The sequence below is a fragment of the Acidithrix ferrooxidans genome (assembly GCF_000949295.1).
In the GTDB taxonomy this organism is placed as follows: Bacteria; Actinomycetota; Acidimicrobiia; order Acidimicrobiales; family Acidimicrobiaceae; genus Acidithrix; species Acidithrix ferrooxidans.
In genome coordinates, this window is sequence record NZ_JXYS01000081.1 from 1 (window position 1) to 54,697 (window position 54,697).

General features: G+C 46.9%; 44 protein-coding genes, 1 tRNA gene and 1 pseudogene. 29 read left to right on the forward strand and 17 right to left on the reverse strand.

Annotation, left to right across the window (positions count from 1 at the left end; genetic code table 11):
* The coding region (locus tag AXFE_RS12685; protein ID WP_152626079.1) for an IS630 family transposase at window positions 1-629 on the reverse strand (629 nt) is incomplete at its 3' end.
* A 79-nt stretch (window positions 630-708) separates the two neighbouring features.
* On the opposite strand from AXFE_RS12685, the gene AXFE_RS12690 reads away from it, so the two are divergent.
* Entirely contained in the window at window positions 709-1,059 is a 351-nt protein-coding gene (locus tag AXFE_RS12690) for an AAA family ATPase (RefSeq protein ID WP_052606333.1), read from the forward strand.
* A gap of 1,476 nt (window positions 1,060-2,535) precedes the next feature.
* Here the strand turns inward: AXFE_RS12690 and rpsT are convergent.
* Window positions 2,536-2,805 (reverse strand): 30S ribosomal protein S20, encoded by a 270-nt coding sequence (rpsT, locus tag AXFE_RS12705; RefSeq protein WP_052606336.1) that lies wholly within the window; start codon window positions 2,803-2,805, stop codon window positions 2,536-2,538.
* Between the two features lie 215 nt (window positions 2,806-3,020).
* On the opposite strand from rpsT, the gene lepA reads away from it, so the two are divergent.
* From lepA to AXFE_RS12730, 5 genes are all read left to right on the forward strand, one after another.
* The gene (gene lepA / locus AXFE_RS12710) at window positions 3,021-4,811 is read left to right on the forward strand and encodes a translation elongation factor 4 (protein ID WP_052606337.1); all 1,791 of its coding nucleotides are present in this window, start codon (window positions 3,021-3,023) and stop codon (window positions 4,809-4,811) included.
* Between the two features lie 55 nt (window positions 4,812-4,866).
* A complete protein-coding gene (locus tag AXFE_RS12715) occupies window positions 4,867-6,042 on the forward strand; it encodes a cytochrome P450 (RefSeq protein WP_052606338.1) in 1,176 nt (391 codons plus the stop codon).
* A gap of 148 nt (window positions 6,043-6,190) precedes the next feature.
* On the forward strand, window positions 6,191-7,600 hold the full coding sequence (locus tag AXFE_RS12720; RefSeq protein ID WP_052606339.1) for a cryptochrome/photolyase family protein: 1,410 nt from the start codon (window positions 6,191-6,193) through the stop codon (window positions 7,598-7,600).
* A 1,755-nt stretch (window positions 7,601-9,355) separates the two neighbouring features.
* Window positions 9,356-9,772, forward strand: coding sequence for a GNAT family N-acetyltransferase (locus AXFE_RS12725; protein ID WP_052606340.1), 417 nt, complete (start codon window positions 9,356-9,358; stop codon window positions 9,770-9,772).
* Between the two features lie 331 nt (window positions 9,773-10,103).
* A complete protein-coding gene (locus AXFE_RS12730) occupies window positions 10,104-10,346 on the forward strand; it encodes a hypothetical protein (protein WP_052606341.1) in 243 nt (80 codons plus the stop codon).
* 332 nt (window positions 10,347-10,678) lie between these two features.
* Here the strand turns inward: AXFE_RS12730 and AXFE_RS12740 are convergent, their stop codons facing one another.
* The gene (locus tag AXFE_RS12740; RefSeq protein ID WP_052606343.1) at window positions 10,679-11,503 is read right to left on the reverse strand and encodes an FTR1 family iron permease; all 825 of its coding nucleotides are present in this window, start codon (window positions 11,501-11,503) and stop codon (window positions 10,679-10,681) included.
* A gap of 473 nt (window positions 11,504-11,976) precedes the next feature.
* Between AXFE_RS12740 and AXFE_RS12745 the strand changes: the two genes are divergently transcribed.
* From AXFE_RS12745 to AXFE_RS12775, 7 genes are all read left to right on the forward strand, one after another.
* Complete coding sequence (locus AXFE_RS12745) at window positions 11,977-12,807, forward strand: glycosyltransferase (RefSeq protein ID WP_052606344.1); 831 nt, start codon at window positions 11,977-11,979, stop codon at window positions 12,805-12,807.
* A gap of 441 nt (window positions 12,808-13,248) precedes the next feature.
* Entirely contained in the window at window positions 13,249-14,259 is a 1,011-nt protein-coding gene (gene hrcA / locus AXFE_RS12750) for a heat-inducible transcriptional repressor HrcA (protein ID WP_052606345.1), read from the forward strand.
* Window positions 14,260-15,381, forward strand: coding sequence for a molecular chaperone DnaJ (gene dnaJ, locus AXFE_RS12755; protein ID WP_052606346.1), 1,122 nt, complete (start codon window positions 14,260-14,262; stop codon window positions 15,379-15,381).
* Window positions 15,382-15,398: 17 nt separating this feature from the next.
* Complete coding sequence (locus AXFE_RS12760) at window positions 15,399-16,127, forward strand: RsmE family RNA methyltransferase (RefSeq protein WP_160291856.1); 729 nt, start codon at window positions 15,399-15,401, stop codon at window positions 16,125-16,127.
* Between the two features lie 85 nt (window positions 16,128-16,212).
* A complete protein-coding gene (locus AXFE_RS12765) occupies window positions 16,213-16,794 on the forward strand; it encodes a transcriptional regulator (protein ID WP_052606348.1) in 582 nt (193 codons plus the stop codon).
* Between the two features lie 58 nt (window positions 16,795-16,852).
* Window positions 16,853-17,983 (forward strand): radical SAM family heme chaperone HemW, encoded by a 1,131-nt coding sequence (hemW, locus tag AXFE_RS12770; RefSeq protein ID WP_052606349.1) that lies wholly within the window; start codon window positions 16,853-16,855, stop codon window positions 17,981-17,983.
* Between the two features lie 25 nt (window positions 17,984-18,008).
* Entirely contained in the window at window positions 18,009-18,632 is a 624-nt protein-coding gene (locus tag AXFE_RS12775; RefSeq protein WP_052606350.1) for a hypothetical protein, read from the forward strand.
* A 378-nt stretch (window positions 18,633-19,010) separates the two neighbouring features.
* Here the strand turns inward: AXFE_RS12775 and AXFE_RS12780 are convergent, their stop codons facing one another.
* The 10 genes from AXFE_RS12780 to AXFE_RS12825 form a co-directional block, all read right to left on the reverse strand.
* Window positions 19,011-19,592 carry an acetate uptake transporter gene (locus AXFE_RS12780; RefSeq protein ID WP_052606377.1) on the reverse strand — a complete coding sequence of 194 codons (582 nt, stop codon included), beginning with the start codon at window positions 19,590-19,592 and terminating at the stop codon, window positions 19,011-19,013.
* A gap of 336 nt (window positions 19,593-19,928) precedes the next feature.
* Window positions 19,929-21,926, reverse strand: coding sequence for an acetate--CoA ligase (gene acs / locus AXFE_RS12785; RefSeq protein ID WP_052606351.1), 1,998 nt, complete (start codon window positions 21,924-21,926; stop codon window positions 19,929-19,931).
* 1,390 nt (window positions 21,927-23,316) lie between these two features.
* The gene (locus AXFE_RS12790; RefSeq protein WP_052606352.1) at window positions 23,317-24,288 is read right to left on the reverse strand and encodes a tyrosine-protein phosphatase; all 972 of its coding nucleotides are present in this window, start codon (window positions 24,286-24,288) and stop codon (window positions 23,317-23,319) included.
* A gap of 1,042 nt (window positions 24,289-25,330) precedes the next feature.
* Complete coding sequence (locus AXFE_RS12795) at window positions 25,331-25,834, reverse strand: pilus assembly protein TadG-related protein (RefSeq protein ID WP_052606353.1); 504 nt, start codon at window positions 25,832-25,834, stop codon at window positions 25,331-25,333.
* Window positions 25,831-26,226: a hypothetical protein gene (locus tag AXFE_RS12800; protein ID WP_052606354.1), complete on the reverse strand. Its 396-nt coding sequence runs from the start codon at window positions 26,224-26,226 to the stop codon at window positions 25,831-25,833. Before AXFE_RS12800 ends, AXFE_RS12795 begins: the two co-directional genes overlap by 4 nt.
* Window positions 26,227-26,242: 16 nt before the next feature.
* On the reverse strand, window positions 26,243-26,632 hold the full coding sequence (locus tag AXFE_RS12805) for a hypothetical protein (RefSeq protein ID WP_052606355.1): 390 nt from the start codon (window positions 26,630-26,632) through the stop codon (window positions 26,243-26,245).
* A 6-nt stretch (window positions 26,633-26,638) separates the two neighbouring features.
* A complete protein-coding gene (locus AXFE_RS12810; protein ID WP_052606356.1) occupies window positions 26,639-26,878 on the reverse strand; it encodes a hypothetical protein in 240 nt (79 codons plus the stop codon).
* Between the two features lie 104 nt (window positions 26,879-26,982).
* Window positions 26,983-27,813, reverse strand: coding sequence for a type II secretion system F family protein (locus tag AXFE_RS12815; RefSeq protein ID WP_052606357.1), 831 nt, complete (start codon window positions 27,811-27,813; stop codon window positions 26,983-26,985).
* On the reverse strand, window positions 27,810-28,718 hold the full coding sequence (locus AXFE_RS12820; protein ID WP_052606358.1) for a hypothetical protein: 909 nt from the start codon (window positions 28,716-28,718) through the stop codon (window positions 27,810-27,812). The genes AXFE_RS12815 and AXFE_RS12820 overlap by 4 nt, the downstream gene beginning before the upstream one ends.
* On the reverse strand, window positions 28,711-29,985 hold the full coding sequence (locus AXFE_RS12825; RefSeq protein ID WP_152626082.1) for a CpaF family protein: 1,275 nt from the start codon (window positions 29,983-29,985) through the stop codon (window positions 28,711-28,713). The genes AXFE_RS12820 and AXFE_RS12825 overlap by 8 nt, the downstream gene beginning before the upstream one ends.
* A gap of 531 nt (window positions 29,986-30,516) precedes the next feature.
* Between AXFE_RS12825 and AXFE_RS12835 the strand changes: the two genes are divergently transcribed.
* Together AXFE_RS12835 and AXFE_RS12840 are read left to right on the forward strand one after the other, a co-directional pair.
* Window positions 30,517-32,259 (forward strand): MFS transporter, encoded by a 1,743-nt coding sequence (locus tag AXFE_RS12835; protein ID WP_052606361.1) that lies wholly within the window; start codon window positions 30,517-30,519, stop codon window positions 32,257-32,259.
* 316 nt (window positions 32,260-32,575) lie between these two features.
* A complete protein-coding gene (locus AXFE_RS12840; RefSeq protein ID WP_052606362.1) occupies window positions 32,576-33,490 on the forward strand; it encodes an MBL fold metallo-hydrolase in 915 nt (304 codons plus the stop codon).
* A 29-nt stretch (window positions 33,491-33,519) separates the two neighbouring features.
* Here the strand turns inward: AXFE_RS12840 and AXFE_RS12845 are convergent, their stop codons facing one another.
* Both AXFE_RS12845 and AXFE_RS12850 read right to left on the reverse strand, forming a co-directional pair.
* Window positions 33,520-35,103, reverse strand: coding sequence for an AAA family ATPase (locus AXFE_RS12845; RefSeq protein ID WP_052606363.1), 1,584 nt, complete (start codon window positions 35,101-35,103; stop codon window positions 33,520-33,522).
* Between the two features lie 50 nt (window positions 35,104-35,153).
* Window positions 35,154-35,879: a CpaB family protein gene (locus AXFE_RS12850; RefSeq protein WP_052606364.1), complete on the reverse strand. Its 726-nt coding sequence runs from the start codon at window positions 35,877-35,879 to the stop codon at window positions 35,154-35,156.
* A gap of 305 nt (window positions 35,880-36,184) precedes the next feature.
* Here AXFE_RS12850 and AXFE_RS12855 point away from each other — a divergent pair, with 305 nt between their 5' ends.
* Window positions 36,185-36,418 (forward strand): helix-turn-helix domain-containing protein, encoded by a 234-nt coding sequence (locus tag AXFE_RS12855; protein WP_052606365.1) that lies wholly within the window; start codon window positions 36,185-36,187, stop codon window positions 36,416-36,418.
* A gap of 322 nt (window positions 36,419-36,740) precedes the next feature.
* Here the strand turns inward: AXFE_RS12855 and AXFE_RS12860 are convergent, their stop codons facing one another.
* Window positions 36,741-37,322: a hypothetical protein gene (locus AXFE_RS12860; protein ID WP_052606366.1), complete on the reverse strand. Its 582-nt coding sequence runs from the start codon at window positions 37,320-37,322 to the stop codon at window positions 36,741-36,743.
* Between the two features lie 408 nt (window positions 37,323-37,730).
* Here AXFE_RS12860 and AXFE_RS12865 point away from each other — a divergent pair, with 408 nt between their 5' ends.
* From AXFE_RS12865 to ppdK, 9 genes are all read left to right on the forward strand, one after another.
* A complete protein-coding gene (locus AXFE_RS12865) occupies window positions 37,731-38,687 on the forward strand; it encodes a PhoH family protein (RefSeq protein WP_052606367.1) in 957 nt (318 codons plus the stop codon).
* 198 nt (window positions 38,688-38,885) lie between these two features.
* On the forward strand, window positions 38,886-39,365 hold the full coding sequence (gene ybeY, locus AXFE_RS12870) for an rRNA maturation RNase YbeY (RefSeq protein ID WP_052606368.1): 480 nt from the start codon (window positions 38,886-38,888) through the stop codon (window positions 39,363-39,365).
* A gap of 107 nt (window positions 39,366-39,472) precedes the next feature.
* The gene (locus AXFE_RS12875) at window positions 39,473-40,774 is read left to right on the forward strand and encodes a hemolysin family protein (protein ID WP_052606369.1); all 1,302 of its coding nucleotides are present in this window, start codon (window positions 39,473-39,475) and stop codon (window positions 40,772-40,774) included.
* Window positions 40,775-40,776: 2 nt separating this feature from the next.
* Window positions 40,777-41,628 carry a GTPase Era gene (gene era / locus AXFE_RS12880; protein WP_052606370.1) on the forward strand — a complete coding sequence of 284 codons (852 nt, stop codon included), beginning with the start codon at window positions 40,777-40,779 and terminating at the stop codon, window positions 41,626-41,628.
* A 270-nt stretch (window positions 41,629-41,898) separates the two neighbouring features.
* Window positions 41,899-42,378, forward strand: a complete 480-nt coding sequence (locus AXFE_RS12885) for an FABP family protein (protein ID WP_052606371.1) — start codon at window positions 41,899-41,901, stop codon at window positions 42,376-42,378.
* Entirely contained in the window at window positions 42,375-43,127 is a 753-nt protein-coding gene (gene uppS, locus AXFE_RS12890) for a polyprenyl diphosphate synthase (RefSeq protein ID WP_235347813.1), read from the forward strand. The genes AXFE_RS12885 and uppS overlap by 4 nt, the downstream gene beginning before the upstream one ends.
* 161 nt (window positions 43,128-43,288) lie before the next feature.
* A complete protein-coding gene (recO, locus tag AXFE_RS12895) occupies window positions 43,289-44,005 on the forward strand; it encodes a DNA repair protein RecO (RefSeq protein ID WP_052606372.1) in 717 nt (238 codons plus the stop codon).
* Window positions 44,006-44,043: 38 nt separating this feature from the next.
* Window positions 44,044-45,357 carry a glycine--tRNA ligase gene (locus AXFE_RS12900; protein ID WP_152626083.1) on the forward strand — a complete coding sequence of 438 codons (1,314 nt, stop codon included), beginning with the start codon at window positions 44,044-44,046 and terminating at the stop codon, window positions 45,355-45,357.
* Between the two features lie 389 nt (window positions 45,358-45,746).
* Complete coding sequence (gene ppdK, locus AXFE_RS12905) at window positions 45,747-48,380, forward strand: pyruvate, phosphate dikinase (protein ID WP_052606373.1); 2,634 nt, start codon at window positions 45,747-45,749, stop codon at window positions 48,378-48,380.
* Window positions 48,381-48,671: 291 nt separating this feature from the next.
* On the opposite strand, the gene AXFE_RS12910 is transcribed toward ppdK, so the two are convergent.
* Window positions 48,672-49,469, reverse strand: a complete 798-nt coding sequence (locus AXFE_RS12910) for a helix-turn-helix domain-containing protein (RefSeq protein ID WP_052606374.1) — start codon at window positions 49,467-49,469, stop codon at window positions 48,672-48,674.
* Window positions 49,470-50,224: 755 nt separating this feature from the next.
* On the opposite strand from AXFE_RS12910, the gene dnaG reads away from it, so the two are divergent.
* The 4 genes and pseudogenes from dnaG to AXFE_RS18575 all read left to right on the forward strand — a co-directional run bounded on the left by dnaG (window position 50,225) and on the right by AXFE_RS18575 (window position 54,120).
* Window positions 50,225-52,168 carry a DNA primase gene (gene dnaG, locus AXFE_RS12915; protein ID WP_052606375.1) on the forward strand — a complete coding sequence of 648 codons (1,944 nt, stop codon included), beginning with the start codon at window positions 50,225-50,227 and terminating at the stop codon, window positions 52,166-52,168.
* A 55-nt stretch (window positions 52,169-52,223) separates the two neighbouring features.
* Complete coding sequence (locus AXFE_RS12920) at window positions 52,224-53,165, forward strand: sigma-70 family RNA polymerase sigma factor (RefSeq protein WP_160291857.1); 942 nt, start codon at window positions 52,224-52,226, stop codon at window positions 53,163-53,165.
* A 126-nt stretch (window positions 53,166-53,291) separates the two neighbouring features.
* Window positions 53,292-53,364 (forward strand) — tRNA-Asn (locus tag AXFE_RS12925).
* A gap of 300 nt (window positions 53,365-53,664) precedes the next feature.
* Window positions 53,665-54,120: pseudogene (locus tag AXFE_RS18575) on the forward strand (low molecular weight protein-tyrosine-phosphatase).
* The last annotated feature ends 577 nt before the right edge of the window (window positions 54,121-54,697 follow it).

Genomic DNA, 54,697 nt, shown 5'->3' on the forward strand with positions numbered 1-54,697 from the left:
GTTCTATCCAACGCCTGGATCTGTGTCTTTTCGTCAATACATAGTACCAGTGCAGCATCAGGGGGATTGAGATAGATCCCAGTTATGTCGCGGACCTTTTCGGTAAAGGCCGGATCGGTACTGATGTTGAAGTATCCCAAGACATGGGGCTTGAGGCCAAAGGTTCTCCAGATACGTGAGATGCTCGCTGGTGATACCCCGATCCGCTTGGACATTGAAGACGTCGACCACTGGGTAGCAAGCGGGGGCTCTTCTTCCAAAGTGATCCTTAGAATCTCGGCGATCTTTTCGTCATCAATGCTTCTCGGTTTTCCACTTCTCGGTGCGTCATCGAGAAGTTCCACTCCGTAGTTGATAAAACGCCGCTTCCATTTGCATACCGTCTCTGTAGATATCTGAAGTCTTTGCGCGATCTCGTTGGTTCCAACCCCTTCGTTACTCCATAGGGCAATGCTGGCCCTTGCCACCTGTCCTATGGGAGCTGTGGACTTTCTTACCACTGCTTCTAATTCGCTACGTTCTTTGGGACTGAGCGGAACCACCGAAGCTTGTCGTCCAGATCTCTTCTTGGGCGGCTTGCTCTGGTTGGCATCAATGTTTGGCTCCTCTGAGACGGTGTGACTTTGCATCGTTCTCCCTTGCAAGGTTATGTCCTTACCAAGGAGAACAACCTTACGAAGGGATTAATTCCTCAGTTTCAGGGAAATTATGAGAGGGGACACTAGACAGGTAGGTAAAACCACACTGATCAAGGAGATCCTCGACACTCGAGGCGGACGATTTGTCACGTTCGACGATACAGTTGCAGCCATTGGTGCCCGAGAAGACCCGGTTGGATTCGTGGACTCAGACCCAAATCGCCTGCTGACAATTGATGAAGTTCAACGTGTTCCAGGGTTGATATTAGCCCTAAAGTATATAGGTGACCGTGACACTCGCCCGGGTAGATTCCTATTGACCGGATTGGCCAACCTGATAAAGTTATCGGCTATGCGGACAAGTTCGGTGGGCGTACTGAGGGTATCGAACTTTACGGCTTTAGCCAGGGCTAACTCGTAGAACACACGGTAAAGTTCATTGATAGGCTTCTTTCTCGGGATCGTTTCACAAACTGCACCAGTGAACTTAACCGAAGTGATTATCTCAACCTGGCGATTATCGGTAGTTACCCTGAAACGATCGCCCGGCCGACGCCGTAATCGTTGAATCGATAATTGTAGGGTGACGCTTTGGTTGATTACTATGGGGGTGTAGAGCGTCACTGGAGCTGATGATGCTGTGGGGGCGACCGCGTAGCCGCCCGAAGCCGATCTGGCATGCGATACTGAAATTTCCCAACGAACTTTAACTACTTACTTGGAGTTACTGCAGACGCTCTATCTAACTCAGCAGATTCTAGCTTGGAACACTAATCTAACTAAGGGAAGTTTTCTCCAAACCAAAGGTATCGCCTCTCGATAAGGGCTTAGCCGCGCGGCTATTCAACATATAGTCAAAAGGAGGTTCGCTCGAGGCTAACCCAAATGCAGAGGGTGGATTGATCGAGAGTTTTGTCGTCAGTGAAATCAGACGTCAACTCACATGGAGCCAGGAGGCAGCCAGGCGTGCACACTTTGATGACCAGTGCCGTCGGTGAGGTAGACCTGGTCCTTGAGATGCCCGACGAAAGCTAGGCCTGCATGGAAGCGACGATATGTTTTCAAGCTGCAGCTTTTGGCTTGTTGATCCCATTTGCACACGTGACAAGGTCGATAAGAGAACAGAGAATGTTAAGTGCTTTTTGAGTTATGGGATGACCTTGCACTACTCGCCCAAGAGTGCGTCATAAAGACTAAATTACTATTCGACAACTTCGCACAAGCTTTTTCTCCTAAAAGAATTATGAATGCGGAAACCGCATCTGATTGTATTTTCGATAATTTTATTTTATTTGCTAAGGATACGAAGGAAGCGTCACTGCTAGTTGCTCAATTCGTATCAAACTTCGACCAACATAAACAATCCATGATTTTCAACAGCACTCCAGTAGTGGTTCTTTTAGACAATGGCGATCTCTATCTATGAAAATAGATTACGGGTTCAAGATTTTATTCTCAAGAATAAAATAGCGGGGAACTGCGGTGCAGTTTTGGTTGGTTGATCTTTTGCCGGATGAGAGCAAGCGGCCTAAGTTGACAGCGTTGAGCAGGCCGTTATGAGATTTTGAGGTAGTCACTTGGTGTCTCAAGTTGAATCTCTTGGTATGGATGGATCCGATACCAAGTTTTGGTTGAATTGCCATGAGTTCGCACGGTATCCATGATCTCTGTGGCCCAGGCGAGATTGCGGGCCTTGGTTTTAGACCTCGGCGAGCTGGGTAACATCAAATTTTAGGATTTCAGATATCAAAGATAGCGCTACCTCTATTGGCTAAATCTTGAAACGGCCCCTATACCGAAGCCAAATTTTAAACCAATAGCGATAACGCTATCTTTGCGTAATTGTAATGGTTCTTGCTGGATCTCTTTGGAAAACACTAGAGATCCAACCGAGCTATCAATCGGTTTGGCTAATTTTAGCGATCTGCGCCATTAGGCGTGACTTGCGTCGCGATGCCTGATTCTTGTGAATGATACCCTTGGTAACTGCTTTGTCAAGCTTGGAAATCGCAGTTCGAAGCGTTTGCTCCGACTTTTCCGCGTTACTTTGGGCGTCTGCGATTGCTACCTTAACACGAGTCTTGAGCTCAGATTTTAGGGCCTTGTTCCTAGAGTGTGCCACTTCGTTCTGCTTATTGCGCTTGATCTGGCTCTTGATATTTGCCATGTTTACCTCAGTTGTCGTTATGTCTAAAAACTATCGCTTCGAAAGATGGCTTTGCGTGAATCCAGCCCAAGGTAGGATTTGGCGTTTGGCCACATATAGGTATGAATATTGAGCGAACCGCACTATTTTCAACTACCTACATCTATTGCGAACAACTTAGTTTAGCGCTAATGGATCATAAATGCGCCGAAAGAACCTAGTCTGATTGTTCAGAAATGGTAGAAATTAATAAGATTCGCAATCTTTCAATAATTGCACATATAGATCACGGTAAGTCAACTCTCTCAGATCGAATTCTGGAGCTGACTAAAGCCGTCGACCCCAGAGAGATGCGCGAGCAGTATCTCGACTCGATGGATATTGAGCGCGAACGAGGCATAACCATAAAAGCCCAGAATGTGAGGGTAAATTGGAACGGACATATTCTTCATCTGATCGATACGCCCGGCCACGTTGACTTTGGTTATGAGGTAAGTCGATCATTGGCGGCCTGCGAGGGAGTGGTATTGCTGGTGGATGCGTCTCAAGGAATTGAGGCACAGACCTTGGCGAACTGCTACTTAGCGATCGAAAATGATCTCGAGATTGTCGCGGCGCTAAATAAGATTGACCTTCCCGCTGCGGACCCCGATCGTTATGCCGCCGAGATTGAAAACGTATTAGGAATCCCAGCGGATTCAATACTTAGGGTCTCAGGAAAGACTGGCGTGGGGGTAGATGCTCTTTTGGATGCCGTTGTCGAGAGAATTCCCCCTCCAAAGGGAGACCCAAATGATCCTTTGCGTGCTCTGATATTCGATTCCATCTACGATCAATATAGAGGTGTCGTCTCTTCTATAAGAGTAATGGACGGCACTCTGCATGCCAATGATAGATTGCGGTTTCTTCAGGCTGGAACGCTACAGAGCGTCGAAGAGATTGGTGTTCGTACTCCGGTTCAGGTATCTGTGGAAAAGCTCGGACCTGGAGAGGTTGGATACCTTATAACCGGGCTAAAGGATATCGGCCAAGCACGTTCCGGAGAGACGATAACAACGGCTGAAAAGGGGGCTACGGTCGCTCTAGATGGCTATTTGCATCCAAAGCCTATGGTCTTTTGCGGATTGTATCCCATCGATGGTGATGAATTTGAAGACCTTAGGGAATCCTTGGAAAAGCTGCGTCTGAACGATGCCTCATTTACCTATGAGCCAGAGTCGTCATTGGCGCTGGGGTTTGGTTTTCGGTGTGGGTTTTTGGGGCTACTACATATGGAGATCGTTAGGGAGCGTTTAGAACGGGAGTTCGGCTTAAGTTTGATAGCGACGGCACCATCGGTTGAGTATATGGTTACCGTTGCTGGATCGGTTGACGCAGTTTTGGTGGACAATCCTTCAGAGATGCCGGCCGCTCAATCGATAATAGCAATTTCAGAACCATTTCTCAAGATCAACGTCTTAACTCCAAGCGAATACACCGGCACCATCATGGAGCTTTGCCAAAGTCGGCGAGGCGAGATGGTTAATGTCAACTACATCTCACCTGAGCGTGTCGAGATGATCTATAGAATTCCACTTGCTGAAGTAGTGATGGACTTCTTTGATGCCCTTAAGTCCCGAACCAAAGGATATGCCAGCTTAGATTACGAAGCTGATGGTTATGCGCCATCAGATTTAGTCAAGGTCGATATCTTGTTGAATTCGACTCCCGTGGACGCCTTTTCTGCAATTATTCATAAGTCAAAGTCATATGACTACGGACGCAAAATGACCACAAAGCTTCGCGAGTTGATACCTAGGCAGCTATTTGACGTTCCGATTCAGGCAGCTGTTGGCGGTCGAATCATTGCTCGTGAGACAGTGAAAGCGCGCCGTAAGGATGTCCTTGCTAAATGTTATGGTGGCGATATCTCTCGTAAGAGAAAGCTGCTCGAAAAGCAGAAAGAGGGTAAAAAGAAGATGAAGAATATTGGAAGGGTAGAGGTCCCTCAGGAGGCATTCATCTCCGCACTGCGCCTCGACGATTAGAACGGCGACATGGAGTAAGTCTTTTATCTTGTTGGGTGGCGTAAGATAAAAGACTATGATCCAAAATCCACTTGATATCGTTCAGCTCTTGGCCGGCGATTCAAAGGTGCGCGAGAATCCTTTTCCAATCTACGACATGGCCCGTTCGATGGGAGAGGTAATCCCTGTAATGGAACGGTTTTACTTAGCTACTTCATTTTTTGCATGCGATAGCGTGCTTCGTAACCATAGCTTTGGCAAGCGAGCAGATTCGATAGAACAGGCACGACCTCTAATCTTTGATTCCAAGTATCCGCCGTCGATGCTCTTTCAGGATCCGCCGAACCACACCAGATTAAGGCGATCGGTCACGACGTTTTTCACACCCTCAAAGATCTCTGGTCTAGAGCCATTGATTCGTGAAACTACTAGGAGCGCCTTATCGTCAATGGTCAAAGATGGAGGAGGAGATATCGTCTCAAAGGTGGCTCTAGAGATACCGATTTCTGTGATTTCAGCGATGTTGGGGGTCGATAGAGGTGAGCGGTCGAACTTGGCCCAAGAGGTCGCCATCGTTGCAGCCAGTTTGGATATCGGAGAGCGCGTTCGACAAGGTGACCGCCAAGAGCTAATTGATGCTGGAAGTAACCTGTTGTCTTTTTTTGATGAGCTTATTCAATCTGACCTAGAAAAGACCAGATTGCTTACATCCCTAATGGAAGGCGATAGTCCTCTTGATGGTAAAGAGACCGCCGTAATGGCACTTTTGCTCTTCATGGCAGGATTTGAAACTACCGCCAATCTCCTTTCAAGCATGGCCTATCGCCTGGGTACCGATGATGAGGTGTATTCGAAAGTAGGGGGTTTTAACGACCTTTTGCCAAGGGCGGTAGACGAATTTTTGCGTCTCGACTCTCCGGTTCAACTAGACGGTAGGGTGGTTCAATCTGAGGTGACGATCGCCGGCGTCGAATTAGAGGTTGGAAGTTTTATCCTGACGTTGCTAGGTGGGGCAAATCGAGATCCATCCGTCTTTGAAGATCCGAACGCTTTTAGGCTAGATCGGTCGAATTCCTCGCTTATCTCCTTTGGTGCTGGTATCCATCATTGTGTTGGTGCGACACTTGCTCGACGTGAGGGTGCGATCTTTTTAGAGGAGTTACTGAAATTGCCGACTTATGAGGTGGTTTCGGCTAAGGCGAAGAGCTCGTTGACCCTGCGAGGTTTCGAATCCATAGAAGTAAAGTTTTAACAAGATAGTTATCAACCACTAAACCTTGACCGTGGCTTCGAAAAGGCGCGATGCTAAGGTCAATTCGTACGATCAAAGTTGAATTTGAGTATTGGAACTTTCCAGTGCCTCGTGGTGAGCCTGACAAGATTAACAGAAAGTTCACTGGATGCAAAAGGTGATTGTCTGGCTAAGGCGAGACTTGAGATTGAGCGATAACCGAGCCATGGCGGCGGCTTTGTCGCTACCTGATGCGGTTGTCTACCCCTATTTTGTTTTTTCACCCAAGTTGTTAGAGAAGACCTCTCCTGTTCGTTCGTCTTATTTGGCTGGTGTGGTCAGGGACCTCGATGGAGATCTCGATGGTCGACTCAATTTGGATTGGGGCGATCCTGTTGGGTCACTCGTCTCTTTCGCGCTTGAGATTGGCGCCACAAAGGTCTATGCAACTAAAGAGTTCTCGCCGCTAGGACGGACGCGCGATGAAGCTGTTGGACTGAAGCTCAGGTTAAATGGTATTCAATTTTTACTAGGAGATTCGCCATATTTGATCTCACCCGGAAAGATCAATCGTCAGAGTGGTGGATGGTACAAGGTGTTTACTCCCTATTACCGTGCTGCGTTGTCCCATGGATTCGAACTTCCTTTCGATATTCGATTTGATCCAAATAGGTTCTCAAACCGAGTTCTCTTTCATCGCCAGGCTGAGGCATACCTTGAAGGTTCCGATTGCTTTGATAGGAAGCGGTTCCCTACCAAAGCTTCATTTGTGTTGGAGGCCTTTTCGACCTTTGTGGAGGAAAAATTAAGTCACTACAGCATTGGTCGCAATAGTCCATCGACCGAGAATACCTCCGTCGTTTCACCAGCTCTTCGCTTTGGAGTGGTACATCCCCGCCAACTCGCGTACTTGGCCTCTGGCCAGGAGGGTGGCTCTGACTATATTCGCGAGCTTTTTTGGCGAGATTTTTACGCCCAGGTCTTGTTGAACAATCCAGAGAGCGCATGGAAGAACCTTAATGAACAGTTTGATCAACTTGTTTATGATGAAATAGACGAGGCAACGACGCGCTCGCGCTTGCAAGCATGGAAATTAGGGCTTACCGGATATCCCATTGTCGATGCCGGCATGCGTCAGCTGCTTGCGACGGGCTGGATGCACAATAGGTCAAGAATGATCACTGCGTCGTTTTTGATCAAGGATCTGCACGTTCCATGGCAGGTTGGTGCCCGCTACTTTATGGAGCATCTCATTGATGGAGATTTGGCCTCGAATAACCACTCTTGGCAGTGGGTGGCTGGTTCGGGTACAGATGCAGCCCCCTATTTTCGAATCTTCAATCCCGTGCTTCAATCTAAAAAGTTTGATCCCAACGGAGACTATATAAAAACATGGGTCAAGGAGTTGGCGGAGATCCCGAGCCGATTTGTGCACGATCCCTCTGAAGCCAAGCGTCTCGGTCTTATTGGGGAAGCCTCTTATCCGTCGCCGATCGTTGATCACGCCTTAGAGAGGCAAATAACACTGGAGCGTTACGAGGCGATGAAGGTCGTTACCGCTTCGAACTCTGATGAATAGCCATCGACCCTTCGCTTTGACTTTTCGGCTTCTTCAACCATTGGATATTCATTTTTGGCTGCTCCAAGTTACTTCAAATTCACATGGCAACCCATTACAGCGTTATCTATCTCAAAGCTAGCCGGAGGACCACTGTTCTTGTGGTTTGCGTATTAGCCGAGGAACTGAGGTTTTCACTCGGTATGCTAAAGAAGTTGTTCAACCAGGAACGGCTAAGGTAAATCCATGCTTTGACATTTGGAGGAAAGTGGTGCTTGAGCCAATCAGTCTTAGACGAATTCATCATGTGTATACCGAAGTCCGATTTTATTAGCGGACGCTAGATCGCACTAAGATTCACTCTTGATCCATAAATTGTCAGATATTGACGTATTAACAGCTGTAAGTGCTGTAATAATGCTAACAAAATGTTTTTCTGCTTAGGTTTTAAGAATGGGGAGCTTCAATACAGCAGTCGCTATTTGAAGAGTCGGGGAGCGCTCCGGCGGTATCGCGAGAGTTAGCATTGGCACTTTTGCGTTTCGCTGATTCTGGTATTGACGATGTACAAATTAGCGAATTTAAAATAGATGGGTCGCGGGAAACTCGCCAAGTACATGTTAACCCCCGAAAACAGTTGCGATTGATACATCGTGTGCTAGGCGAAGAAATAGCTTTTGATTTTGAAGAAGCATTAGTTGGAACTCAAATGTGATTCTCTCTCATTGGGCCTACTCTAAGAGCCTTAGGCGGAGGCCAAATTCTTATCTTTGATGAGATCGATTTGAGTTTTCATCCAAGATTATCAGCACGTTTGGTGAAACTATTTCAAGATCCCGAGATTAACCCCCCCCAAAAAAAAAGGTGCTCAGCTGATCTTCACCTCCCACGATACCAGTCTTCTAAACCACCTAAATCGTGATGAAGCCTGGCTAACCGAAAAGGGTGAGAGTGGTGCGATTACTTTGACCGCTCTGGTGGAATATGGTGGAGACAAAGTTAGGAGATCCTTAAACTCGGAAAGAGCGTATCTGCAAGGAAGATTTGGCGCAGTTCCTGAAATTGACCAGTTCGCGCTTCGTCAGGCGATTGGACTGGTTTCGACCGGTGACTAGATCTCAAAGAACCAAGGGTACCGGAGGAAACTCTCTCAAGCGCCGGGTGGAAGTTCGCAAACCTCGATGATTGTTTCTCATATTTTACGAAGGGGTTAAGGACCGAGCCGGAGTATCTTGAAGCACCAAAGTCGCAACCGTGGGTACGTGATAGTGTGGCAGTCACCTTACAGGTGCAAGATGGACTGACGCAGTGTCGAATAATCATTGTCTAATTGAGAGTTCCTCACTGCAGTAATCCTTAGTGCATCGGCAATCTCAGGTCGCTGGTAATGGCGGCACAGAGGAGAGTTTGCCAACCTGACTCATCATCGGCGCGCTAAATTATTACTTTTCTAGCATGACATAACCAACGCGAGAGTCACGGCAGAAAAACTTTCTCAAATTTCACTCATTTTCGGGCCTGGTTGCTCTCAGCTACTGGCAAACTTGACTAGACGTAGCTAGCTACAATCACTCCGGCGACAACCCACTTACCTAGAGCACATCTCCAATTGCGAGTCCAAACCAATCGGACAGCTGGTAAATATAAACAACGACATAATGTCTCTTTATGCTGGTCAATGGGACTTGAATCCAGTACTGACAGGTTGAACCGGGGAGAATCGAAGTACGATAACGGGTATACAGCTTATTTCGGAAGGCTAGTTAGGCTGAGCGTGTGCGGAGTCCTATCGAGTTCAGAGAATACGAAGAAGGCGATCTCGATGGTGTGATTGCCTTGTGTAGTCAAGAGAGCTGGACCTCCTATGCCGACGACAGAGATCGAGCGCGGGAAGTCTTCGCCGCGCCCGGGGTGGTCGCCGTGGTTGCCACTGCTTCCAGGCATATTATTGGGTTCGCCTACTTCCAAACCGATAGAGCGATACAAGCTCACCTGTCTCTTCTCGTTGTAGAACAGACCTTTCGCAGACTCGGTGTCGCCAAGGGAATCATATCCTACGCGTTCCCGTTGCTTGGGGCTACGAGAGTCGATCTAATTACCGATACCGCCGAAACCTTCTATCGCTCTCTTTCCCACAAGGCGGAGTCGGGCTTCCGGCTCTATCCACCTAGGACATCCACTAACGACATGTAAGCGAGGTAGGTTCTCTTTGGCGATGAGAACCGATCCGATTTTATTAATGACCAGTTATGGTGGACGCTAGACATATGCCGGGCCGTCTTGCTGCTGGAGGGCAATGGGTGTCGTTCTGCCCGGATGGTTGAGAGTTTTGCCTCGCTCGACACAGCTACCAATTCGTGTCAAAAAAAAGTTACGGAATCCTGAACAACTATGAATGTTCTCGACAACTACTGAATAAGTTACCCGCTCTGAGCTGCGCTGATATAACTCATGACCCTTATTTAAGAACCCAAGAGCCAACTATCCACATATTGGAATTGACCCAATCTGTGGAATTTATGTAGTGATCGACGCTAGCGCCATTATTGCAATTTATATGGCATCAACTACTACTTTTGTTGTAATAGTTGCTGAGTTAACTTCCAAAAGCTACATATCTGATCGAGGCGGAATCCTTGCCTCCGCATGGAGCCTCGAACTGTTGATGCGGTTTTTTTGCAACCACACTCAGAGATTAGCGACACTGGGAAAACCAGGTACTAAGGGAAAACCAGGTGCCAAAGCGACCACTTCGAGCAATCAATAGTATTGATTTGGCAAGAAGATGGCGCTTTTCTTGGCCAAATCTTTTTTGGAAGTGTGTTTGTGTTGCCAGCAACCTGTTTTTGACCCACCCCACTTATTCGTGGTAGTGCTTTTGAGCATATAGAGATATCGCTGATTGTAGATTTTTGAATTCTCTTGGGTAGGTCGATCCATGAGAAACCGCAATTAGCTAGATTTTGCCGGCACCAAAATGTCAAAAAACTATTAATCGAAAAACTAAGCAAACGTGCCAACTATCCTGACACTCACCGCTATGGACAACCTCGTATCTAGGTCGTAAACCTATCTAATTCAGAGGATCTGAGATTGCGATCAGAGCGCTTTTTTAGTCATTTTCGTATGAGTCAATCGAATGTAGATTGTCATAACGGTAACTAAATAAGTAATCCAAACAATGCCTTGTAGGACTGTGGGTGTTGAAGCGTATCCAAAAAAGCTATGGACGATATCACCGAGAGTTGAAGAGTCGGGTAAAAGCGACGAAGAGTTCCACATCGTCTCTCGAAGTAGAGGGAGATATCCCAGACTCTGGAGGTTTTCCGCTGCGTCCACCAAGAGCCCAGCGCCAAATGCCATGAGTGCGATCCCAAGTATTCGAAACGCTTTAGCTATATCTAGCTTTTTTCCAAGGCGATAGATCGAAAAAGCAAAGGCTAAAGAAGCAAGTAACCCAATTGCACCGCCAATAATGGCGCCCTTCGCGCTGGTAGCAAAGACGATTGCAAGAGTAAAAACCATCGCTTCGAGAGCTTCGCGCCCCACAGCTTGGGCTGCCATTATCGCGATTCCTAGGCGTGCACCTCGCTCAAGGGCTTCATTGGTCTGTTTTTTTAGTTGTGTTGATACTTTTCTGGAGTGACTGGTCATCCAAAATGTCATATAGGTCATTACGCCTGCGGCGATGAGGTATGTGACCGTCTCGAATTGGGTTTGAAGGCGTGTTCCCGCGTAATCTTTAAGGGTCAGGTAAATTACTGTTCCAGCTATTAGAGCAAAGGCTAGAGCAATGCTCACGCCTAAAATGACGTCTTTGAAGTTTTCCCTTTTCCCGATCTTGTCAAGGTAGGCGAGAAGGATCGCAACGATTAGAGATGCTTCAATCCCCTCACGTAGAAAGATTACGAGCGTTGCCAGCAAACAGTCCGCCTCGATTCATGATTGGCGACGTCAAAGGGTTTCTTGGATAGCCCTTTAGCCACATAGAGCGTATGAAATCGAAGATTCATTCCAAGAAGGATTCATAGTTTACACAAATTAGAGGGGCTGCTGGCTGCAATTGCGAGGTTGAGTGCCCTAGCTATCTCTTAGATCTTTTATTGAGTTTTGGTGGCTTGTTGAATTGATGGGGCTATGGATGGAGGAGGCCTACTGTTTTGATAGGCATAGAGTCTGATTCGACCAGGTGCGATAAGCGCCTAATAGTTCTTTGATTTTTCGCCGATAGTTGCTTGGTATCTTTGTGAGGGTAGCCTAGTTTCTTGCGTGCACTATTGAATTTTGAGTCTTGATGTGGTTTTGTGGCTTCTGGTACCCCCTAGGGTATGGTTTTAGGGATAATCGGTGACTCGAGATACGGAACTTCGAAATATTGGACTAGTCAAGGAGCGGTTTTGAAGGATAATGAGTATTCGCTAGCTGAAGAGATTGAGTCTCACGGCTATGTCATTGTTTCCTCGAACGCTATCCAGAAGTTTGTGCCTGAGGGCGAAGACGAAGTTCCTCTTATCTCGATTGTAACTCCGTTTTATAATCCGGGTGAGCATTTTGAAAGCGCTATTCGTGAGATGGTGAATGTTCTAGATAGCGTCGGCCTCTCATATGAGCTGATCGCGGTAAGCGACGGTTCGACTGATTCAAGTCCTTCCACCATCTCTAAGATCGGAATCTCTACCATCAAGGACGTATATCACCTGCGACGTCAAGGTAAAGGTGCTGCTCTTAGAACGGGTTTGGCGCTAGGTCGTGGAAAGTACCTTGGGTTCATCGATGCTGATGGGGATATCGATCCATCTGCGCTTAGGGCATTCATTGGCACGGTCGCGCTTTATGAGCCTGATATTGTGCTTGGATCGAAGCGTCACCCAATGTCCAAAGTCGTATATCCTCCAATCCGGCGTCTCTATTCGGCAATGTATCAACTCTTGATTAAGGCTCTGTTCGGTTTGAGCATTCGAGATACCCAAACAGGAATCAAACTTGCTCGCCGTCAAGTAATTGAAGATGTTCTCCCACTGATGGTTGAAAAGCGGTTCGCATTCGATTTGGAGCTGTTTGTGGTGGCTCGCCGTTTGGGATATCGGAACTTTTTTGAAGCACCGGTGGTGATTCGGGAACGACTTACCTCTACGGTCAATAGCCGAGCAGTCTTCAATACCATCGTCGATACCTTTGCGATCTTTTATCGCGAGAGGATCTTGCACTTTTATGATAGGGTCACCTAAGACCTCAGGTGACGCTGTAGTTTTCATTGTCAACCTGGACTTGTAAGGTTGTCACATAGCATTTTTGCTAACTATTTGTCACCTACTGGCTCTAGCGGAAGGATTATTGAAATCCCTAAATCTGAAGGAGGAGATTTCGGGTAGCTTTTCATTGTTCTCGATTCAATGGTTGATGTACGTCCAAAGTCTTTTAGTCGATCCCCAATGTAAGCTTTGTCTTTTAGTTTCCGCGGATATTTTGCCTGAAATCATAATTTGACTTACCATTTTTTGAGACGGTGTCGATATATTTTGATGGTGTCGCGATTGCTCAATCTGCCAGTACGGCGTTAGTGGGTTGTAGCAAGGTCACCAAACGAGCCATAAAACTCCGGAAAACTTTTAGCACTCGGTAAACTTAAGTGCTAGAAAACTTCAAGATTTAGTCGTTAGGAGTCGAAATTGGGCTCTCATTCGGATGATAGGCGTGCGCGAATCTTACGTGCAGTTGTGGAAGGGTACGTTGGAACTGCTGAGCCAGTTGGTTCTGCCTATATTGTTGCAACTACCGATATTGCTGTATCGTCGGCCACAATTAGAAACGACATGAGTTTTCTAGAGAGTGAAGGATATCTTCGTCAACCCCATACCAGTGCCGGTAGAGTGCCCACTGAAAAGGGATATCGTCGCTACGTCGATGAACTTATGGGTGAAGCTGATGGTGGAAACAAGAGCGACCAGGTTTTGGGGTTTTTCAAATCTGCTCACTTGGAGATAGACGAACTCTTGGGCGCGACAACGACGCTATTGACGAATTTGACTAATTGTGCGGCAATTATTACAGGCCCCTCTCCGCAGCGCGCACAGATAATCTCCGTAAAGTTCGTAGGACTTGCCTCTAGGCTCGTTCTGGCTGTAGTGGTCGATGTAAATGGGTCGGTTGAGAAACGAGCTATCGAATGGCCCCTAGATGTAGATTACGGGCAACTTGAGCAGCTTTCAGAGGTTATGACCGACCATTTCAAGGAGAAGGAGCCTCATTCGGTCGATGAAGCTCCATATTTTGACGATCTTGACTTTAGTAATTTGGTTTCGCGTTGCTTTGTCGCAGTTAAAAGTGCAGTCGCCGACGCTGAGCGAGACGGTGTATTTATTGGAGGAGCCAGCACGGTGGCTGCTTCGTTTAATGCTCTTGAGACCGTGCGTGGAATAATTTCAATTTTGGAGCGTCATTATCTCGTGGTCTCGTTGTTGAGATCTGTGATCTCCACAGGGCAGGCGGTGGCTATTGGCTCCGAACACGGGCTTACCTCCTTGCGGGAGTGCGCAGTGGTTGCTGCCCCGTATTCGATAGATGGTATTCAAGTGGGAAGCGTTGGGCTCATTGGTCCAACAAGAATGAATTATGGTTCGGTGATCGGCGCTGTTCAGTTGGTCAGTGAGAACCTTGGGAAGAGACTTAGCGAGGGATAGATGGCAGCAGATTTTTATGAACTTCTTGGAGTTTCTCGTACCGCCTCAGATGATGAAATCAAAAAGGCATATCGCAAGTTAGCCCGTGAGCTACACCCCGATACCAATCCTGGTGACAAAGAGTCCGAAGAGCGCTTCAAGCAGGTCTCTAGGGCATATGAGACTCTTAGCAACGCTGAAAAGCGTAGAGCCTATGACGTCTATGGTGAAGGCGGAGCCTCACAAATGGGCGGTGACCCCAATGACTTCTTTGGACAAAGTGGATTCGGAGACATTTTCGAGTCGATGTTTGGTGCTGCTTTCGGAGGAAATGCCCGAACTTCAAGGTCTGGCGCATTGCGTGGTGAAGATATGCAAGTTAGCGTATCACTCACCTTTGAGGAAGCCGTATTTGGGGTTCATAAGGAGGTTTCGATTCGTGTGCCCGCTACCTGTACTACTTGTGGCGGCAATGGATCTAAGCCAGGAACCACCCCTACGATATGTCCCTCATGTCAAGGCGCAGGAAGCGTCAAGAAGATTGCCCAGACGATTCTAGGACGTATGGTTACGACAGTTGCATGCGATCGCTGTCGAGGAAATGGTCAGATTATTTCAACTCCATGCCAGGACTGTCGAGGTGACGGTAGAAGGACCGTGGATCGAACCTATACCGTCGATGTGCCACCGGGTGTGGATGATGGGACCACCTTACACCTGACAGGCAAGGGTGCTGCGGGAGGTCGGGGCGGGATGCCTGGAGACCTTTTTATTTCGCTGAGAGTTACACCAGATCCTCGCTTTACGCGAGAGCGAAACGACATCCATTCAGTCCTGCACATCAGTTACGTCCAAGCAGCGCTGGGGGTTGAACTCGAGGTTGAGACGATCGATGGTCTTGAAGGGCTGGTTATTCCAGGGGGAACTCAATCAGGGAAGCGTTTCACGATTCGTGGTAAGGGTGTTCCTCACTTAAGATCTCGTGGACGCGGTGACCATATCGTCACAGTCTCGGTTGACATTCCCACCGCGGTAAGCCACGAAGAAGAGACTCTACTTAGGCAATTGGCAACGGTAAGGGGAGATATAGTTGCTCATCACGAAGCTGGCCTTTTTTCGCGCATAAAGTCGGCACTTTTTTAATTAGTTGATTGATTGGTTTGGGCTATAAAATTTCAGATCCTCATTTGGTCTCTAAAGCGCACCTGATCGTAGACGATTTTAATGAGCCTTATCTCACTGAGCACGAGGCCCATCATCTTTTTGTGGTAAAGAGGCTCATAGAGGGTGATTCTGTTACCCTTTGTGATGGAAGAGGGACTGTAGTTCCCTGTCGAGTCGTTTGTAACCCAAGCGATCGAACAACTCGGCGCAATAAACGAGACAAGGTGCTGGTTCTTCAGACGGATGGTGATCGCTATTATCGTGATTTTTCAGCGCCAATCTTGGAGATGGTTCTAAGCGTTATTGATCCAGATCGGTTAGATATAGCTATCTCAAAGCTTACCGAATTGGGTGTAGCAAGAATTACCCTTGTTGAGGCTCATCGCTCGCGTTCTGTACCACAGCGTCTAGGTGAAGGTCGATTAGGTCTCGCCAGACTCACAAAGATCACAAGGGAGGCGGCCGGTCAATCCCGAAGCTTATATCTGCCCGAGCTTTCATTTGGTGACTATGACGAAGTTATGGATCGGGTGATCGTATGTGATATGGACGGAGAGGATCTAGTCCTTCCACCGTCTTCGGTCTTGATCGGTCCAGAGGGTGGCTTTGCTCCTGGTGAAATACCATCAACTGTTACGAAATGGCGTCTTCCTGGAAATGTACTGCGTGCAGAGACGGCCGCTTTAGTTGCAGCTTCATTGGCAATGGGAATGTTCCAAAATTAATCTGACATTGTTGTAATTTTGACGCCTAACGTGGGCTTTTTGCGCTAGTATCTTCACTAGTAACCACATAACCATGCGAAGAATTATGACGATAAGAGATGAAGAATTAGTAGACGGATACGCAGCAGCGGTTGGGTCGCGGCTTCGTTCGGTTAGAAAGCAAAAGAAACTTTCGCTCCAAGCTGTTGAAGCTATGTCGGAGCTGGAGTTTAAGGCGTCTGTTCTTGGTGCGTACGAACGGGGCGAGCGATCGATCTCTGTTCCGCGTCTTCAAAGACTGGCAGCACTATATGATGTCCCGATTGATCAACTCTTACCTAAGGATCCGTTCACTTTAAATTTACCACCGAGTGAATTCCGTTCTGGTGAGATTAATTCGGCGGATCTGATTCTTGATCCTATGATGCAGCCAGAGGTGACCTATCGTCGTTCGTCGCCGACTGAGACAAAAGTTACGATTGATCTAAATCGTCTTAATGAAGTTTCAGGACCTGAGCGTGACGTCTTGAAACGGTATCTTGGAATGATCCAGGTTCAGAGGCAGGATTTCAACGGTCGAATGATTACGATTCGAACCGACGACCTTCGGGTGATCGGATGTATCTTTGAGCTCACTTTAGACCAGATGAGTGCGCGTCTAGATGAACTCGGTTTAAGGCGTTATTGATTGAATTTTTTGAATTCAAGGCTATCGTTTCGTTCGAGGCGATAGCCTATTTGTCGTGATGGGTCTGTATATTCATGTTCCTTTTTGTATCTCTAGGTGCGAGTATTGTGCCTTTGCAACTTGGTCCGATCGTTTTGATTCCATGGATAGGTACCTAGAGGCTCTCGCAATAGAACTCTCCGAGGCCGGTAGCGGCCTTGTCTTCGGCACTGTATTTTTTGGTGGCGGCACTCCCAGCCTTCTTTCCCTTGAAGCCTTATCTAAGATAATGGCAATGATCTCTCTCTCGCCGGGTGCTGAAGTTACCATTGAAGCCAATCCAGAGTCTTTGGCCGATGAACCCGCAGATTATCTGAAATTAGGGATCAATAGGGTTAGTGTGGGGGTCCAATCGCTTAGCGACACCGAGCTAAAGCGTCTAGGTCGCGATCATCGATCATCGACTGCTAGAGCGGCTCTTGGGCGACTCTCTAATAGTGGACTTTCCTACTCGGTTGACCTTATGTATGGTGCCGTCGGGGAAGACTTTGGATCCATCGAAGGGTCGATTGCTCAGATAATGGAGGTAGAGTGCCCTCCGGATCATATCTCCATCTATGGTTTGACGGTTGAAGGCGGTACCCGACTCGCTGCTAAAAAAGAGATGCATCCTGATGACGATGATCTAGCTTGGAAGTATTTGGTGATTTGTGAGATCTTGGATGGTTTTGGCTTTGTTAACTATGAGGTCTCTAATTTCGCACGAGCGGGTCACTACTCAAAGCACAATTGGAGCTATTGGATGCAGGGTCGATATTTAGGAGTTGGACCAAGTGCTCACTCTTTTATTGGAGATGAACGTTCCTGGAATATCAGAGATTCCCTGAGGTGGATCGCCTCGATATCAAATAAAAAGAGTGCGAAAGCGGGCTCTGAGCGCCTAGATGTTGAAACCGCAAAGTTTGAAGGATTGGGCCTCTTGCTTCGTACGGTATTAGGAATTCCGTCCCAGACGTTTGAGATGGAAAACGTTCCCGAAGACCTCTATAGCCTAACCGAAGACCGGCGATTGGTGTTGACGCCTAAAGGACGTCTGCTTCACAATCAGCTGGTTGGATTTATAGACACATCGAAGATTACAATAGAAGAGCTAAACGAATTTCAAGGTAGGCGTCTTGAGGATATCTTGTCCTTTTCGAGCAGTCGCTGACCGAAAATTCCAAAGGACACTTGTAATGCTTTCAAAAAAAATCGCTATGGACATAGGAAATCACCTAGTCCAGTTGGATTTCAATAATTCGCAGGGCGTTAACGAGATGCTTGTGCTCCTTGAGAACTGTTTTTTTGAAGTAGGCGTCGGCGACGATTTAGGGATCTTTAGTTTTCTCGTACGTGCCTTTGATCGAATTGTGGCCATGGACGCACTTGTAGTTGCAAGGGCAATCTCTTCTAATGTGAATAATGGCTATGTGGGCGAGTCTTTGAAATTTACTTCAAGTCAAGAGTATTTAATTGAAGACCTATCAACTCTCTTGATTGAGACCAGAGGCCTTCTAGAGCCAGTAATTGATCCGAGAAGCCAAAGGGAAGCCGTAAATCTATTCAGCAATATATTGCTTGATATCCGCTACAATAAGCCACAAGGGGTCGTGAAGGCTCTCGCTAAGTTGCTCGTGTTGGATGGCGTCGGAAACTTCGTCGATAGCATCAGCGTGATCCTTGAACACGTGGATGCTTTGCCAGGTGTCGATGAAAGTGGGGTGGTCTTTACTGATCTGTCGTCGTTGAGGGTAAAGTTACGCGAGGTACTTTCAGGGGGTCCATTCGAAGCTCTCATAGTAGAAGTGGCCAGAGGTTAGTATCGATTTGGCTGACGACTCTTAGGCAAAGGTTCATTCAAAATAGTAGATACATGGTTGGGCTGATCTTTGGCTAGCCCAGTTGAGGCACTGACATATAATTAGCGGGAATCTACTCTTGGGTAAGCTCAAATGGTGCCCTTTGAATGTTTGTTGTCCTCGAAATTATGGCTTGACCTGTTTTCAATTCAGCGTATGATTTTTGCAATTTTATAGTCCGCGATGGAATAGATGAGGTCGAATTTACTAAAATTCGCTTTGATTTTAATTAAATTGTAAGCCCCAGAATCTTAAGGCGAATTTTCTCCTGGGATTCTGGGGCCGTACTTTTATAGGGCTTTAGATCAAGCTGAGCTGATCAATTTTGCAAAGTTACAATTACTTCTTGAATGGGAATAGCGGAAATACCGGTTTGCCAAATGTCGTATTAGCGATGTTCGCCATTGCAGCGTACCAGGCTGCCAGAGCAAGGATAATACCGAAGTAACCTCCAATCTTGGTTGCCCCGGCACTGTTTCCGAATGCACCTATTGTCAAGAAGCCAAAGGTGATCACAAGCAGTCCGAAGATTGCAACCAAGATTCCATTCGTCCCGAAGGAAGCGACGAACATGAGAACGGAGAAGATCAGCCAAGCTAGCAAGAAGAGGCCGGTAGCCTTGTTGGCGTCACTTGCGGGAAGGCCGCCAGCGACGTACTTGACATAGTAGAAGAAGGCGATCCAGAATGCGCCGTATGAGGTGAATGCAACCGCTCCAAAAACATTGTTACGTTTGAATTCCCACATTCCAGCAAGGAGCTGAGCTACACCTCCGTAGATAAGTGCTAGTGGTAGCACGACGGCGGTTAGCTTGGCATTAAGGATCCCGGCATTGAAGATGCTTAGCATAAAAGTTGTCAATGCGAAGGCCGCAAGCCCTAACGGACCTGGGTCTGCGATTGTAGGCGTATTATCTGCCATTATTTTTTCTCTGTCCTTTCTGACAAAGTTTCTTCCCCCAATATGACCGCTCTTTCTCTTTATCGCGGCCATCCCAGGTTCGAGTTATTCGAGCTTTGTGATTTTGTGCGATTTGAGCTGCTAGTAGCCCGTATAAGAATTACTCCTATGGACCACTAACCAAGAGCGGTCGATCGATCTTGGTAAAAACCCTTGATCGATCTCATAAGGAAAATCATTGAATTCGTCAAAGACCTTTTGGTTTTTGTAGAACCCCATTGATTTTCCTTATGAAGTGACGACTGCTGCGCATATTTTGTATACGTTTTGAGTCGTCGTTGTCTCTCGAGTAGTTCTTTACTCTTGAGAAGCTTGGCTAGCTGCTGCAGAATTTGCGCGATCGGCTATCTCTCGAACAACATCTGCATTGGCTAAGGTCGTTACGTCGCCGAGCTTTCGCTGCTCGGAAATGTCTCTTAGTAGGCGTCGCATTATCTTACCCGAACGTGTCTTTGGAAGTTCATCGGTGAAGACAATTGAAGCAGGGCGAGCTATCTTACCGATCTTGGTGGCTACGTGCTCTCGAAGCTCAGCAAGTAGGTCGTCATTGCCAACGACGTTACCTTTTAGGGTAACAAACGCAGCGATTGCTTGTCCAGTGGTGGCATCTGCCCGTCCGACGACTGCAGCCTCAGCTACACTTTGGTGATCGACAAGGGCCGACTCGACCTCAAGGGTGGAGATTCTGTGGCCAGAGATATTCATGACGTCATCGACTCGACCAAGTAGCCAGTAGTAGCCGTCGGTGTCACGCTTAGCACCATCGCCGGCGAAATAGACCCATTTGTTCTCTTCTGGCTTGGAGAAGCGTCCCCAATAGACATCTTTGAAGCGCTCTGGGTCACGATATATCGTGCGCAACATTCCAGGCCATGGATGAGTTAGGACCAGATAGCCACCGCCGCCCAATGGAACTGAGTTTCCTTCGTCGTCAACGATGTCGGCACCGATTCCCGGTAAGGGAACTGTAGCCGACCCAGGCTTGGTGGTAGTTACTCCAGGTAGTGGTGAGATCATTATGTGGCCAGTTTCAGTCTGCCACCAAGTGTCAACGATGGGGCAGGTGCCGTTTCCGATGTTCTCGTTATACCAGATCCAGGCCTCTGGGTTGATTGGTTCACCAACGGTCCCAATGACTTTGAGGCTGGAGAGATCATGCTTGGCTGGGTATTCGGTTCCCCACTTCATGAAGGTGCGAATTGCTGTAGGGGCGGTGTAAAACTGATTCACCTTGTACTTGGCGATAATCTCCCAGAAACGATCCTTGTCAGGAAAATTGGGAACACCTTCGTAGATTACGCTTGTGCAACCATTTGCCAAGGGGCCATAGACGATGTAGGTGTGACCTGTAACCCATCCAATGTCTGCGGTGCACCAATAGACATCGTCTTCTTTTACGTCGAAGACATTTTTATGGGTGTAGGCAGCTCCGACTAGGTAGCCACCGGTCGCGTGTTGAATTCCCTTTGGTCGCGCAGTTGTGCCCGAGGTATAGAGAATGAAAAGCGGATCTTCTGAGTCGGTCTCAGTAGCTGCTTTTTCTGTCGATTGATCTGCGACTAGGTCGTGATAGAAGATATCTCGGCCGTCAACCATGTTTACTTTGGCGCCAGTGCGTGCTACTACGACGACATTGGTTATGGTTGGTGTCTCTTCGATCGCTGCATCTGCATATTCCTTGAGCGCTACGCGGTTTCCGTTTCGCCAAGATTCATCACATGTAATTAGTATTTTTGCTTCGGCATCATTGATACGGTCTCTTAGGGAGTCTGAGCTGAAGCCACCAAATACTACTGAATGGGTTGCGCCCAGGCGAGCAGAGGCAAGTAGTGCTATGGGAAGTTCTGGAATCATTCCCATGTATATGGCGATTCGATCGCCCTTTTGAATACCTAGGCTCTCTAGACCATTGGCTAGCTGATTGACTTCTTTGTAGAGGTCGGAGTAGGTTATGACCCGGGAATCACCAGGCTCGCCCTCAAAGTAGTAGGCGACCTTGTCGCCGTTTTTTTCCAAATGGCGATCGAGGCAACTTTCGGTAACGTTTAACTTTGCATCTACAAACCACTTCGCGAATGGGGCGTTAGACCAGTCAAGCGTCTGGGTCCATGGTGTTCGCCATGAGATGTTTGCTGCTTGACCGTCCCAGAAACTTACGTAATCGTCCCCCTCGGCGTAGATTGATTGCGAATTGATGTTGGCTTGCGATTTGAACTCTTCGGACGGAGTAAATTTTCTTTGTTCGTCCATGAGAGCCTCAATTGTTACCGCATGCTCTTCCGGTAACTCAGGCATAGCTTCCCCCTTAACATTGTGACAAACTTCATACAAAGTTGAAGCGACACGATAATAGGCATTTAATGGTCGCGATGTCCAAACGAAGCAAATAATTCTTATATTTGTTGTTTTCGGATGATTGATCTTGATTTTATGGGTATCATGTATTCTCCCTTTGGCGAAGGATTGCGATTTTCTCTAATTCGTGTTCAACTGTGACCATTGGTGCCCAGGCGATAGCGTGCATATCTTCTCCTCGGATTGGCGCTTATGGGATTTATGTTTGCCTCTCGATCGGACCATTGCGGGATTGGTCCTGTCTAAGATTGTGGCGACGCCTAAAGCACTCCTAGAGAAGCAGGAGACGTCTACCAAAACCATTCGGGCCTTTTAATTTATATAAGCAATTTCAAGCAGATCTTTTTCAAGCTAAGGCGAAATCTTCAAAGCCAATCCAAGAGATAGGCCACGGCTGTTCAAGCGCTATTTAGAGTGAAAGCGTACTTTAAGTACCCAGGGGATTTTTGATGAAAATTTTTTGTTGCAAGAGTTTTGCGCAATCTCCTATCGCATGAGGTAGGCCGGGTACGGTCGAAATTGACGATGGAGCCCGGTGTTTTATGGACATGTTGTGCGCTTCAATATGGAAAGTCCGAGAGGGATCGGTGACGAGCGTAGAGGAATCTTCTTATATTGCAACGTTTATTTGCAACGTTGCAATCAAATTAGGACGTTCAAGGGAGACTTTAAGGCTATGTCTAACAATTGTTTGAGATGTTCGTGCCAAGGGTCTGAAGTTTTTAAGAGATTGTGGACGAGGAATTTTTAGCCATTTTTACTGTCCTGCTTAGCCTCTAATGTTAACATTTGAAATGGATCTTATCAATCTGTCAGCATTAATATATAACTCGAATTGTCGTCTTGATGAGATCAAAAGTTTGGATTAGATGCAATCAATTTAGCATATCGTTGACCAATTAGTTATAAATTATTAAAAGGTACGCTAAGCCATCAATTTATGGGTGGATTGAGTTAATAAACGTCGTAGCGAACGGATTTTTAGGTCTATGACTACATTAATGGATCTTGATAAAATGGGTGTAGGTTCAAGAGATATGAGTTATTGATTGTTGAACTTAAGCCGAACTTGCAGTTATTTCCTAGCTTACATATTAGAGATTGCGATTTAGTACTTTATTCCGTTCTCTTCGATCTAGTGAATGCAATGGATTTTGTTTTGGCTCGTTAGCTTTCAGAGGCTAGGTAGTGGTAGCTGATCGTTAGTCAGACACTTATCGTCAGTATTTGCGAGGTAGCACCGCTATTCTAAGCGGGTATCGCCAGTATAGAGGTAAAACTTCACTTGCTATCGTGTTTATCTAATTTGGATATGGGAGAGATGATAGGACTATAAATTGGGATTATCTATCGTTTCAGCAGCCTCGATTAGTTCGTCAAATATTGACTCTAATGCCTCGTATGGTGCTGATAGATATGGCTTGAAGTTTTGTATATCAATTGAATGTTCCAAAAAATGTGGTTCAAGCGTTTTCATTCGAAGGGGAGTTCTGTATCTATTTGAAAGTAAAAAATCATGGAAGATCGTCTCTTGATCTACTCCGAAACTAAGTTGAATTAGAGCAGCTAAAATACCGGTTCGGTCTTTCCCTGCGGTGCAATGGAAGATCACGTTGTCCTGTTCGTTTGCGATGATTGCGCTTGCAACCCCGAGGAGGTCATCAAGGTGAGTGTCAACGATGGATTGGTACATTTCACACATGTGGTTATCGTCAAGACCAGATAGCTTGCCAGCTAGGATTTCTGGCAAAGCATCGCTTAGATCTGCAATTGTGCTAGTGATCGGTACTTCGATAATTTCGATCTCTGACGACTTCAATAGTCGAGTGGGACTTAATTCGCGTTCTTGATCCCGGCGTAGGTCGTAGATAGTCGAGATCTTTAGCTCGCTCAAGACTTTAAGATCTGATTCAGTTAGATTGGCAAGATTGTCACTTCTAAAATATCGCCGCCAAGGCATATGTATACCTTTGAGACCAGCGTATCCCCCAGCGTCTCTGAAATTTGTGGCACCTTCCAGCTTTATGTGGCGCATGGCTAGCTCTTGGCTCTTGCCGTCACTGAATTCAAAGTTGAAGATCGTCATATGGTCAATCGGTGCTTCAAACTTGAGTTCGATTGATTCGAATTTGGTCAGACTAATTATTTCAGTTGTCATCAATCCAATTTGACCCTGGCGTATGGTTCTTAGCAGTACTTTAGGATCGTCGATGAAGGAAAAGAGTCTAAGGCTATTCTGGTTATTATTGGTGTAATTTTCGTACAGATATACAGAAGTGTTCTGGCTATTGATGATTAGCATTGATCAGCTCTTTCTGTCTAATCTTTTTGACGCCATCCCAACAAGGTGGCTTTATCTTTACTTTCGATCCTAACGCCGAGTTGAGATTTTGGGTGATGTTAGGGGTTGATCACTTGAAAGTGTCGCTGAGGTGGATCTTTGATGGCGCTATGTAACCTTTTGAGATCCTCACCTCCATAGTAGCAAAAAAGAGTTACTTGGTTGTCGATGCCCCCTTTGCGATCCAGAAATAAGGGATAACCCTAAGGCGAGATGTTCTAGGTTATTTAACATTCTTTGGGGATTCGGATCTTGTCGATAAGCGGTTTTACTTCAGTTGGTGGAGGTCGACTACAGAGGGTTAATTGTTGTGCTAGTAGGGCCTATAAAGCGCCAGAGGCGGTGCACGGAGTTCATTTGGCTAGGGACATTAAGAGACAGACCTGTTTGGTCTTCATCCTTAACCGCCAGCCTTTTTTACAAATTGGGCTATTGCTCTACCGACTATATATCGGAGAATTCAGATTGTAAGGTTGGCAATTGTGCGCTGTTGGCTTGTCTGTGATTGGAGTTATTCTCCGATCAAATTGCTTTGGGCAAGACTGGTGAATTGATTTCTTCTTTTTCTTTTCAAAGATGGGTTTTATGGCTGATGCTCGGGTTTAGTGCAGCGTTGGCGTAGATTATCCTCTTCCAGCTGGGAATGCCGATCTTCTTCCTCGCAGTTACGATGGCCTTAGAGATATAGCCTGGCGTAGCGGTGCTCAATTGTTGATTTGATCACGATGTTTTAGGTTTCTGCGCGACCTCTATCACCAAAAGGAGTGCACTGATCGCAATTTTTACGGTTTGAAATGTTTTTCCAGTTTGTAGAAGCCATCGAATTATTGATATTGCTAATTGGATCGCTTGTTAATCTGGGATATAGAAGATTAATGTTAAAGGTAATAGATGTTAATCTTAATTTATTTAAATTATCGACTCATACGTAAGTAGTGCGAAAGATCTTTGTTTTACTTAGGTATTTGAGAATCGTGGATTAAGCAAATGTGATTTAGCTTGATTAGCAATTTGGTATTGTTACCGGTTGATTGTTAACGGGGTTGGGTAAATATGCAACCGTTTTCGAGGTGATTGTCGGAGCGATGCTCGATAGTATTCCAGCAAATGCAGGTAAGGAGACAGATGCAGTTGCGTTGACACAAATAGAGGAGGCGCTCGAAAGGAAGTTGTAGGCGATTATTCGATAACCGTGACCTTGGTGATTATTTAATGATTGCCACAAAAATTGAGCGCTAGCGTTCCGATCGATTTCTATCGTGCCATTTTGATAATAGAGAGATTTGTTGACTGTGTTAGCTGCTTCTGTGGCCGCAACCTCAACTCTATTTTGAAGCTGTGTTTTTGCCATGTAAAGGTAATTTAGATCGATCAACAGTCCCGCGAGGGTGATGGCAACCACAGCAATGGCTGGTGCGAGGATTATGATCGAGCCGCGATCTTCATCTCGGTCACAGAAGGTGGTGGCAGCTGATCTACATAATCTTCGAAGTCGGCTACGTTTCATGGACAGCCCTTCGAGATACCAAGGTTGGACGTGGACGACGACGTAATCGGAATTATGGCGATCAAGGGATTGGAGATAGAGATCGTGAAGGTCTCAAGAGTGCAGCCCCCGTAGGTCATATTGGTATTTACGTTGAGCGTTGAAGATGAGATGCCCAACTGCTGTAGATAGCTGGCCGCTAGGGTAAAGCTTTCGCTCTGGCTCAGAGGCGTTTGTCTTATTTGAGCCGTTCTCACCAAGTTACGCAACGTCTGTGAGATGCCGCTTGAGTATTTCTGGGTTACCGACGTGATCGCGAATATATAGCTGGAGAAGCCGAGAACTATTACTAGCGCGATGATGGCTAGGGCTACATCGATAACGCCCGATTCATCTTTTGCAATTGCATACATTCATTACTCCTCTTTGTTAGTTGGTTATTGTGGCACGTGAGCTTATGGACGAACTGACTATATTTCCGAGGGAAAATATCAACGGAACACTGCACTGTATCGCTACCGTGACGTTCATTGGTGCTTTTGTCGTTTCATTTAGGGCACATTGCTTTGCTAACGACCCGAGATCGGCCTTGGCGGTATCTAGGATCGTTGCTCGGGAAAGATAGCCATTTTGGTAGTCGATTCCGGCAAAGAGTCTTGCAGTATCTTGAGCTACCGCAAGCGAGCGGATACGGGTATCAGCTATCCTGGCCAGGTAGACGATTGCCTGAAGGATCAAGAGTGCGACAAGAATTCCAGCTATCGAACTAATGATTCCCGTACCGCTCTCGGAGGAGATTGCTTGCTTGGGATCTTTCAAGTGAGGTTATTGTCCTAACTTTGCAACTTGGGCATTTATGGTGTTGGTCGCAGTTCCCATGGTTGCTTTGAAGGCAACCCATAGGATTACCCCAAGAAAGGCGAAGATCAGGACCGCTATTGCTGCAGAGACGACGCCTTCTCCGGCTTCGTCAAAGTCGTAGCGATCTCTCCACTGAGAAAGCCAATGAACTCCGTCTCCGACCAAAAGGGTTATTTTGATTATTGTTTGATTTATTAGTGACATAGCGACTCTCAATCTTTTGTGTGCGGTGCATACCTTTGGAAGTTGGTTACTGGAGGCGTTCTGGGCGCGATAGTTTTTCAAAGTTGAATTCGAGAGGTGGTTTACTATCCGCTCACGGTGCGGAGTATTGAGAGGAAAGGAATAAATATCAGGATGATGCCTGGTACCAATGCAGCGATTGTGATTGGAATCCAAATTTTTTGCGAGTTTTTTTCCATTAGGGCGAGTGCTTGACGATGTGCATCGACCCTTTGCGATTGAGCCTCATGTCTGGCAGCCCTAGGTAAGTTTCCGCCCCAAAGTCCGCTCTCTAAGATGATACAAAACCGATGTAGAGAATCTGAATTGAATGTGATCTGTAAGATGGCGAGGGCCTCGGAGAGTTCGACTCCACTGGCGAGGGAGAGATTTAAATCTTCAAACAGTGCTCTGCATGCGATGGTTGAGTTTTTGGACAGCCGTGCTATTGCAGATGTGATTGATAGTCCTGCGGAGAGGTATACAGCCATCTTTTCGATATCCAATGCAAGATTTGCATCGATCGCTTTTGTGATTTTAGCTTTTCGGAGTTGGTCATTTACGACTGGGAATGCTACCGCCAAAGTTAGGCCAGATAAAAAGGCTAAGAACGACAAGACAGAGACCGACCAGGACCTGCTCAGAATTGACAGAACGAACAGTCCTATTGTGGCCAAAGCTATGTGAGGTGTGTAGTTGGCTTTTAGCCATCGACTCCGTGCAGTTAATCCCTCTATGAGATCTTTCGAGGAACTATGGCCTTTCAAATTGATTGAGGGCGCACTTTGTTCTGCTATCCAATGGCGAGAGATTCGTTCTTTGGCGGATCGGTTTTTTTGATAATAAACTGATATGGTGATTCCACCTCCGATGCCCGATGAGATTGTCGCTAATGCAGCTGGAATGGATGGATTCATTCTGGGAGTACCGCCTCTTTTGTCTTTAGAGTTGCATACAGGCGCTTGGGATCCGACAGACGGCTTGCCCAAACCCACGTTGCTATCAAAACCAAAAGCGATAGGACAAGACCGAGTTGACCGAGCGAACTTTGGTAGGGCCCTGTCCCTGCTATTGCGCTTCCTGCGCCAAGCATTCCCAAAGGCACGATTATTACGAAGTATTTTGCGAACCGAACTCCTGCTAGGCGAGCCTCATATTCGCTTTGACGATCCCATTCGGCTTGTCTATCTTCTTGTAAGTCTGAGATCAGTGTCATAAGATCTGACCCTGGAGCGTCTTTGGCGACACTCAGAAGTTCAGTGACTATCGAGGTGCCGCTGTCATTTAGACCCTTGGACAAGATGGCAAGGGCTGAGTCGAAAGAGCCAGTAATTGAGAAGTTCCGTTCGGCTTGGTGAAAAAACTTCGATATCGTGGGCGGCGCTGATTTGCCAGATGAAAAGAGTGCGTTCGGAAGCGGTGCGCCCATTGTGCCGATGCGTAGTTGAAGCTCGGAGAGGATTAGTGGCCAGCTTCTAAGTGCATCAACGCGGATCTTTGTCTCTTTTTTGATCTTTAACCCACGGACACCGCCTAATGCCGTGATCGCAAATACAATCGATCCAAGGATGGGGCTAGAGGACAAGGAGAGGGCAGTTCCGGTTGCAAAGATTGAGAGTGCAAAGATCAAAGAGAGTTCACCCGTGCTAAATGTTGACAGTAGAACGTTGACCTTTTCGACTATTTTTTCCTGGTGACCCTGTTTTCCTTGGGTTTTTTTCGCATTGGAGTGCGCAATTATGACGGTTGATGCACCAATGAAAGCGATCCCGCTGGCTAGAGTCGTCAGCTCCTTTGTGTTAAAGCGTCCTGGATTAATCATTCAAGAGCTCTTCCATGGTAATGTCAATCCCTTTGTTTCTGCTCTTTTGTCTGAGCCTTTGGGGGAGGAGGCCGCTGGGCACCAACTTATTGTCGACAAGTTCAAAGATCGTGGAAGTTGTGAAGGAATTTGAGTCGACTCCACCGTTGGGATCTTCAACCGCCACAATCTCAGTTACTTTGGGGACACCGTCAATTCGATTTGCATAAACCACTAGGTCGACGGCGTCCGAAACCATTTGAGTGACCGCGCTAAAGGGCATTTGGAAGCCTCCGATTTGGATTAGCAGTCTCAGTCGAGAAAGCGCCGCCCGCGCCGAGGTGGCGTGGATGGTCGTATATCCAGGTACCCCTGATGATAGGGTGAGTATGAGAGGTAGCGCCTCTTTGTCTCTAACCTCTCCCACGATCGCAAAGTCTGGTGACATTCGCAAGAAGCCTGCAACTAAAGTTCTAAGGTCGATTCCGTTTCGATCACTTCTTGTGGGTCGGCTTTGGAGATGTGCAACATTGGGCAGTTCAACTAGAGTTTCTAGGACCTCTTCGGCGATGGTAACTCTCGTCTCAGGTGGCAACTCACCTACCAAAGTCCCCAAAAGTGTAGTTTTGCCGGATCCTGGTGGCCCCGCAAAGATAATGGTCGATCTGGCCTCTTGCGCTTTCAATAGAAAGCGAGCAGCAGAAGCTGAGAGCATCTGCCGTTTGATCAGCTCTGATATATTACGAATTGGCAGGCCCGTAAATTTCCGGATATTTACGATAAGTGACCCTTCTTTGGTAAGGTCGGGATGCACTATGTGTAACCTGGCGCCCTGGGCTAATTGCACGTCTTGGAGACCATCAGCTGGTTCTAGCTTGCGCTGATTTAGGCCATTTTCCGAGAGAATTCGCGCGATAGTTCTTCGCAGGTGCTCTGGGTCATGAAAGCTTTCATGGTGGAAAGTGGTTCCTCTGCCATGTCGTCGAATGAAGATTGAATCGTGGGCGTTGATCATGATCTCCCAAACAGAATCGTCGGCGAGAAGGCTATCAATCGGGCCATAGCCAACAATGTTGGATTCAATCCGTCCCGATATATGCCGCTTAGAGTCGTCAGTTAATGGTCTGTGCGAGTTTCGCTGTTGCCAAAGGTCGATCTCTTGGTTTATGATCCCTACCAGCCTCGGGCGATTTGAGACTATCGTGACGTCAATATCGTTCTCATGTGCAATGAGTTGAACTGATCGCTCGATCTCCTGTAGTGGAGTTTGGGTGCTTATTATTGTCAATTTATAACTCCCTGAATAAGATCCCAAGGATCCAAATGTTCTCCTAGCGGGAACCCGGAGATCCTGGATGGTTCATTTTGGATCTGACATCTAGCGATGATCGTGCCGACATCGACGATTTTTCGGGACCAAGTTTTAGATCAAAAGGGGATTTAACCGATAGATTTAGCATCGAACAGAGTTTTGGCTTGTGCAAGTCTTCTTATTTGCTCAAGTTGTCATTTTTGGCCGTGCGGTTTTTCAATAGAGATCAAGGAGAAAACTGGCTTTTCTGTTTTGAAGCTTGTGGATATACGCCTTGATGACGCTTGGACCCTGTCCGGTCGATTCGAAAATTGATATCAACCAAGCATGATTCACAGTGACTGGAGCGACCTGCTTTGTTGATTACTTAAATATATATCAAACAAGTCCGATAAAGGGTGTTAACATTCGAAATAACTCAAAAAATTTTAGTGATAGATCAAGAGTTTGTTTAGTTGCATGTAACATGCAACTAAAATAAGATAAAAACATATAATTAGGAGCATTATGAAGATTGTTGATAAAGCACCTGAACCAGGTGGTGACGGTCAATCTAAGCAAGAACGGCGTTACCAATGGATGGTTCTCTCCAACACAACTTTGGGCGTCTTTATGGCTTTTTTAAATTCGTCCATCGTAATAATTGCACTTCCTGCAATCTTTAGAGGAATCAAGCTCAACCCCTTGGCGCCTAGTAACGTAAGTTATCTTCTTTGGATGCTTCTTGGATTCTCGGTCGCCTCTGCTGTTCTGGTGGTTTCGCTAGGTCGATTGGGTGATATTCTCGGACGAGTACGCCTTTATACTTTGGGCTTTCTAATCTTTACCCTGGGATCTATTGCCTTAGTGGTGACTCCAGGTAGCGGATCCAGTGCGGCCCTTTACCTTATAATTATGCGAGTCGTCCAAGGAATTGGTGGCGCACTTCTCTTTGCGAATTCAAATGCAATCTTGGCGGATGCTTTCCCGCCATCGCGCCGGGGTACGGCACTTGGAATTAATCAAGTTGCCGGTCTCTCTGGAGCTTTCCTTGGTCTGATTGTGGGCGGTCTTTTGGCGGATGTCAATTGGAGGCTCGTCTTTGGTGTCTCGGTCCCATTTGGTATTTTTGGAACCGTTTGGGCATATTATAAGTTGAAGTCTTCGGCACCGCGTAGACAGATCAAGATTGACTATCTAGGTTCAGGCCTCTTTGCAGGTGGCCTCATTTTGATCCTCATCGCGATCACATACGGAATTCAGCCTGCCCCTGGCCACACAATGTCATGGGCAACTCCGACGATTCTGGCAGAGTTTGCAGCTGGATTCATCTTGCTCGGTCTATTTTTCTACACCGAGACCAAGGTTGAAAATCCCATGCTTCAGATCTCGCTCTTTAAGATTAGAGCTTTCGCGGCTGGAAACGCCGCGAACCTGATGGCAGCTATTGGACGAGGTGGCCTTCAATTTATGCTGATCCTGTGGTTGCAAGGGATCTGGTTGCCGCTGCACGGCTATAGCTTTGCCCGCACCCCTCTGTGGGCCGGTATCTACATGTTGCCTCTTACTGTAGGGTTTTTGGTAGCCGGGCCGGTTTCAGGCTTCCTTTCAGATCGCTTTGGCGCGAGGTTATTTGCGACGCTGGGAATGTTGGTGGCCGCGATCTCTTTTTTCCTTCTGATTCTTCTTCCGACCAACTTCACTTACTGGGTCTTCGCGCCAATTCTGGTCTTAAATGGGATCGGATTTGGCCTCTTTGCGGCCCCCAATAGCTCGGCGGTAATGAATAGTGTGCCAGCTAACGCTAGAGGGACTGCCTCTGGGATGTTGGCTACTTTGACCAACACGGGGCAGGTGCTTTCAATCGGTATATTCTTCTCCCTTATGATTGCCGGAATATCCTCGACCCTGCCTGGTCAGCTATATTCGGGGTTGAGAAGTTCGGGAGTCGGTATTCATAAGGCGGCATACATCGCGCACCTGCCCGCAGTCGCCTCATTGTTTGGCGCATTTTTAGGATTCAATCCTATAAAGACGCTTCTCGGCTCCTCGCTGTCAAGTCTGCCTGCTCACACCGTTGCAACGCTAACTGCTAAGAGTTACTTTCCGACCTTGATATCCAACTCCTTTAAGCATGGAATTACTATCGCCTTTAGCTTTGCTCTTGCACTATGTTTATTCAGTGCCATTGCGTCGTGGATGCGAGGTTCGACCTTCGTTCATGAGGATGCACATAATGATTTGAATGATGAGCCAAAGCCTGTTCAATAAAGATCCTCTTCAAAAAAGACGAGAACTTACCCATTTCTCATTGACTACACAACGATCTAAAAGGAGCGTGGTCAATGAGAAATGGCTTTGTTTTTTTGCTTTGTGGTGCATTTGTCTTCATGATCACATGAGCCGATGGTGAGGACCCTGGGCATTTAGCTCTGAGGAGAATCATCGATATTGATTCTCACAATAGCGAAAAATCTAGTTGCTAGAGGACTTTAGACGAACTTTCATCGTTACTATGGGATCTGTCCTTCTTGGATTCTAGATTGGAGTATCTCGTGCGATCGTTTTACTGTGGAGATGGTGAAATATGAACTTCGAAGATCTGCCTGTTGTGGATCCTAGGGTTGCACAGGTGCCTTTTGGCTCTATGGAAACGGTGACCGAAATTGGACCGAATGCGATACGAATTGTCGCACCAAATGCATCGCCAATGACTCTAGATGGAACCAATACCTATCTTTTGGTGGGCGACAAATTGTCCACATTTATCGTAGACCCAGGCCCTTCGACGCTGGAGCACCTCTTGGAGGTAAAGGGAGTAATCGAGAAAAAGGGGCTTGATCCACGTGGCATTCTTTTGACCCATGGTCACTTTGATCACTCTGAAGCAACCAAGGCTTTCGGCTTAGAATTTGAAGTACCTGTCTATGGGAATGGCCACCTAGATGATTTGGAGATGATACACCTTTCAGATAATGACTCCATCGAACTTGATTCGTCCAAGGTGATAGCACTTGGCACTCCGGGCCACACCGGGGACCATCTTTGTTTTCTTCTACCTGATGGAGAGCTCCTAACCGGTGATCACATTCTTGGCAGGGGTACCTCGGTGGTGGCCGCTCCAGATGGTGACCTCGAAAGCTACATCGGATCATTGATCAAGGTTTACGACTTGGATCGACGTCATCTTTTACCTGGTCATGGACCAGACCTAACCTCTGAGATATCCAAAGAGGTCGTAGGGTATTACCTGAGTCATCGCATGTTGAGGTTGAAGCAAGTTCTATTTTCTTTTGACGAAAATCCAAAAGATGTCAAGGATGTTGTCAGAGGAATATATGGTGATTCGGTCCCGGAATCACTTTTTTTTGCAGCCGAACTTTCCACCCGGGCCTCGGTTGTCGCACTCTTAGAAGGTGGCCATTTGAGAGCTGTTGGCTCAGGGGGCTACATACGCAATGAGGCATCTGATTTTGATATGACTCTCTTTTTGAAGGGGTGATTTGTCGGGCGACTTCTTATTTTGACGGTTCAATTGATTCCATCACTGGCGAGCTCTCCAGGCATTATTCGCCGCAAATTGACCTTAGGTTCGGACTTTGTTTGTTTGGGAGTATCTTCACGTGCAAGCCATGACATCAGGGGTTGATATAACCCTTTGGGAAGTGGTCTAATCGATTCATGAATTGACTCTAAATTGCGCTCAAATCCGCAGGTAAAGATCTTTAGTGCAGCATTATCGGGGCTGACTTTAAGGTTTCGTCTTGATTTTGAGGTATTAGGTTCGTTGTGGAGGATGAATTCACTGCAAACCTGGTTGCAGAGTCGTTCCAATTGAGAATGCTGAGGATTCGAGGAGCGTCGAATGGTTCGATTGGATTTGCAGACTACTAAGGCAATGCAAGCAATGGGCGTCCCAAGCGATAAGACTCGATGGAGTAACCGGAGGGCTCCATGAATTCCTCGCAGGTCTTCGCTAAGTGTGATTATTACACGGTCAGCTAAGGCGAGCGCCACTTCACTTCCAAGGACCGTTGGATCTGGATCTACGGCGTCGACGATCCGAGGAGCACGAATCTTATTGTCGATGTCAAACACCACGTAGTTGAACTCCTCTGTAACTTTATCGATCAAACTCCTTAGGTCGTTCTCTCGTGCTGCCAAGGTATCTTCTTGCCGCTTGGTTCCAACGATCATTACATAGCGCCGTTCTAGACACTGGATATAAAAGTTTCGCAGATAGGTAGCAGTGAGCTCAGACTTTCGCGCGCCAACCATTAATTCGCCGAGGCCAGGGTGGGCGCGATCGACGTCGTGGTACATTCCGATGTCACCATCGGCTTTCATATCGATCAAGAGCGTCGAATCCATTTGGGCTAACGCTTGAGCGATCGCCATTGAAGTCGTAGATGCCCCAGACCCGCCTACGCCAAGGACCGCAAACGTTCTTGATTGGGGTTGTGGCTTTTGCTCTATTGGATTTGTGGTATTTGCGAAGTTGTATAGCTCTCCTTCGTAGTCAAAGCTATCTATTTCTGTTGGATTGAAGTTGGATTCATGTAAGATCGGATTGAATTGTTCCTGGTTGATTGTTTGACTCTCCAGCCCCTCTAAGAAGCTCTGCTCGTCAAATCCTAGGTGAAGATCGCTCAAGTCAATAAAAGGATCGCTATCTGGGGTCTCGGGTGGTTCTGGAGTTTTTGGCGCTTCTGTTTTTGGCGAGTTTTTTTTAGAGATAGGTTCTATCGCGCCATTGAACTCCTCGACACTAAAGGGGTAGCAAAGGTAGTTACTAGATCCTTCGATCACTTTTTGGGGATTTGGGGTCGTTCCGATCTTGATTGCCTTGATATTGTGTGCCTTGGCAATTTCGTAGATTGAGATCAATTGTTCGCTGGCATTTGAATCGACCAGGATTGCCACGACCAAGGCTTTGGCTTGAAGGTACTCTATGACCTCCTGCGTTGACATTGCTACCGCAAGGTCAACGTCTACGACCGATCCATTACACCATCGACTTAACTCTCTTAGCCAAGCGTGGGTTCCACTTAAGATAGCGATTACTGTTGGTCGGTTGTTAGGGGACGTTATGGATGGTGAATGTCCGTCTTCCATTATTCCTTCTTTGGGGTATAAGCGTCTTTGTTCTTTTGATTGCTAAAGTCTTATCCTGCGAAGTTGACCGCATAGGTTCCTGGGTCATTTGGAGGATTGACTTGGTTCGCGAGATCAATTGAAACTGTCTGAGATGCGGTTCCATTTGCAATTGCTAATGCCGTCATTGAATCTGGGACAGCAACGGTGATGGTAATAGGTGCGTTGGTTGGGGCAGATACGCCTGTTTGAATGGCTGAAAGCGCTTCTACCACGAGGTTTCGCCCCAACACGGTCGTCACCGCAGAGGTGCCTTGCCCAGCGGTGCCATAGATGTCTATGCGATCGCCAGTAACGATTTCGCCATTTAATGCTCTCGATATGGGGATGGCAAATGAGATTAGCCTCTTTTGATTCCCCGACTTGGAGGCGACTACTTCGCCCGGTGACACTGTTTGGCCCGATTCTATAGAATAAAGAGTCCGTCGGCCAATAATTCCGGCTTCGGCAAGGGTTGGTGTCGGCGCACCAACAGTATTTGCTGATGTCACCCGAGCAACAGAAAGGTCACCAGCTGATACGATCTGGCCAGGTAGGATTTGGCGATTAGCAATTGTGATATATCCAACGGTGGTACCAGCTGTTGAGGTGGAGGTAATGGCTTTCAGCGCGAGGCCGACGCCTAGGATCGAGAGAAGAATGCCAACATTTCGATAGATATTGCGAGGTTTCCAACTGGCCTTGTTTGGGCTGGAGCTCAGACCGAGTCTTATATTTCGCTTCGGAAGTGTTTTCAAAGGGGTTTTTCCTTGAGTAAGCGCTCGATTTGAGCGTACGTCTCAATGAGGCCTAGTAGGCAATTTGAAAAATGAAGCAAAATCGTTATATTGACGTCAATATTTACGATATCTTAGAATAGCATAGTTGTTTGATATCTTTCAAAATAACATGATAAATTGTAAGAGCAGAGAAATTGATGTTTCCGCCCGATTTGTTACGAATTGCTTAGCGCCACCCACAAAACTTGCGTAGATCAAAGTGGAACCGAATTCTCCAATAACGAGTTGGTAACTAGATCACCACTTACGAGGAGGTAATTATAATGGCAGTTCACCGAAAAGCTTATGAGGCTATCGACTGGATGTCCTCAAAGGAGGCCTCTGAGTATTTAGGGGTCAGTCTTCAAACTTTGTATAGATTTATTGATTCGGGGTCGCTCACCGCCTACTTTATGGGTCGTGTCATTCGACTTAAATACAAGGACGTTGTGGAGTTCTTGGAGGGCCAAAGAATTGGCAGGGGTACGCTACATTCCATCCTCGAGGAGTCTCAGTAGTTAGTCTCAGTAGTCAGTAGTCAAGAGTCTCGGTAACGAAGAGTCTCGGTAATATCGCCCAAGTCACAGCCTTAGCTCCCTAGAAAATTTTCTTATGGTCAATGTGATCGCTAAGTTTATTTTGCCAATTTTGTGGTAGTCGAAGCGCCAATCAAACTCTCACTCTGATTCGAGCAACAAGTATTGCTGTCTATTAGGGAAATATTTATCTTTGGCTATTTTCTTTTCGAAAGATCTGTTCGCTTAAAATTGAGTTCAAAGTGCTGGGTAAACTCCAATTTGTCCCAGCAATCTTCTCCAAGCAGACATAGCCTCATTTTGACTATGGCCTTCTTATTGAGATCGTTCCAAGTGCTGCCAATGGGAAGATCGTCCTAAATATGGCGATTTCATTTAGTTTTTCTAGAAAGATCAGATCCTCGCCGACTCCGGCGAAGTTGTATAGAGCTTTATGGTTGTTATGCAGTAGCGTAATTTCGAGCTTTGAACCAAGAGGAAGATGCCTATCCAAATAGGCGAGGATTGAAAATTGGGCCTGAACATCAGGACTCTTACTTTTTTTTAGCGCGAGATCAAAACGCTCCTTGAAGGTTACCTCTGAGATCGCACCGAAGGTTATGAGCACTACATCCCTTTGGCCAGTAGAAACATCTTTCTCAATTATCACGGCGTCGCTGAGAACTTTGGCGACTATTCCGGTAATCCGTATGCCCGAAATGGACTGAATGTATATCTCAGTTTGACTACGGGATAAGTTTTCTAAAGCTTTTTTCGTGTCAAGAGGAGCTCTAGCGACCTCCGAAAACGGTGTCTTTTGTGCGCCATAGAGGTTCCGCTCTGCTAGGACTTCATTCATTGCCCATCGATCCAGGGCCGACGTGGGGTTGTCTAGAAAATCTTCCAACTGAATCGATCTACTTTCTCTCCAAGAAATTCATACGGGATGCAGGGGGTTTATCGCAAGTTTTGCGATGTGAGATTTGGAGGCGATTTTGGTCGCAATTAGTTGGCGATGAAGCCTAGGCAGGCTTCTTGGTTTAACAACTCGTCTCGTTCTCGTAACGAACCAAGACTTTGCTTTCAAGTTAACCACAATATAATAACTTAATCTCGGATCCGAGAGGGGGCCGTTGGCCGCTTATTTTTGGAATTACATTGTTAGTGAAGTTACCTGGTCTATCATCCCAGCCAACTCTGACTTGTGACCATAGTGTGAAGATGGTCCTTCCTCGTGATAGCATAAGTAGGTGTAGATCATTTAGGAAGGCGATCTTTTCTTGAAATTTGTTAGCGTGGAGTCTCACCTTTGTCAATGACCGACGCAGTGGTGGTCTTCGTCCCGAGCAATAATCTAATGGCGGGGCTATTGGGACAGGGCGATAAGTTCCTTAGGATGTTGGAAGCGGCATTTCCGAACTCTCTGGTGCACGTCAGAGGGAATCAAATTACGATCGATGGCCCGGATGCAGGTTTATTATCCAAGCTATTTCGCGAATGGGTGGTTCTTTTGGAAGCCGGAGAGGTTCTTGATGAGAATGCCGTGTTGCGTACAATCGATATGATAAGCGCCGATGTCAATCCATCTGAGGTGTTGACGACCAAGATAGTAAAGTCTTCGCGAGGAAAATACGTAAAGCCCAAGACTGCTGGCCAAAAGAGATACTCAGATGCTATAGCGGCAAATACCATAACTTTTGGTGTTGGACCAGCTGGAACTGGCAAAAGTTATTTGGCCGTGGCGCAGGCCGTTCAAGCTTTGCAAGAGAAGTCGGTCAATCGAATTATCCTAACTCGACCTGCGGTTGAGGCGGGGGAACGCCTTGGATTTCTGCCGGGTGACCTCATGGCAAAGGTGGATCCCTACCTCCGCCCTCTCTATGATGCACTCTATGATATGTTGGACACAGAAACCGTTCTGAGGCTTATTGAGCGTTCAACAATAGAGATCGCTCCGCTTGCCTTCATGCGAGGTAGAACTCTAAATTCCAGTTTTATAATCCTAGATGAAGCTCAAAACACCACGCCAGAGCAGATGAAGATGTTCCTAACTCGAATCGGTTTTGGCTCCAAGGCGGTAATCACTGGTGATGTTACTCAGGTTGATATTGCGGGAGGACGTTCTGGGCTACTCGGCCTGGAGAGCTTATTGAGCGGGATCGAAGGAATTGCGTTCGTACATTTAGGTCGCCAAGATGTGGTTCGGCATAAGATAGTTTCTGATATCGTAGCCGCCTATGAAAAGGCTACTCCTCCACCGAATCTAAGGTAGAATGTAGTTCTTTTAAGAGACCTTACACCTCTTGGCCTACATGGACGTTTTATCCAAAGAGTAGGCTGTCTGGATAGGTTTGTGGTTGCCTTCCGAGCTATTTGTGCTGAGCATTTCTAATTTGCTCTTGACGAAATGTTGTTATCGTGGCTCCTGCAAAGTTTAGTGGAAGCCTTTCGATACATAGGGTTAGTTAGAGTGACGATTATTGTATATTCGGTCGATGCGCAGCAAGACTCGTCGCTGGACCCTACTGTTTGGGGAGAGCTGACAAGAGAGGTCTTGCTCGCAAGCGGTGTTAGCGGAAATGCCGAGTGTTACCTATCATTTGTAAGTCCACAAGAGATCGCCAAGTTGAATATGGAGTATATGGGAAAACAGGGTCCCACTGATGTTCTTTCGTTTCCAGTAAGTTTTGAAGTGGAGATATCGGCTGAGATTCCTCGTATTCTAGGTGAGATATATATCTGTTGCGATGTGGCACGTGAAAATTCTCAAGAACACCAAGATGATCTTCATGATGGTAGTCTTGAAGATGAATTGGCTCTTTTAGTGGTACATGGCGTATTGCATCTTTCTGGAATGGATCATGAGATAGAAGAAGAGGCAGAGGTCATGGAAGCTCGTGAACGTGACCTACTTAATGACTTTTATTATTCCAAGAAGTTGAAACATTGAGCAGATCGATAGACCTAGTTGAAGACCTAGATAAAAGGGGCGGAAGTCATCCTTTGCGCCTCAGTTTGGGCGTCGGTGGAGACGTATCGGACCGAACGGTATAGACGATGAATATCATTATTGCGGCTGTTGCATGGCGAGCGAGCGATACGCTCACCGTTTTTGCTGTAGTCGTTCTTATAGCTGCGTCCGGCTTTGTTGCTCTGGCTGAGACCTCGTTGACTCGCATAACAAAGGTTAAAGCCTCCGTTCTCGCGGAGCAGAATCGACGTGGAGCCAAGGATCTTTCAAAGTTGATTGAAGAGCCCGGCAAATTTTTGAATGCGATTTTGTTGACCGGATTGGTTTTTCAACTTGTAGCTGCCACGCTGGTCGGAGTTATAGCCGCTCGTCTTTTTGGTGCCCTAGGTGTGAGCGTAGCCATAGTCTTTGAAGTTATTGTAATTTTTATTGTCGCAGAGGCTATCCCAAAAAATTACGCTGTTCACCATGGAGAACGTGCCGCACTGTTTTCCGCCCCTATCGTCTCTTTGTTGGTGCGGTTTCCACTTGTTAGAGGGGCTTCGATGGTCGTCTCTGGTATTACGAATGCACTTTTGAAGGGGCAGCCATATTCTACAATGGGAAATGTCTCAGAGCAGGAGTTGCTTGCTATGGCAGATGCGGCTGCCGAAGATGAGGCAATCGAGGATCAAGAGCGAGAAATTATTGCGTCGGTTATTGAATTTGGCGATACCGTTGCACGTGAAATTATGGTGCCTCGCGTAGATATAGTGGCGGCTGATCAAACTTCCACTATTGACTTCGTATTGTCGCTGGCGTTAGAAAAAGGAGTCTCGAGACTTCCAATTTACGATCACAACTTAGACAATATCACTGGAATAGTTATGATTAAAGATCTGGTTCGCGCTAGTAGGAGCGGACAGCGTTTGGCTTTGGTGGCTACAATAACACGAGGCGCTCGATTTGTCCCAGAGACCAAACCAGTCCTTGCACTTTTACGCGAGATGCAAGCCGGTAAGTATCACCTAGTTTTGGTGGTCGATGAATATGGCGGTACCGCGGGTCTAGTGGCAATGGAAGATCTGATTGAAGAACTCGTCGGAGATATTGTTGATGAATTCGATCTCGAAGAGGATGAAGTTGTTGAAATTCGTCCTGGTTGTTATCGAGTGAAGGCTACTAAAAGTGTTGATGAATTGAATGAAGAGTACTCTCTTTCTCTTCCTACAGGTGATTGGGATACGGTAGGCGGCCTCTTTTTGCAGCTTCTCGAACACCTCCCGAAGGTTGGAGAGGAAGCTACCAGTGGAAAGTACGCCTTGATCGCAGAAAATGTAATAAGAAATCGTGTTGTCACCATTCGTCTTGAGATCCGTGATGGCCCATCTGGCGATTCGGGGATTTGAATATGACTTTTGATGATTACAGATCTGGTTTTGTTGCGATAATCGGTCGACCCAATGTGGGTAAGTCCACCTTGATCAATTCTCTTGTCGGCAAGAAGATCTCTATCGTTTCCACCAAACCGAACACGACTCGAACAGCGATTCGTGGAATTATAAGTGGGGACGGCTATCAAGTCGTCTTAGTCGATACGCCGGGAATCCATAAGCCGAGATCCCGTCTTGGTGCTCGATTGAATAACACAGCAACAGATGCTATGAGCGATGTGGATTTGGCAGTTGTCGTGGTGGATGCGTCGGCTTCGATGGGTCCTGGCGACGAGAGAGTTTTGGCAAGTGCCCCTCCGGGTAGCTTTATCGTCTTGAATAAGGTGGATCGGGCTTCCAAGAGTGCAATTATGGATCGCCTTTTAAGGTTGAGCTCCTACAACATGGAAGAATATTTTCCCATTTCCGCCAAGACCTTAGAGGGTGTAGACGAACTTCGTGAGGCGATAGTTGCCAAGATGCCAAGCGGGCCACCATACTATCCACCAGGTGTGGTCTCAGATACGACTGAGACAGAGTGGATTGCAGAACTTGTTCGAGAGGCTTTGCTGGAGATATTGCGAGAGGAACTGCCACACTCGCTCGCCACAATGGTGACCGAGGTTGAGGAGTCCTATATTCGCTGTGAGATATTTGTAGAGAGGGACTCTCAAAAGGGTATTGTGGTCGGACACAGGGGTTCCAACTTGAAAGAGGTGGGCATTCTGGTCAGAAAGAGCTTGCCTCCAAAGATGTACCTGGAGCTTGTGGTGAAGGTTGCCAAGGATTGGCAATCTCAAAATCGCTATCTTGATGAGTTTGGCCTTTAGCACTTCTAATTGGATTGCAAAGAAAACTTATGGAGTCCAATCAATAAAAATCTATTTTTCAATGAGATACGCTCCTTGGCCAACTTTCATCTTTTAGTGTTATATTTCCAGAGAGATCGCGGTCGTTGTTTGGATTGAAATCGCGGATGTGTTTTAGACTCTCTCCTTGAGTGGGTATCTGAATTTTCAAAAAGGCTAAAGCTGTTTTTGATTTAGAATCAACAGTCGCGATCTATTTGGATCTTCCCGTTGGATTGTTTAGGAGCTCGAATGGAAAACGGAGCGGTTATCGAGGCTGTCTGCGGGCGATTTGTAGGTCGTGGAAGTGGAACGTATCCAACGATCGCTGATTTTGAATACAATGAAATAACGATCTTTTCGCTATCTAAAAAGGGATTTATCAAATACTCCCAAGGGACTACATCGATTGGAGACGATACTCCAATGCATCAAGAGATGGGGTACCTTCGATTGGGAGCAGATCAATCCGTTGAATTTCTAGTCGTTCAGCCGACGGGATTGACCGAAGTTTCGGTTGGGTCCGTCGCTATTTTAGGCGATGGAAGCGTTGAGATCTCAAGTGGTTGCGTTCCGATGTCATCACCAAGTGCTAAGGCGGTGCGACGAATTGAGAGGAAATTTACCTTCGACTCGCTGGGCCTGGCCTATTGGATCTCGATGGCGACGAATGACGTCTTTCTCTCTCATCATCTATCTGGGGTTCTTACCCGAAAGGTGAGTGTCAATTGACCTTCGATCCTAATTGTGATTCGGATTCAGATGTGACGCTCTCTTGGCTGGATAAAGGCCGAATTCCACGGCACGTGGGTTGTGTAATGGATGGCAATGGTCGATGGGCCCAGCGGCGAGGTTTACCACGAACCGATGGCCATTCTGCTGGCGAGTCTGCGTTGATGGATACCGTATATGGATGTCTCGAAGTCGGTGTGAGCTGGTTAACCGTTTATGCATTTTCTACCGAGAATTGGAGGCGACCCGCTGACGAGGTTCGATATCTGATGAACTTCAACGAATCCCTGTTGATGCGGCGTAAGGACGAACTTGATGAAAATGGTGTTCGTATAAACTTTGCAGGCAGACGAGATTGGCGTGTGCCCAAGAAGGTTCTTCGCCAGATGGATGAGAGCGCAGATCAAACCAGGGATAACGAGAAGTTAGTTCTCACTATTGCTTTTAATTACGGAGGAAGGGCAGAGATTATTGACGCCGTTCGATCGTTGCTGGATAGTGGAGCTAAAAGTTCAGACATCACCGAGAAGGCTATCTCTAAACACCTATATAACCCAGATGCACCTGAATTGGACCTTGTGATTAGAACGTCGGGAGAATATAGGATTTCAAACTTTCTTCTCTGGGAGATTGCTTATTCAGAGCTGGTCTTCACCGATGTTCTGTGGCCAGATTTTCGTAGAGAAGATCTATATAAGGCGATCTACGAATATCAGGGGCGAAATAGGCGCTTCGGCAAGATTGGATAGAGATGAAGACCATAGCAGCCCTTGGAATCTTTGGAATTTTTGCTTTTTTACTCTTTGCCGCTATTGGTGGGTTTAGACCGGCTTGGATCGTGTTGGTGGTCGTGATAGTCTTTTCCCTCCTATTTAATATCGGACCAAATAGGAAGCGCAAGACAAAATAGATGCCCCTTTATAACGACCAAGCAGTTGTCTTGCGCAATTGGAAACTTGGCGAGGCCGATAAGATCATCTCCTTATACGGTGTGGAGCACGGCAAAATCAGGGCTGTTGCCAAAGGCGTTAGAAAGACAAAGACCAAGTTTGGCGCTCGACTTGAACCGATCAGCTACCTGAAGATTCAGTGTTGGGAGGGTAGCTCTGAACTGCATATCGTCAGCCAAGTTGAGTCAATTGAACTCTTTCCTAGGATAAAATCCGACCTCGAGCTTTTGCGTAAAGGGCTTGCAATAGTAGAAGTCATTGAGGAGTTGATCGGAGATTCAACGGGTGATATTGAGATCTTCAAACTTCTCGTGCGCGCCCTTGATACTCTGGAGCGGCGTGATTCGCCATATTTGCTGAGTGGATTTTTATGGCGGCTTCTACAGGTAGAGGGTGTCTCCCCTGAGCTCTCGTGTTGTGTTGAATGCGGAGAGCCAGAAGGGCTCGAATTTTTCTCTAACTCTGGGTCGGGACTGGTGTGTTCTAGCCACGGTAGCGCTAAGCGGATTTCAAAGGGTGCCATAGAGGTGATCTCCTATATCAGCCAAGGTGAAGTAGCCCGCGCCCTTGCCCTTGGTGATTCGCCAGTGCGATTAGAAGTTGAAGAGTTGGCGATTTCCCAAGTGGAGAATTTGATATCGCATAAGGTTAAGGCCCTTCATCTCGGTTCTTATTAGAAGAGTTCTATTGTTTTGGCATTAGGATCAATTGGATCATGGCTAATGCTGAATTAATGGAAAAGATTGTAAGCCTCTGCAAGAGACGCGGGTTTATATACCCGTCAGCGGAGATATATGGTGGATTTCGTTCCACCTACGACTATGGCCCCCTCGGGGTCGCGATGTTGCGTAATGTCAAGAACCAATGGTGGCATGCCATGGTGGAGCGCAGACGAGATGTGGTTGGCCTTGACGCCTCTATCTTGTCCACGCCAAAGATTTGGGAGGCTTCGGGTCACCTTGCGAATTTTACCGATCCTTTGGTGGATTGTCGTAAATGTAAGGAGAGATGGCGCGCCGATCATATAGATGGCGTCTGTCCCAACTGTGGATCTAGCGACTTGACCCCATCACGCGAATTCAATATGATGTTCAAGACTCATGCGGGTCCGGTCGAGTCAGATGGATCGGTCGCATACCTGCGCCCTGAGACGGCCCAAGGGATGTTCATAAACTTTGCGAATGTTCTCACAACCTCTCGAAAGCGGCCTCCTTTTGGTATAGCTCAGGTGGGGAAGAGCTTTCGCAATGAGATAACGCCTGGGAATTTTGTCTTTCGAACTCGTGAATTTGAACAGATGGAGATGGAGTTTTTCGTTCCGCCTAACGAGGCTCAAACCTGGTTTGAATATTGGTATCAAGAGCGCTTTGCATGGTATCAAGAAAATGGCATACCGAGCGAAATGTTACGCCTACGCCATCACGAAAAAGAGGAACTGTCTCACTACAGCGCTGGAACCGTAGATATTGAGTTTGATTTTCCTTGGGGATGGGGTGAGCTAGAGGGCATCGCCAACCGTACCGACTTTGACCTCAAATCACACCAAAGCGCTTCGGGGGAGAAACTGGAATATTTCGACCAGGTAACAAACAGTCGTTATACTCCCTATGTCATCGAACCTGCTGCTGGTGCGACCCGGGCTATGATGGCCTTTTTGATTGCTTCATACCGAGAAGATGAAGTCGAAGGCGAAGTCCGCGTGGTACTTGGTCTTCACCCTAAAATTGCTCCTATTCAGGTTGCAATCCTGCCGTTGATGAGAAAGGCGCCCTTGATGGAGAAGGCGGGGTCGATCTTCTCAGCTCTTTCGGATAGATTTCTCTGCGACTATGACGACACTCAATCAATAGGAAAACGATATCGACGCCAGGACGAAGTTGGAACACCAGTCTGTCTAACTGTCGATTTTGATTCACTCGAGGATGATACAGTTACATTGAGAGATCGTGATTCGACTAGCCAAATTAGAGCCAAGGTGTCGGATTTGCCGAGTGAGATCGATAAGTTATTTAGCGCTTTTGAGAGATGATTCTTTGAATGCGTATCGTTTTGGCGTCTTTTATTTTGATGGCGCTTTAGCTTCGTAATACCTTATTTTGGAGCTTACGAGATGATATTTATAGTTGACCATAAATCGTTGACCACAATGAATCGCACAACTGAAGCTTTATATGGATTTTGTAATCTCCGGTGATCTTTGATCTCCGGAGATTCCTCATTAGGGTGGTAAATTGGCTGATTGAAACGCTTTTTATGAAAATCAATTCGCACTTTCAGCCAAGGTAGAAGTTGTGTCATCGCATATTTTAAAGCAGTATGGATATATATAGTAGTCAAATTGTATACATTGAAAAATCACCCTTATGGGTGATGATTTTTTACTATCTATTTGACAAAGTTAGTTAGCATAGAGTTGCTATGAATTTTGTTTTTGACTTTGATTTTCACCATGCTAAAGCGCCTAGGGATATGCGAGATCTTTTGGGTGGCAAGGGCGCCAATCTCGCCGAGATGACTTCGGTACTCAAGCTTCCAGTGCCCCCAGGCTTTACGATATCGACACAGGCTTGTCGTGAATATATGCACTCTGGATGGATCCCACAATTTGACCTTGAGATAGATGCAGCGCTTGGTCGTCTCGAGGACAAGATGAAAAAGCGAATCGGAGATCCAACAAATCCACTACTGGTCTCGGTACGTTCTGGAGCAAAGTTTTCAATGCCTGGGATGATGGATACAGTCTTGAACCTAGGGCTTAACGATATAAGTGTCGGTGGTCTGCACGATCAAACACAAGACGAACGCTTTGCCTACGACTCCTATCGACGGTTTATTCAGATGTATGGTCGAATCGTCTTGGGTGTCAAAGGCGAGGTCTTTGATGATCTTTTCGATGCGGCAAAGGATTTGGCGAGTGCGCGTTCGGATTCGCAGGTACCAACAGTTTTGTTATCCTACTTGGTGAACTCATATAAAGAAATCGTACTTCGATATGTAGGAGCTGCCTTCCCTCAGGATCCCAAAGAGCAATTGCGGGGGGCAATTGAGGCGGTATTTCGTTCATGGAACGGCGAGCGTGCGATCGCCTATCGACAACGGGAGGGAATTCCCGACGACTTGGGTACTGCGGTGAACGTCCAGACGATGGTATTTGGAAATCGTGACGATAACTCAGGGACTGGTGTTGGCTTCACGCGTAATCCATCGACCGGTGAGGCCCTCGCGTATGGTGATTTCTTAGTCAATGCACAGGGTGAAGATGTCGTTGCTGGTGTAAGAAACACGGAGCCTCTTTCGGCCATTGCACAGCGTTTCCCGGTTATAGATAAGGAGCTGCGCGAGATCTTTGGTCGGCTAGAACGTCACTATCGAGATATGTGTGATACAGAGTTTACGATCGAGCAGGGCAAATTATGGATGCTTCAGACTCGCGTGGGAAAGAGAACTGGCTTAGCCGCCCTGAAGATGGCTGTCGATATGACCAATGAACCCGATATCGGCCTATCTCGCGAGGAGGCAGTCCTTCGTATTACCTCGGAACATTTAGACCAGGTATTGCATCCGCAATTTACGACAACTGAGGTCGAGGTTATCGCCAGAGGGCTAGGGGCATCTCCAGGAGCCGCCGTTGGAAAGGCCTACTTTAGTAGTGAAGATGTTATAGCAGCTACTCAAAGGGGTGAACGGGCAATTTTGGTCCGCAAGGAGACCTCGCCTGAGGATGTGAGTGGCATGCTGGCCGCAGAGGGTATAGTCACATCTCGGGGAGGACTTGTCTCTCACGCTGCCGTAGTGGCTAGAGGGTGGGGCAAGCCAGCCATTGTTGGTGTGGATTCGATTCACATTATCGGTCGCTCCTTCGTAGCAAACGGCTTTAGTGTGGTTGAAGGTGACGAGATATCACTAAATGGAACGACCGGCGAGGTGATTCTCGGAGCCGTAGAGGTATCAGTCTCTGAGCCTTCTTTTGAATTTGAGATGATTCTTGGTTGGGCGGATGATATTCGTAAGGGTAAGGTTGCGGTTAGAACTAATGCCGATACCGCTCAAGATGCCGCTAACGCTCGTAAATTTGGAGCTGAAGGTATTGGCCTATGTCGTACTGAGCATATGTTTTTAGCTGAGGATAGGCTTCCGATCGTCCGAAGGATGATTTTGGCCGAGACCGAAGCGGATGAGGCAGATGCACTCGAGGAGCTTCGGATTGCGCAAAGGATCGATTTTCGGGAGATCCTGCTCGCCATGGATACTTTGCCAGTTACGGTTCGCCTTCTCGATCCTCCCCTTCATGAGTTTTTGCCTGACACAGAGTTTTTGGCGATCAAAGAGGCTTCGATTGGTCTAACCGAAGAAGAAGGGCGGCTCTACAAGGCAGCTCGCGCTTGGAGAGAGGTCAATCCAATGCTGGGCACGAGAGGCGTTCGCCTAGGGGTTATGAAGCCGGGACTCTATAGCATGCAGGTTAGAGCTTTGATTGAGGCGGCTCGAGATTTGGCCGACAATGGATTTCACCCCAATGTCGAGATAATGATCCCTCTGACAGTCGCTAGGGCAGAGCTTGAGCTAGCTCGTTCGTGGGTTGAAGATGCAATCTCTTCCGAAGGTGACTTTGGAGATGTGGCTATTTCTATTGGGACTATGATTGAGACTCCAAGAGCAGCCATTTGTGCCAACGAAATAGCACAGGTCGCTGAGTTTTTCTCTTTTGGTACGAACGACCTAACGCAGATGACTTTTGGCTTTTCTCGTGATGACGTCGAAGGCAAAATGATGGCGACTTACATAGATCAGGGCTTGCTTCCGTCCAACCCCTTCAAAAGTCTAGACGGTGATGGAGTTGGGGAATTAGTGAGAATTGGTATCGCCAAAGGAAGGCAGGGCCGTCCGTCTCTAAAGGTGGGGATATGCGGAGAACACGGTGGTGATCCCGCATCAATCGATATCCTCGTAGATGCTGGCGTGGATTACGTCTCATGTTCACCATTTAGGGTGCCAATTGCACGTTTGGCAGCCGCACAAGCCGTCCTTCGCCATGGCGTGAGCGATAAATAGTATTATTTTCGCGGAATCGATTCAATGATTTGGTGATAGTAATCCCGCTTGAGTGTTTGTGGGATTGACTCTAGAGCATAAAGCCCAAATTAATGTCTTTTATATCACCTCCAAAGATCCCAAGGCGGGATCTTTGGAGTATTTTTAGGAGACCTCTCATCTATTCTTAAACGTCATTTCGCGTATATCATGAGATTTGAGGCGTAAATTGGAATCGCTCGGACATCCTTTTGAGCGTTGAACGAATAGCTATCTTGTAATTTGAGGGTTCAATTTGTGCCAGTGGATCTGTTACTGTGCGATGGAGTCAATATCGACTTCGCCATGTGCGCTTTGAATAGTTTGGATGAGTTCCGATACGCTTGATCCCATCCCTCCTACTATCGTCCGGAAGCCGTTTTCCTCGAGGAGTTCTTTTGTAATTAGGGCCGATGGTCTTGCTTTTGGATTTGTTACAGACAGTACAACAAAGTCCGGCTTGTCGGTTTTGGCAAAATCGACTAAATCTTGCATTGGTACCTGTGAACCAAGGTGTTGAACGAGCCAGTGGTGAAAACGGAGAGAGGCGGTCGCCATCATAGAGGGTAATTCATGTTCGTCTCCCACGGGTGTGGTTACTACTACTTTACCGTGCGGTCGTCCTCGTCGTTGATATGATGCGGTCTCTAGAATATGGCAGCAAATCCTACTTGCCCTGTGCTCTACGGCGACTGAAAGGCAGCCCGTAGTCCATTCTTGGCCAATTTCATATAGAGCAGGAGCCATCATCTTTTCGATTGCCTCTACGATATCGAGCCCTCCAACCAACAGTCTCTCAAACTGATCTTTGGCATTTGAAGCGCTACCTGTGATCAGGTTGGTGTAGAAGTGTTGAGATAGGACTTCCCAATCTCGAACTTTTGTAACCTCGGGCGGTGGGATTGGAGAATATCGAGCGTCTCTGAATGCCGCTAGGTCGCTTTTGTGAACTCGATAGCGAGTCCCTACCTTCTCCGCCTTGAGGACGCCTTCTCGAATCCAACGGTAAGCCGTCTGGTAATGCACACCTAATATCTCTGCTGCATCCGCCAATTCAACGTATTGCGTCATCACATTCAATTCTACTTTTCAAATGAGTTTTCGCCATGACCTCAAAGTTCATTTGCAGCCATACGACTTTTGATCTTCAGGATGAATACATCAAAATAAAGATCCATTTTTTGTACTGGGTCCTCATCAATGATCGCCCTTATTGTCCTAGTCGTCGGCAGTAAAGTTCGATCTAGGTAGGTTAACTTTTGCTGCTGTTTCAAACTATGGAGTTAATTTTACAAAATTATAACTATAAAAATAGCCAGATTACAGCGTTAGTTGTGACGCAAAGTGAAATTTCTGAATTTTATCTGAATTCGATGGGGTCCGCTTCCAATCTCTTGCTTTGATCGGATTTGAACGCTGCGTCGGCTTCGAAGTTGAAGAGGTCTTATTCTTGGTTTTTGGATTTATAAAACAGTTTTATTTCCTTGGCGTAGACCTCCAATCGATAGCCGAGTGTTCTTTGTAGTCCAAGTTGCTTGCCTACTATTTTGTGCGGTATCTGGAATTGATAGATGCGACAATGGGGTCGAATGTCACAGCTATTTTATGAGTGATGATAACTTCAATGCCTTTCGCATAGACTCATCGGTGTGAGCTAGATTTTGTTTATAAGGTACAAAAGTGTGCCAAGTCACATGGCTTGTGCTCGTATCGTGTCGTATTCATCTTTGTGTGGACCTTTAAAATAGAGTTGCTCCCCTTGTCTGCGGTAGGTGATTTTCTTTGTGCGACTGGGCGTCAACCTGATCTCTTGAAAGCGGTTTTTAGTGTCAATTCCATCCTCTGAAGTGACTGCTGTGTTAGAACGCGTCGACCTGATTGGTTTGGTCTCCGAACACGTGCCTTTGCGTAGAGTCGGGAACCGTTTCGTCGGACTGTGTCCCTTTCACTCTGAGTCCACGCCGTCGTTTTCAGTAAATCCAAAATTAGGCGTTTATTACTGTTTTGGTTGCCAGGTTTCTGGCGATGCAATCTCGTTCGTGCGCTCGATAGAGAAGCTCGATTTCGCAGACGCAGTGGAATATCTCGCTAATCGTGTTGGTATCTCGATAAGTCGTGATTCGGGGGAGGACTCTAAGGCCAAAGGTCGCCTAAAGGTGTTGCGTGAGACGATAAGTAGAGCCAAGGAGTTTTTCGTCGCAAATTTGAATGACGGACCTAACTCTAAGATTGCTATTGACTATTTGGAGAGCCGAGGCATCTCTGCCAAGCTCAGAGATAGATTTCAAATCGGATTGTCCCCAGGTGATTCTCTTGCACTTTCTAGATTCCTAGGAGTCTCTAATGGCCTCTTTAGTGCCAGTGGCTTAGGGTTTGTTGACTCTTATGGCCATCAAAGAGATATGTTTTCGGGAAGGATAGTCTTCCCGATCTTTGATCAATCGAATAATCCTGTGGCCTTTGGAGGAAGGGTTATCCCTGGAGTTGAATACCGTGGAGAATCCGAGCCTGCTAAATATAAAAACTCACCTGAAACCGATCACTATGCCAAAAGGCGTACCTTGTATGGCCTGAATCTATCAAAATCTGAGATAGTACATAAGGATATGGCGATTATATGTGAGGGGTATACAGATGTCGTTGCATTCTTCAAGGTAGGTCTTGAAGTGGCTGTGGCTACGTGTGGTACTGCCTTGACGGAGGAGCACCTCGATCGCCTTAAGAACTTCTCTAAAAATATTGTTTTAGCCTTTGATGGTGATAAGGCTGGGGCGAGTGCAACCGAGCGGATATACGAATGGGAACGTAGATTTGGTTTAAATGTAAGGGTGGCTAGCTTTCCCGACGGGGAAGACCCAGCATCACTTTCGCTCTCATCGCCGGATCTCCTGAGAAAGGCGATCGAAGAGGCTCAGCCATTTTTATCCTTTAGACTCAGGCGATTCTTTAAAGATAGTGATTTAAAGTCAATCGAGGGGCGGGTGAGTACGAGTAATGGCGCCATCAATATTATCTCTGAGCATCCCAATCCTCTTATTCGAGGGCAGTATCTGATGATGATAGCTGACGCTTGTCGGCTAGAGGTTAAAGATTTAGAGCGGCGACTCGAGAGAACTGTGCGTGCTCGCCGTTCACATAGCGAACCAAGTCAGGAACTTGTCAAAGGTGTAAATCAACCAATGGTTTCCCCAGTTCAGCCTCAAGACGACGCCAATGTTGATCTGGCCCCTTTGTCTGAGGATGATTTTGATCAACTTTCTTCGACACTGCCGCCGCGTTATTCTTTGAGCGAACTCCTAGATGGTGAATTTAGACCATACAATGAAGCGATTAGAGCATTGATCGCAAATCCCACAGATTTGGGCGACTATATGCCTCCATTTTTATTTACCCATCCGATACACCTGGAGTTGCGTGAATATTTGACTACATCGAATGGCCTGGAACTACGCCACCAGAGCGATCTTCCCCTAAGCGAAACCGCACGTAGCCTAATGGCTCGACTTTCAGTTGTTCCCTCGGAGATGGATGAGGTCGGTGTGATAGCTCAACTACTCGAACTCCACTGTGATCGCACGGTCGAGGGACTCCTTCGTCGGATCAGAAGAATGGCTCAATCGGGGAACGAGGATGATTTGGTCCTGTTGGAGATCTCTTCGACTATGGCTTTTATTAGGTCAGAGCGAGCGAAATTGCGGGACTCGCTCACTCTTGATGAGGCAGTTGGGACTTTACTGCGATATTTTTGGGAGAATGAGGTGCCAGAGTGAACTCCTTGGCAACCAATTGCAACTCAAGCAATCTTGGGCGAGTCGGGACTTTCAAATGACCGATATGAATACTACCTCAAAGTCCTCCCTTGAATCGGATATCTCCTTGCGTGACTATTTGAAAGAGATATCGAAATATCCACTTTTGAATTCTGAAGAGGAGCTGGAACTGGCCAGTCGGATCGATGCTCGGACTCTAGCGCTGGTTCGCCTTGAAGCCAATGAGCCCCTCGAAGGTGATCAAGAGCTTATAAAACTTGGTGATTTGGCTAAGTTGAAACTTACCAACTCCAATCTTCGATTGGTGGTGTCGATAGCTAAACGTTATCGCTATCGAGGTCTCTCGTTCTTAGACCTTATCCAAGAGGGCAATATTGGGTTGATGCGGGCTGCTGAGAAGTTCGATTACCGAAAGGGCTTTAGGTTTTCGACTTACGCCACTTGGTGGATCAAACAAGCTATTGTTCGATCCATAGGTGAGCAGAAGGGTAATATCCGGATCCCACAGCATATCCTCGACGATCTAAATTTGATTACAAGAATTAAAGGCACTCTAAAGCAGGAGTTGGCTCGGGATCCAACGATGCCGGAGCTGGCGCGTGCTTGCCAGATGCCCCTCGAACATATCGTCGATCTCCTAAACATCAAGTCGGACTCCATCTCGTTGGATCAGAATTTAAAGTCAGACTCCGAAGGGGAAGTCACCTTGATGGACATGATTGAAGATGAGTCATCGGCGAGTCGCTATCTTGGTGTTGAGCAGGAGGATATTAGGGGGCGCTTACGTCATGCCTTGGATGAATTGGGCGATAAAGAGAGGGAAGTTCTTTCGCTTAAGTATGGTCTTGGCTCTGCAGCAGTTCCCATTCGTGACGACGAGATTGCTCGACTAATGGGTGTGTCGAAGGAACGGATTCATCAAATTGAGTCACGTGCTATGCGTAGGGTGAAATTTGGAAATTCCGCGGAAGAACTTCGAGGTCTGATAGACCTTTAACCCTCGAGCTACGATGACTGACCGTTGGTGGATGGTTGGTAACTCGGAGCCCAGGCGAAATTATCTCATAATGTATTTTGAGTGTATTGAAGTTGGGTTCAGCGTGCTAAATTGTAAAGGTACCTTTCCGGGGTAGCTCAATTGGCAGAGCACGCGGCTGTTAACCGCGGTGTTGAGAGTTCGAGTCTCTCCCCCGGAGCTTTTTATTTTTCGAGGTCGTAGATACTTTTTTTGAGCTTGGCAATTGCCAAGCTCAACTTTTATTGCGATTCTTCTTCGGGTTGACGCAAAGCCAACTTTTTCCTCAGGGTTATAGATCCAAGGTATTGACCAATTGGGGCGTTTGTTTGTTTTAAGTGCAATTATCGCTAAAGCCAATGCGAAAGATTTGTCTCGCTCGTGGATTTAATGGCTCTTGGATAAAATAGCAATCGGTTCAAGTGATAATTGCGAAATGGGTATGTGAAGTATGTTTGACGTCTCTTCGATCTTGTCGGTCATGCCAGACAGGAAAGCTCCAAGGATATGTTTTGTCTGCGCTGGAAATATCTGTCGGTCACCTATGGCGGAGTTTGTAGCAGTTAATGTCGCTCTCGACCATGGCATGAGTGCTCAAATCTCTAGTGCTGGGACTGGATCCTAGCATATCGGTCAAGATGCAGATCCTAGGGCACATGAAGCACTTTCACGAAAGGGCTACAGCTCGCATCGCCATAGCGCATCTAAGTTCGAACCTAATAAGTCAAGGGACCTGGATCTAATTGTGGCCCTGGATAACGAGAATTACGACTTTTTGCGTCGGCTAAGTTCCAAGAGATCTTGGAAGGCTGAACTTGTCATGTTACGTTACTTTGATCCGATGCTAAGCGGCCTTCATTGGGAGCCTTCGCATGAGTTCGATGTGCCAGATCCTTATTTAGGCGATAGCTCAAGTTTCGGCGTGCGTCATGAATGAAAGAGGTTGTAAATCATGTAGAAGCTGATAACAATCACACTGCAATGCTACATAGATGATGGAGGTAGGCCCTCCGGGATCGCCTTTTGGGAGGAGATTCCAAACCACCGTACGGGGCATTAGCTAAAGACTGTTGTCCAAAGCGGTACTAAAAAAGTTAGAGCAATGACTCTTTCAGGTATGAGTTAAGAAGACGAGTGAAAACAAACCACTGACGAAGCGTTCGAAATTGGTATGGATGATGTCGAAACCGAGGGACGTCGAACTTTCGGGACAACTTGGAGACTAACCCAATTAGTGCTCCCCTTGGCTATATGGGGGCATCCGGCGTGTAGGTGGCGTGAGCTTAACATCAGGCGTTTATGTGGAACATGAGAACCCAGTCCTAGACGTTCTTGGCTAAGCCCACATGGGCTAAGCCCAAAGATGAGGAAAAACCTACAAGTTGCAGATCAACAAGAGGGAAAGTACCAAATGCCTATGGATTGGGGGCGGACCATCCCGTAGTAGCTACGAAGTCCTTGTAATGAGGATGTAAGCCAAAGAGATGGAGTAAACAGCAGATCTAGTTGTAATT

What these genes read in the sequence shown, in the direction of transcription:
- AXFE_RS12775 (WP_052606350.1), top strand. Translation starts at nt 18,009, where the DNA reads ATGCTTTCAAAAAAAATCGCTATGGACATAGGAAATCACCTAGTCCAG.
- AXFE_RS12865 (WP_052606367.1), top strand. Translation starts at nt 37,731, where the DNA reads ATGACCGACGCAGTGGTGGTCTTCGTCCCGAGCAATAATCTAATGGCG.
- AXFE_RS12910 (WP_052606374.1), bottom strand. Translation starts at nt 49,469, where the DNA reads ATGACGCAATACGTTGAATTGGCGGATGCAGCAGAGATATTAGGTGTG.
- lepA (WP_052606337.1), top strand. Translation starts at nt 3,021, where the DNA reads ATGGTAGAAATTAATAAGATTCGCAATCTTTCAATAATTGCACATATA.
- AXFE_RS12795 (WP_052606353.1), bottom strand. Translation starts at nt 25,834, where the DNA reads ATGAAACGTAGCCGACTTCGAAGATTATGTAGATCAGCTGCCACCACC.
- rpsT (WP_052606336.1), bottom strand. Translation starts at nt 2,805, where the DNA reads ATGGCAAATATCAAGAGCCAGATCAAGCGCAATAAGCAGAACGAAGTG.
- AXFE_RS12900 (WP_152626083.1), top strand. Translation starts at nt 44,044, where the DNA reads ATGGCTAATGCTGAATTAATGGAAAAGATTGTAAGCCTCTGCAAGAGA.
- AXFE_RS12810 (WP_052606356.1), bottom strand. Translation starts at nt 26,878, where the DNA reads ATGTCACTAATAAATCAAACAATAATCAAAATAACCCTTTTGGTCGGA.
- AXFE_RS12790 (WP_052606352.1), bottom strand. Translation starts at nt 24,288, where the DNA reads ATGCTAATCATCAATAGCCAGAACACTTCTGTATATCTGTACGAAAAT.
- AXFE_RS12845 (WP_052606363.1), bottom strand. Translation starts at nt 35,103, where the DNA reads ATGGAAGACGGACATTCACCATCCATAACGTCCCCTAACAACCGACCA.
- AXFE_RS12875 (WP_052606369.1), top strand. Translation starts at nt 39,473, where the DNA reads ATGAATATCATTATTGCGGCTGTTGCATGGCGAGCGAGCGATACGCTC.
- AXFE_RS12800 (WP_052606354.1), bottom strand. Translation starts at nt 26,226, where the DNA reads ATGTATGCAATTGCAAAAGATGAATCGGGCGTTATCGATGTAGCCCTA.
- hemW (WP_052606349.1), top strand. Translation starts at nt 16,853, where the DNA reads ATGGGTCTGTATATTCATGTTCCTTTTTGTATCTCTAGGTGCGAGTAT.
- AXFE_RS12720 (WP_052606339.1), top strand. Translation starts at nt 6,191, where the DNA reads ATGCAAAAGGTGATTGTCTGGCTAAGGCGAGACTTGAGATTGAGCGAT.
- AXFE_RS12715 (WP_052606338.1), top strand. Translation starts at nt 4,867, where the DNA reads ATGATCCAAAATCCACTTGATATCGTTCAGCTCTTGGCCGGCGATTCA.
- AXFE_RS12820 (WP_052606358.1), bottom strand. Translation starts at nt 28,718, where the DNA reads ATGATTAATCCAGGACGCTTTAACACAAAGGAGCTGACGACTCTAGCC.
- ppdK (WP_052606373.1), top strand. Translation starts at nt 45,747, where the DNA reads ATGAATTTTGTTTTTGACTTTGATTTTCACCATGCTAAAGCGCCTAGG.
- AXFE_RS12815 (WP_052606357.1), bottom strand. Translation starts at nt 27,813, where the DNA reads ATGAATCCATCCATTCCAGCTGCATTAGCGACAATCTCATCGGGCATC.
- acs (WP_052606351.1), bottom strand. Translation starts at nt 21,926, where the DNA reads ATGCCTGAGTTACCGGAAGAGCATGCGGTAACAATTGAGGCTCTCATG.
- era (WP_052606370.1), top strand. Translation starts at nt 40,777, where the DNA reads ATGACTTTTGATGATTACAGATCTGGTTTTGTTGCGATAATCGGTCGA.
- AXFE_RS12885 (WP_052606371.1), top strand. Translation starts at nt 41,899, where the DNA reads ATGGAAAACGGAGCGGTTATCGAGGCTGTCTGCGGGCGATTTGTAGGT.
- AXFE_RS12840 (WP_052606362.1), top strand. Translation starts at nt 32,576, where the DNA reads ATGAACTTCGAAGATCTGCCTGTTGTGGATCCTAGGGTTGCACAGGTG.
- AXFE_RS12690 (WP_052606333.1), top strand. Translation starts at nt 709, where the DNA reads ATGAGAGGGGACACTAGACAGGTAGGTAAAACCACACTGATCAAGGAG.
- AXFE_RS12920 (WP_160291857.1), top strand. Translation starts at nt 52,224, where the DNA reads ATGACCGATATGAATACTACCTCAAAGTCCTCCCTTGAATCGGATATC.
- AXFE_RS12855 (WP_052606365.1), top strand. Translation starts at nt 36,185, where the DNA reads ATGGCAGTTCACCGAAAAGCTTATGAGGCTATCGACTGGATGTCCTCA.
- recO (WP_052606372.1), top strand. Translation starts at nt 43,289, where the DNA reads ATGCCCCTTTATAACGACCAAGCAGTTGTCTTGCGCAATTGGAAACTT.
- AXFE_RS12765 (WP_052606348.1), top strand. Translation starts at nt 16,213, where the DNA reads ATGACGATAAGAGATGAAGAATTAGTAGACGGATACGCAGCAGCGGTT.
- dnaJ (WP_052606346.1), top strand. Translation starts at nt 14,260, where the DNA reads ATGGCAGCAGATTTTTATGAACTTCTTGGAGTTTCTCGTACCGCCTCA.
- AXFE_RS12780 (WP_052606377.1), bottom strand. Translation starts at nt 19,592, where the DNA reads ATGGCAGATAATACGCCTACAATCGCAGACCCAGGTCCGTTAGGGCTT.
- AXFE_RS12835 (WP_052606361.1), top strand. Translation starts at nt 30,517, where the DNA reads ATGAAGATTGTTGATAAAGCACCTGAACCAGGTGGTGACGGTCAATCT.